Source organism: Streptomyces sp. NPDC048504, from assembly GCF_043200035.1.
Lineage (GTDB): Bacteria > Actinomycetota > Actinomycetes > Streptomycetales > Streptomycetaceae > Streptomyces.
Genome location: NZ_JBICXA010000018.1, coordinates 224,566 through 276,489, shown reverse-complemented (window position 1 = coordinate 276,489; position 51,924 = coordinate 224,566). Strand labels below are relative to the sequence as shown.

At 68.8% G+C, this 51,924-nt stretch carries 50 protein-coding genes and 2 pseudogenes (1 of these 52 only partly in view); 28 read left to right on the top strand and 24 right to left on the bottom strand.

What is annotated here, in order from left to right; translation table 11 throughout:
* Window positions 1–86: pseudogene (locus ACGFY9_RS37755) on the top strand (IS5/IS1182 family transposase); the annotation flags it as partial.
* A 1,319-nt stretch (window positions 87–1,405) separates the two neighbouring features.
* Here ACGFY9_RS37755 and ACGFY9_RS37750 read toward each other — a convergent pair.
* From ACGFY9_RS37750 to ACGFY9_RS37740, 3 genes are all read right to left on the bottom strand, one after another.
* Window positions 1,406–1,576: an HNH endonuclease gene (locus tag ACGFY9_RS37750; protein WP_393761928.1), complete on the bottom strand. Its 171-nt coding sequence runs from the start codon at window positions 1,574–1,576 to the stop codon at window positions 1,406–1,408.
* A gap of 419 nt (window positions 1,577–1,995) precedes the next feature.
* A complete protein-coding gene (locus tag ACGFY9_RS37745; RefSeq protein ID WP_393761895.1) occupies window positions 1,996–2,556 on the bottom strand; it encodes a winged helix-turn-helix domain-containing protein in 561 nt (186 codons plus the stop codon).
* 359 nt (window positions 2,557–2,915) lie between these two features.
* Window positions 2,916–4,493 (bottom strand): recombinase family protein, encoded by a 1,578-nt coding sequence (locus ACGFY9_RS37740; protein ID WP_393761893.1) that lies wholly within the window; start codon window positions 4,491–4,493, stop codon window positions 2,916–2,918.
* A 20-nt stretch (window positions 4,494–4,513) separates the two neighbouring features.
* Here ACGFY9_RS37740 and ACGFY9_RS37735 point away from each other — a divergent pair, with 20 nt between their 5' ends.
* Window positions 4,514–4,762, top strand: coding sequence for a LysE family transporter (locus tag ACGFY9_RS37735; RefSeq protein WP_393761891.1), 249 nt, complete (start codon window positions 4,514–4,516; stop codon window positions 4,760–4,762).
* Here the strand turns inward: ACGFY9_RS37735 and ACGFY9_RS37730 are convergent, their stop codons facing one another.
* A complete protein-coding gene (locus ACGFY9_RS37730; RefSeq protein ID WP_393761889.1) occupies window positions 4,763–6,193 on the bottom strand; it encodes an FAD-dependent oxidoreductase in 1,431 nt (476 codons plus the stop codon).
* Between the two features lie 72 nt (window positions 6,194–6,265).
* Here ACGFY9_RS37730 and ACGFY9_RS37725 point away from each other — a divergent pair, with 72 nt between their 5' ends.
* Window positions 6,266–6,916, top strand: coding sequence for a TetR/AcrR family transcriptional regulator C-terminal domain-containing protein (locus ACGFY9_RS37725; RefSeq protein ID WP_393761887.1), 651 nt, complete (start codon window positions 6,266–6,268; stop codon window positions 6,914–6,916).
* A 3-nt stretch (window positions 6,917–6,919) separates the two neighbouring features.
* On the opposite strand, the gene ACGFY9_RS37720 is transcribed toward ACGFY9_RS37725, so the two are convergent.
* Both ACGFY9_RS37720 and ACGFY9_RS37715 read right to left on the bottom strand, forming a co-directional pair.
* On the bottom strand, window positions 6,920–7,411 hold the full coding sequence (locus ACGFY9_RS37720; protein WP_393761885.1) for an RICIN domain-containing protein: 492 nt from the start codon (window positions 7,409–7,411) through the stop codon (window positions 6,920–6,922).
* 94 nt (window positions 7,412–7,505) lie between these two features.
* Complete coding sequence (locus ACGFY9_RS37715; protein ID WP_393761883.1) at window positions 7,506–7,982, bottom strand: helix-turn-helix domain-containing protein; 477 nt, start codon at window positions 7,980–7,982, stop codon at window positions 7,506–7,508.
* Window positions 7,983–8,244: 262 nt separating this feature from the next.
* Here ACGFY9_RS37715 and ACGFY9_RS37710 point away from each other — a divergent pair, with 262 nt between their 5' ends.
* On the top strand, window positions 8,245–9,231 hold the full coding sequence (locus tag ACGFY9_RS37710) for a glycosyltransferase family 2 protein (protein WP_393761881.1): 987 nt from the start codon (window positions 8,245–8,247) through the stop codon (window positions 9,229–9,231).
* Entirely contained in the window at window positions 9,228–10,595 is a 1,368-nt protein-coding gene (locus ACGFY9_RS37705; protein ID WP_393761880.1) for a polysialyltransferase family glycosyltransferase, read from the top strand. Before ACGFY9_RS37710 ends, ACGFY9_RS37705 begins: the two co-directional genes overlap by 4 nt.
* 75 nt (window positions 10,596–10,670) lie before the next feature.
* Here ACGFY9_RS37705 and ACGFY9_RS37700 read toward each other — a convergent pair whose 3' ends face one another.
* The 3 genes from ACGFY9_RS37700 to ACGFY9_RS37690 all read right to left on the bottom strand — a co-directional run bounded on the left by ACGFY9_RS37700 (window position 10,671) and on the right by ACGFY9_RS37690 (window position 14,310).
* A complete protein-coding gene (locus ACGFY9_RS37700) occupies window positions 10,671–11,846 on the bottom strand; it encodes an acyltransferase family protein (RefSeq protein ID WP_393761878.1) in 1,176 nt (391 codons plus the stop codon).
* A 143-nt stretch (window positions 11,847–11,989) separates the two neighbouring features.
* Entirely contained in the window at window positions 11,990–13,330 is a 1,341-nt protein-coding gene (locus ACGFY9_RS37695; RefSeq protein WP_393761876.1) for an alpha-2,8-polysialyltransferase family protein, read from the bottom strand.
* Window positions 13,330–14,310: a glycosyltransferase family 2 protein gene (locus ACGFY9_RS37690; protein WP_393761875.1), complete on the bottom strand. Its 981-nt coding sequence runs from the start codon at window positions 14,308–14,310 to the stop codon at window positions 13,330–13,332. The genes ACGFY9_RS37695 and ACGFY9_RS37690 overlap by 1 nt, the downstream gene beginning before the upstream one ends.
* 198 nt (window positions 14,311–14,508) lie before the next feature.
* Between ACGFY9_RS37690 and ACGFY9_RS37685 the strand changes: the two genes are divergently transcribed.
* The 4 genes from ACGFY9_RS37685 to ACGFY9_RS37670 are packed head-to-tail and all read left to right on the top strand — an operon-like array spanning window position 14,509 to window position 19,243.
* Entirely contained in the window at window positions 14,509–15,819 is a 1,311-nt protein-coding gene (locus ACGFY9_RS37685) for a DUF6716 putative glycosyltransferase (protein ID WP_393761873.1), read from the top strand.
* Between the two features lie 32 nt (window positions 15,820–15,851).
* Entirely contained in the window at window positions 15,852–17,153 is a 1,302-nt protein-coding gene (locus tag ACGFY9_RS37680) for a cytidylyltransferase domain-containing protein (protein WP_393761871.1), read from the top strand.
* A 14-nt stretch (window positions 17,154–17,167) separates the two neighbouring features.
* Window positions 17,168–18,106, top strand: coding sequence for an N-acetylneuraminate synthase family protein (locus tag ACGFY9_RS37675; protein WP_329553246.1), 939 nt, complete (start codon window positions 17,168–17,170; stop codon window positions 18,104–18,106).
* Window positions 18,107–18,154: 48 nt separating this feature from the next.
* Window positions 18,155–19,243, top strand: a complete 1,089-nt coding sequence (locus ACGFY9_RS37670) for a hypothetical protein (RefSeq protein ID WP_393761869.1) — start codon at window positions 18,155–18,157, stop codon at window positions 19,241–19,243.
* 5 nt (window positions 19,244–19,248) lie between these two features.
* Here ACGFY9_RS37670 and ACGFY9_RS37665 read toward each other — a convergent pair whose 3' ends face one another.
* The gene (locus ACGFY9_RS37665) at window positions 19,249–19,932 is read right to left on the bottom strand and encodes a class I SAM-dependent methyltransferase (protein WP_393761867.1); all 684 of its coding nucleotides are present in this window, start codon (window positions 19,930–19,932) and stop codon (window positions 19,249–19,251) included.
* 276 nt (window positions 19,933–20,208) lie between these two features.
* Here ACGFY9_RS37665 and ACGFY9_RS37660 point away from each other — a divergent pair, with 276 nt between their 5' ends.
* The 8 genes from ACGFY9_RS37660 (at window position 20,209) to ACGFY9_RS37625 (ending at window position 30,273) form a co-directional block, all read left to right on the top strand.
* Window positions 20,209–21,438, top strand: coding sequence for an amidohydrolase (locus tag ACGFY9_RS37660; protein ID WP_393761866.1), 1,230 nt, complete (start codon window positions 20,209–20,211; stop codon window positions 21,436–21,438).
* A gap of 276 nt (window positions 21,439–21,714) precedes the next feature.
* Window positions 21,715–22,755: a BMP family protein gene (locus tag ACGFY9_RS37655; protein ID WP_393761926.1), complete on the top strand. Its 1,041-nt coding sequence runs from the start codon at window positions 21,715–21,717 to the stop codon at window positions 22,753–22,755.
* A 216-nt stretch (window positions 22,756–22,971) separates the two neighbouring features.
* A complete protein-coding gene (locus ACGFY9_RS37650) occupies window positions 22,972–24,030 on the top strand; it encodes a BMP family protein (RefSeq protein ID WP_393761864.1) in 1,059 nt (352 codons plus the stop codon).
* Between the two features lie 402 nt (window positions 24,031–24,432).
* Window positions 24,433–26,109 carry an ABC transporter ATP-binding protein gene (locus ACGFY9_RS37645; RefSeq protein ID WP_393761924.1) on the top strand — a complete coding sequence of 559 codons (1,677 nt, stop codon included), beginning with the start codon at window positions 24,433–24,435 and terminating at the stop codon, window positions 26,107–26,109.
* On the top strand, window positions 26,106–27,233 hold the full coding sequence (locus ACGFY9_RS37640; RefSeq protein ID WP_393761862.1) for an ABC transporter permease: 1,128 nt from the start codon (window positions 26,106–26,108) through the stop codon (window positions 27,231–27,233). The genes ACGFY9_RS37645 and ACGFY9_RS37640 overlap by 4 nt, the downstream gene beginning before the upstream one ends.
* Window positions 27,230–28,492: an ABC transporter permease gene (locus ACGFY9_RS37635; protein ID WP_393761860.1), complete on the top strand. Its 1,263-nt coding sequence runs from the start codon at window positions 27,230–27,232 to the stop codon at window positions 28,490–28,492. The genes ACGFY9_RS37640 and ACGFY9_RS37635 overlap by 4 nt, the downstream gene beginning before the upstream one ends.
* Window positions 28,489–28,899, top strand: coding sequence for a cytidine deaminase (locus ACGFY9_RS37630; RefSeq protein ID WP_393761858.1), 411 nt, complete (start codon window positions 28,489–28,491; stop codon window positions 28,897–28,899). The genes ACGFY9_RS37635 and ACGFY9_RS37630 overlap by 4 nt, the downstream gene beginning before the upstream one ends.
* A gap of 96 nt (window positions 28,900–28,995) precedes the next feature.
* Window positions 28,996–30,273: a thymidine phosphorylase gene (locus tag ACGFY9_RS37625; protein WP_393761922.1), complete on the top strand. Its 1,278-nt coding sequence runs from the start codon at window positions 28,996–28,998 to the stop codon at window positions 30,271–30,273.
* 211 nt (window positions 30,274–30,484) lie between these two features.
* On the opposite strand, the gene ACGFY9_RS37620 is transcribed toward ACGFY9_RS37625, so the two are convergent.
* Window positions 30,485–31,069, bottom strand: coding sequence for a TetR/AcrR family transcriptional regulator (locus tag ACGFY9_RS37620; protein WP_393761856.1), 585 nt, complete (start codon window positions 31,067–31,069; stop codon window positions 30,485–30,487).
* Between the two features lie 64 nt (window positions 31,070–31,133).
* On the opposite strand from ACGFY9_RS37620, the gene ACGFY9_RS37615 reads away from it, so the two are divergent.
* The 3 genes and pseudogenes from ACGFY9_RS37615 to ACGFY9_RS37605 all read left to right on the top strand — a co-directional run.
* Window positions 31,134–32,078 (top strand): zinc-binding dehydrogenase, encoded by a 945-nt coding sequence (locus ACGFY9_RS37615; RefSeq protein WP_393761855.1) that lies wholly within the window; start codon window positions 31,134–31,136, stop codon window positions 32,076–32,078.
* Window positions 32,079–32,151: 73 nt separating this feature from the next.
* Window positions 32,152–33,150, top strand: coding sequence for an NADP-dependent oxidoreductase (locus ACGFY9_RS37610; RefSeq protein ID WP_393761853.1), 999 nt, complete (start codon window positions 32,152–32,154; stop codon window positions 33,148–33,150).
* A 31-nt stretch (window positions 33,151–33,181) separates the two neighbouring features.
* Window positions 33,182–33,367 (top strand): annotated as a pseudogene (locus ACGFY9_RS37605) (IS5/IS1182 family transposase); the annotation flags it as partial.
* Window positions 33,368–33,521: 154 nt separating this feature from the next.
* On the opposite strand, the gene ACGFY9_RS37600 reads toward ACGFY9_RS37605, so the two are convergent.
* Window positions 33,522–34,442 carry an AEC family transporter gene (locus ACGFY9_RS37600; RefSeq protein WP_393761851.1) on the bottom strand — a complete coding sequence of 307 codons (921 nt, stop codon included), beginning with the start codon at window positions 34,440–34,442 and terminating at the stop codon, window positions 33,522–33,524.
* A 100-nt stretch (window positions 34,443–34,542) separates the two neighbouring features.
* Here ACGFY9_RS37600 and ACGFY9_RS37595 point away from each other — a divergent pair, with 100 nt between their 5' ends.
* Window positions 34,543–34,932, top strand: a complete 390-nt coding sequence (locus ACGFY9_RS37595; protein WP_393761850.1) for a hypothetical protein — start codon at window positions 34,543–34,545, stop codon at window positions 34,930–34,932.
* On the opposite strand, the gene ACGFY9_RS37590 is transcribed toward ACGFY9_RS37595, so the two are convergent.
* Together ACGFY9_RS37590 and ACGFY9_RS37585 are read right to left on the bottom strand one after the other, a co-directional pair.
* Window positions 34,816–35,835 (bottom strand): sigma-70 family RNA polymerase sigma factor, encoded by a 1,020-nt coding sequence (locus tag ACGFY9_RS37590; RefSeq protein ID WP_393761848.1) that lies wholly within the window; start codon window positions 35,833–35,835, stop codon window positions 34,816–34,818. The two genes, ACGFY9_RS37595 and ACGFY9_RS37590, sit on opposite strands and share 117 nt — an antisense overlap.
* Before the next feature lie 139 nt (window positions 35,836–35,974).
* Window positions 35,975–37,258 carry an MFS transporter gene (locus tag ACGFY9_RS37585; RefSeq protein ID WP_393761846.1) on the bottom strand — a complete coding sequence of 428 codons (1,284 nt, stop codon included), beginning with the start codon at window positions 37,256–37,258 and terminating at the stop codon, window positions 35,975–35,977.
* A 63-nt stretch (window positions 37,259–37,321) separates the two neighbouring features.
* Between ACGFY9_RS37585 and ACGFY9_RS37580 the strand changes: the two genes are divergently transcribed.
* Window positions 37,322–38,275 carry a LysR family transcriptional regulator gene (locus tag ACGFY9_RS37580; protein ID WP_393761844.1) on the top strand — a complete coding sequence of 318 codons (954 nt, stop codon included), beginning with the start codon at window positions 37,322–37,324 and terminating at the stop codon, window positions 38,273–38,275.
* Between the two features lie 96 nt (window positions 38,276–38,371).
* Here ACGFY9_RS37580 and ACGFY9_RS37575 read toward each other — a convergent pair whose 3' ends face one another.
* Complete coding sequence (locus ACGFY9_RS37575) at window positions 38,372–39,136, bottom strand: prolyl oligopeptidase family serine peptidase (RefSeq protein ID WP_393761842.1); 765 nt, start codon at window positions 39,134–39,136, stop codon at window positions 38,372–38,374.
* Window positions 39,137–39,249: 113 nt separating this feature from the next.
* Here ACGFY9_RS37575 and ACGFY9_RS37570 point away from each other — a divergent pair, with 113 nt between their 5' ends.
* Together ACGFY9_RS37570 and ACGFY9_RS37565 are read left to right on the top strand one after the other, a co-directional pair.
* On the top strand, window positions 39,250–40,407 hold the full coding sequence (locus ACGFY9_RS37570) for an adenosine deaminase (protein ID WP_393761840.1): 1,158 nt from the start codon (window positions 39,250–39,252) through the stop codon (window positions 40,405–40,407).
* A 140-nt stretch (window positions 40,408–40,547) separates the two neighbouring features.
* Window positions 40,548–40,907 (top strand): ATP-binding protein, encoded by a 360-nt coding sequence (locus tag ACGFY9_RS37565; protein ID WP_393761838.1) that lies wholly within the window; start codon window positions 40,548–40,550, stop codon window positions 40,905–40,907.
* Between the two features lie 73 nt (window positions 40,908–40,980).
* Here ACGFY9_RS37565 and ACGFY9_RS37560 read toward each other — a convergent pair whose 3' ends face one another.
* The 5 genes from ACGFY9_RS37560 to afsQ1 all read right to left on the bottom strand — a co-directional run bounded on the left by ACGFY9_RS37560 (window position 40,981) and on the right by afsQ1 (window position 44,852).
* Window positions 40,981–41,184 carry a PspC domain-containing protein gene (locus ACGFY9_RS37560; RefSeq protein WP_393761836.1) on the bottom strand — a complete coding sequence of 68 codons (204 nt, stop codon included), beginning with the start codon at window positions 41,182–41,184 and terminating at the stop codon, window positions 40,981–40,983.
* A 94-nt stretch (window positions 41,185–41,278) separates the two neighbouring features.
* Window positions 41,279–41,830, bottom strand: coding sequence for a VanZ family protein (locus ACGFY9_RS37555; protein ID WP_393761834.1), 552 nt, complete (start codon window positions 41,828–41,830; stop codon window positions 41,279–41,281).
* 117 nt (window positions 41,831–41,947) lie between these two features.
* Complete coding sequence (locus ACGFY9_RS37550) at window positions 41,948–42,592, bottom strand: hypothetical protein (protein WP_393761832.1); 645 nt, start codon at window positions 42,590–42,592, stop codon at window positions 41,948–41,950.
* Window positions 42,589–44,178 carry an ATP-binding protein gene (locus ACGFY9_RS37545; RefSeq protein ID WP_393761830.1) on the bottom strand — a complete coding sequence of 530 codons (1,590 nt, stop codon included), beginning with the start codon at window positions 44,176–44,178 and terminating at the stop codon, window positions 42,589–42,591. Before ACGFY9_RS37545 ends, ACGFY9_RS37550 begins: the two co-directional genes overlap by 4 nt.
* Window positions 44,175–44,852, bottom strand: a complete 678-nt coding sequence (gene afsQ1, locus ACGFY9_RS37540; protein ID WP_033280216.1) for a two-component system response regulator AfsQ1 — start codon at window positions 44,850–44,852, stop codon at window positions 44,175–44,177. Before afsQ1 ends, ACGFY9_RS37545 begins: the two co-directional genes overlap by 4 nt.
* A gap of 278 nt (window positions 44,853–45,130) precedes the next feature.
* Here afsQ1 and ACGFY9_RS37535 point away from each other — a divergent pair, with 278 nt between their 5' ends.
* Window positions 45,131–45,868, top strand: a complete 738-nt coding sequence (locus tag ACGFY9_RS37535; protein WP_393761828.1) for a SigE family RNA polymerase sigma factor — start codon at window positions 45,131–45,133, stop codon at window positions 45,866–45,868.
* 179 nt (window positions 45,869–46,047) lie between these two features.
* Here ACGFY9_RS37535 and ACGFY9_RS37530 read toward each other — a convergent pair whose 3' ends face one another.
* Window positions 46,048–46,701, bottom strand: coding sequence for a uridine kinase (locus tag ACGFY9_RS37530; RefSeq protein ID WP_393761826.1), 654 nt, complete (start codon window positions 46,699–46,701; stop codon window positions 46,048–46,050).
* Window positions 46,702–46,828: 127 nt separating this feature from the next.
* On the opposite strand from ACGFY9_RS37530, the gene ACGFY9_RS37525 reads away from it, so the two are divergent.
* A complete protein-coding gene (locus ACGFY9_RS37525; RefSeq protein WP_393761824.1) occupies window positions 46,829–47,233 on the top strand; it encodes a hypothetical protein in 405 nt (134 codons plus the stop codon).
* A gap of 103 nt (window positions 47,234–47,336) precedes the next feature.
* Here ACGFY9_RS37525 and ACGFY9_RS37520 read toward each other — a convergent pair whose 3' ends face one another.
* From ACGFY9_RS37520 to deoC, 3 genes are read right to left on the bottom strand one after another with little or no spacing between them, the layout of a single operon-like run.
* On the bottom strand, window positions 47,337–48,236 hold the full coding sequence (locus tag ACGFY9_RS37520) for an aldehyde dehydrogenase family protein (RefSeq protein ID WP_393761822.1): 900 nt from the start codon (window positions 48,234–48,236) through the stop codon (window positions 47,337–47,339).
* A complete protein-coding gene (locus ACGFY9_RS37515) occupies window positions 48,229–49,665 on the bottom strand; it encodes an aldehyde dehydrogenase family protein (protein WP_393761820.1) in 1,437 nt (478 codons plus the stop codon). Before ACGFY9_RS37515 ends, ACGFY9_RS37520 begins: the two co-directional genes overlap by 8 nt.
* Before the next feature lie 5 nt (window positions 49,666–49,670).
* Window positions 49,671–50,630: a deoxyribose-phosphate aldolase gene (deoC, locus tag ACGFY9_RS37510; RefSeq protein ID WP_393761818.1), complete on the bottom strand. Its 960-nt coding sequence runs from the start codon at window positions 50,628–50,630 to the stop codon at window positions 49,671–49,673.
* 191 nt (window positions 50,631–50,821) lie between these two features.
* On the opposite strand from deoC, the gene ACGFY9_RS37505 reads away from it, so the two are divergent.
* Together ACGFY9_RS37505 and ACGFY9_RS37500 are read left to right on the top strand one after the other, a co-directional pair.
* The gene (locus tag ACGFY9_RS37505) at window positions 50,822–51,517 is read left to right on the top strand and encodes a PH domain-containing protein (RefSeq protein ID WP_393761816.1); all 696 of its coding nucleotides are present in this window, start codon (window positions 50,822–50,824) and stop codon (window positions 51,515–51,517) included.
* Between the two features lie 85 nt (window positions 51,518–51,602).
* On the top strand, window positions 51,603–51,924 hold the beginning of the coding sequence (locus ACGFY9_RS37500) for a hypothetical protein (RefSeq protein WP_393761814.1). It continues 1,337 nt past the right edge of the window; 322 of the gene's 1,659 nt are visible here — the first part of the coding sequence; it begins with the start codon at window positions 51,603–51,605; its stop codon lies beyond the right edge, outside the window.

Below are 51,924 nucleotides of genomic sequence, written 5' to 3'. Positions count from 1 at the left end.
GGCGCATCTTCCGCAGGTCCCGGTGCAGCCCGAATCGAATGACGTCAATCGCCAAGGCCATCCTCACGCTGGAGAGACAACGCTGAAGAAGCTCATTGGTTCTTCTTTCGTAGATCAGGACCGGAAGCGGCCATGAAAAAAAGGCCGCCTGCACCCGGGCTTGGGTGGGGCGGCTTGGTTTAAGGGCGGCTGTTACTCCGCTAGTTCGCGGAGTTCGTCTTTAGGGTCGAGGCTTCAGCGCGTGCTGCGCGCTGTTGCTCGATGCGTTCTAGGAATCGGATTCTGCGCACAATCTTGCGTGCCTGGTTCTTACAAGAAGGGCTGCAGTACCGAGGCGGCCGACCGGGGCCATGCACAATGCTGAATGGCTTGTTGCAAGTCCAGCAGGTCAGCTCGATTGGGTCGTTCATGATTTCTTGCCTCTTCGAGATAGCAGGGAGGCGCAATCGGTTAGGTTCGGATAGCGGCGGCCCGACCCCACGGCCTTTGGAGTCAAACCGCGAAGCCGGGCCGCTACCGCGCCGCCCTGTGGCGCCTCCCTGCCCCGATCCCGCCGGATCGAAGTTCTTGTTTCATGAGTAGAAGAACCGTTACGGGACGAGAAACCCCACGCGCTACCTCGCGTGATTCCTTGGCCGTATGGCTGCCTGGGTTTCGGTCCCACGAGTTCGGGCTAACCCCCGCGCGTTCACGGGGAGGGAAAGACGCGGGTGCGGAAAGTGATTCCAAAAAAATTTCAGATCTCCCCTCCCCTTTAGGGGCCAAGAATCTGAGTCAGGGAGCTTGACAAGGGGTCGCCTGGCGTGATCGGGGATGCTGGTACATCGCCGCCTGTCCGTAGAAGCCCAGCTAGGGATGTATTGGGCAGCCAGGGACAGTGTTGGCTCGGCCTACCAGACGCTACGATCCGCTCCATGGACGGCTGGGGTGGCGGCGGTGCTTGGCGCACTAGCAGGATCGGTTTCGGCCGCCGTGGTGGCTTTCATAGGCGGTCGGTACTCGCGTGAGGTGGCGCAAATTGGCGCTCGATCGGAGCACCTGAAGGAGAGTTGGGGCAAGCGGGAAGAGAGATACAAGAACTTCTTGCTAATTCTCGGAACTGCCGAGTTGCAGCTTGAGAAGATTGTCAGGCGATTACTTAACGGGCAGTCGATACTTGCAGAGTTGGAAGTATTTATTGACGCAGTCAAACCTATCGAAAATGCCCGAACGGAAGTTGCGCTTGCCGGACCGCTGAACACTCATGAGTCAGCGCGACTTGCTACTGTTGTTGTGCTTTTTGTCTGCGAGAAGCTGGAAGATCATAAGCTTGCGCACTCATATTTGGCGCAGGGGCCTTTCCCGATGGGAACTTGGGAAATGCGGCGCGCGCCGTTCAAGATCTTCAGGACTTCGGATTCCGCCGTTAGTACCTCTTGCCCTTCCGGTAGTCGTTCTCTCGTCTCGTGTTGCACGAACGGCATAGAACACGCACGTTGTCGAGCGTGTTCGTGCCTCCCTCTTTCCGAGGGACAATATGATCTCCGGTTAGGTCATCGGCTGTACCGCAGAAAGAACAGTAGGGCTGGAGCCTGATGGCTTCAGCCCTTACTTTTTTCCATTGGTAGTCGGCTCCGAATAGCCTCAGCCGGCTAGCGCCTATAGCTGAAATTGAAGGAGATTACTTCTCCCGCTCCGACTCCTTCTCGGGAGTCGTTCGCTTCTGCCTTGGCTGATAGAGACTCTGAAGGCTCACAGGCCGAGAGAGTCACACTCGCGCCCTTCGCTCTGCTCCGAAGGCTTCGAGCTTTTAGCCTTGGCCAGAGTCAGGCCCGATAGGGAGCCTGGCTTTCTGCCCGCTCTTCGATCGGCCAGGGCATAGGTGTACCCGAAGGGGTACACACTTCCTATGAGCTATAGATATGGGATCTCTATTGAGATCCCTATGAGATTGTGTACCCGCTCGGGTATATTCCCTGTACCGCTAGTGGTGCATCCCCTGTACCCGTAGGGGTACTAGGCGGCTACCTGCCCGGTGTAGAGCCGGTAGGCACGCTCGGCCGAGGCGTAAGGGATCTCCTGCCACGGCCAGGACTCCGGTCCCTCTCCGCCGAGGAACCAAGCCTTCTGATCGAGAGTGAGTTCAATCGGCCCTGTCGGGGCCGTAGACGGCCGATCTCTAGCCGAGGGACCCGACGGGTCGGCGTCCGCCGTAGCAGCCTTCGTAGGGCCGCTCTTGGGCTTCCGGCGCTTGTGGGTCTCGTGCCCGGCCTTGACGGCCGACAGCACATCAGCCGGGGCAGTGAGGCAGTAGACGACGGTATCGGCGCCCGAGCGGGCCCCGGTGTCCGTGAGATAGCCGCACTCGACAAGCTTCTTACGGTGGGGATGAACCTTCGTCGCATTGGATAGGCCGACCATTTCAGCAATGGTCGCCATGGACGGGAAAACGTCCGTCCCGTCCGAGTAGTCACCGAACATGGAAAAGGCCATTCCCACGGCGAAGGTGTTCTGCCTGATACTCGGATCGTGGGCTATGCAGCGGCGCCAAAGGCCGTGATCTACACGGGAGTTCATCTCTGTGGGTGCTCCAAGTCGTGAGGGCGCGTGGCGACTCCTGTCGTCCCGCCGCCCTGTTGAGGCCGAAGCGGACGCGCGGGCCATCTCTACCGCCCTACCCCTGGCGGATTCAAGAGAGGGCGTTTAAACGATTCCTTTGACTTCGCCAGGGGGGAGCGATGCAAGGTGCCACTAGCACCCGGCGCATGGCCTCGGGGTCGAGACAGGGGGAATATGCGCGTTGTAACCGTGATCCAGGATCAGGACGGTAACCGGAGAGTTGTTGCTGATGTCGTCTATCCCTCCGAGAGTTGACATAAGAAATGCCCCCTCCTTCCGGAGGGGGCATTTTGGTTTCGCGGAGTGTGCCGGTATGGCTAACTCCAGTTGTTGTCCATCCTGATCAGTCGCTTCTCGACATCGTGCGGAATGATCAACCTCCCCAACAGTTCCCCATCGTCCTGTTTTCCAAGTTCGAAAGTGATTCCGGCGCTCAGTAGATCTTTTTCCATGGCTTCTACACCACCGGTCTTCCAATGTTGGCTGTAGGTAATACCGGTGCTTTCGTAGACCCACCTGTCTTTTGTGGACTCCGGGTCGATCTTCGTGAAGTCGTTCATGAGAGCGTCTAGCGTGGTCTCTGCCTTCTCGCGGATGAATCCGGCCTTATCGAACCTTCCGCCGGGCTCCAGCCCAGACATGTAGTAGGCGATGGAATCTTCCAGTCGCTTCCGCTCACGCCTGTTCTCGTCGCCTCGGGCGTACTCACGGCGGATCACCTCGAAATCACCCAGGGCCTCAAAGACGGCCTGTGCCAGAGCCGAGTACACATGCTCAGGATCTGGTGTCACGAATCCGGGCTTCCGGCACTCGGGGCACCGCAAGTATCGGTACTCCTTCGCTTCGCCAGTAGAGAGCGTTTTGTAGTTGTTCGTTTCGTTAACGTTTCTACCGCACTGGTGTTTCATGACGCCGAGGAACCTGGTGGGACGGCGGTTCTTCTCATGATGGCGCTTGTTCTTCGAGCGGGTGGCAAGTGCTGCTTGTACGTTCTCGAACTCTTCATCAGTCAAGATCGGGTTATCCGTGACCCTGATTTCCTGACCGTTCTTGTCCAGTACCGGTGTGGATTTGTAGGTGACCGCTTTCGTTCCTCCCTCAGTGCGAAGCCCCTTAACGGCAGGATTCCTAAGGGTCCTGAGAACTTGCTGGTTGTTCCACTTCCCGTTGCTGTAGGTCGGAACCTTGGCCCTGTCTAGGACCTTAGCGATTCGGTTTGCCGGAACCCCACGCATCGCAGCTTGGTACATGTAGCGCACTGCCCGCGCTTGCTTCGGGTCTTGTACTAGGCGGAGTTTCCCGCGCACCCTGCCAGTCTTGTAGCCATACGATGGCTTACCGATACGCCATTGGTCCTGCTGCTTAGTGTATTCCCAGTGGGATGAAACGCGGGTTTTGGTGTTGGCGGCTTCAATCTCTGCAACTGCTGCGACGAATGTCACCATTGCCTGGGCCATGGGAGATGACAGGTCCAGCGTGTCATTCAGGGAAATCAGGTTCTTCCCGAACTTCTCGCACCACTTGATGACCTCGTGCAGGTCGGAAATTCGCCTAATGAACCGGTCCAGCTTCCAGAACAGAATCAGGTCGAACTCAGGTATCCGGTTGTTAAGCCAATCTCCAAGTTCCTTACGCTCCCAAGGCGCTTTCTTGGTCGCGGAGACCCCAAGGTCCCTGGCCACGCCGACAACCCTGACGCCCTCTCGGATGGCATGGCGGCGAAGGTCAAGTTCCTGCCGCGCTGGGCTGGTGGTGTCCTCCGTGAGGATGGACAGGCGTACCGACAGGAGCCCACGGGGCGCACCCTCCGGTAGCGCATCGTTCCGGGCCTGGAGTTCGGCCAGCTCTGCCAGTTCGTCAGGGGTCCACTCGGGAGCGGTCTTCGTAGCGGTCATGGGCGCGAGCGTACAGGCAGTTGGATTCTGGAACGTTCTTCGTGCAGTTCGTCGACCCGGGGTACGCCTACCCCGCCCTGTCGTTCGTGGTGCTCGGCGCCTTCGCGCAGCTGGCGAGCTTCTTCTACCTCAGTGCCCTGATCTTCGGCGGGACCCGGCTGGCGACGGCCTTCCGCCGCCGCAGGCGGCTCGCGGCGGGGGCGACGTCGGCGGCGGGGGCGCTGTTCCTGGGCTTCGCGGTGAAGCTGTCACTGGCCGGCTCCGTGTAACTAGACGTTCAGGCCGAAGCGTTCCGCGTACTCGGCCAGGCCCTTGTCCGTGTCGCCGGCCCAGCCGACGTAGCCGTCGGGGCGGACCAGGAAGAGGCCCGTCCCGTACGTCTCGGCGGGCGGGCCCGCTACGACGCGGACGGCTTCGCTGCCGCCGGCCGCCGGCGCCTCCGTGCCCAGCGCGAGCAGGGTCCAGTGCGGGCCCCGGAAGGCGTCGAGGAGGCGTACGCCCGCGACGGTCCGGTTCGGGGCGCGGTCGCCGGCGCGGATCCCCTCTCCCGGCGCCCGGGTCTCCGTCGTGAGGCTCGACTCCCGGTAACCGATGCCCAGTTGGCGGGTCGCCTCGCCGCGGCGGGCCTCGCCCCGGTGGACCTTGGTGGACAGGCCGAGCATCTCGGCGGCGTTGGGGAGCCGCTCCTCCTCGTAGGTGTCGAGCAGGCTCGCGGGGGCCTCGCCGCGCAGCACCGCGCCCAGCTTCCAGCCCAGGTTGTAGGCGTCCTGGACGCTGGTGTTGAGGCCCTGGCCGCCGGCTGGCGAGTGGACGTGCGCCGCGTCCCCGGCGAGGAAGACCCGGCCCTGCTGGAAACGGTCCGCGAGGGCCGCCCGGGGCCGGAAGTCGGAGGCCCAGCGGAGTTCGGTGAGGTCCTCGGGGGCGAGGTGCGAGCGGGCGGCGACGATCTTCCGTACGCCGTCGGGGGAGAGGTCGGGCGTGCTGTCGTCCAGGAGCTGGGCGACCACCTGGAAGTCCTCCGTCCCGGCCAGCGGGCAGATCGCGAGGAAGCCCTCGTCGCCCCGCGGCGGGAAGATGTGCCAGTTGTCGCGGTCCAGGCCGGTGATACGGGTGTCCGCCACCAGGATCGGGTTCGGGTCGACGGTCTCGCCGGTCATGCCGATGCCGAGCCCGCGCCGGATCACCGAGCGACCGCCGTCCGCGGCCACCGCGTACCGGGCGCGGACGGGGGCGCCGGACGCGAACGCGACCGTCACACCGTCCTCGTCCTGGGTGAGCCCGGTGACCTCGCGGCCGAAGGACACCCGGCCGCCCAGCTCGTCGAGCCGGGCCCGCAGGATCTCCTGGGTGCGCCACTGGGGCACCATCCACGGGGCGCCGTACGGCGAGTCCTCGTTCGTCTCGGCCGGGTCGAACATGTTCTGCTCGGCGACCCGCTCGCCGTCCTGCCAGATCGCCCCGACCGGGTAGTCGCCGCCCGCCGCGAGGATCGCGTCCAGGACGCCGAGGTCGTCGAAGACCTCCATCGTGCGCGGCTGGATGCCCTTGCCCCGCGAGCCGGGGGACAGCCCCTCGCCGCGCTCCACGACCAGCGCGTCCACCCCGCGCCGGGCGAGGTCGACGCCGAGGGCGAGTCCGGTGGGGCCCGCGCCCACGATCAGTACGTCCACGTGCTCGGCCGGATTTCCGTGCTCGGTCATGATCCAGTCTCCTTAACGCTGTTAAGTGCGGCTGGTTCCGAGAGTGGCCTTAACGGTGTTAAGTTGTCAAGCGTGAGTACGGAACGACGCACCCCCCTCGACCGCAAGCGCGTGGCGGACACGGCCCTGAAGCTGTTGAACGAGGTCGGTCTCGACGGGCTGACCCTGCGTGCCATCGCCAAGGAACTGGACGTCAAGGCGCCCGCCCTGTACTGGCACTTCAAGGACAAGCAGGCGCTGCTCGACGAGATGGCGACGGAGATGTACCGGCGGATGGTCGCCGACTCCCCGCTCGCCCCCGAGGACACCTGGCAGGAGCGGCTGCTGAAGTCCAACCGCGCCCTGCGCGACGCGCTGCTCGGCTACCGCGACGGCGCCAAGGTCTTCAGCGGCTCCCGCTTCACCGGCACGCTGCACGCCGAGGAGATGGAGAACACCCTGCGCCTGTTCACCGAGGCCGGCTTCACCCTCGCCCAGGCGGTCCGCGCGACCTCGACGTCGTACCTCTTCACGATCGGTTTCGTCAGCGAGGAACAGGGCGTCCAGCCGCTGCCGGACGAGCGCCGCGAGGGTTACGACGTACACGAACGCGCCCGCCTGATGGCCGACTTCCCTCTGTCGGCCGCGGCGGGCGCGGAGATCTTCGCGGACTACGGCCGGCACTTCGAGGAGGGGCTGGCCGTGGTCGTGGCGGGCGTGGAGGTGTGGTCCGGGGTCAGGTGAGGGTCAGTTGTGGGTGCCGTACCAGACGTAGTAGGAGGAGGGAATCGTCGACTGGTTGTTGTCGGTGGCGTAGACCGCGTCCTTGACGGTGCTCGTCCTCAGGTACCCCTCGCCGGCCGAGCCGAGGTCGTCGAAGAAGTGCCCGCTGTCGCCCTGGTACCACCACCACTGGCCGGTGGCGCCGTTGCAGGTGCTCATCCAGACGGCGTTGACGGTCGTCTTGTTGTCGGTCGTCAGGCAGGTGCCGGTCTCGCGGTTCCTGACCTGCGCGAAGCTGCCGGAAGCGCCGACGAAGTCCCACTGCTGGCGATTGCTCCCCACGCACGACGTGGCGAACGCCGTCCCGGTGTCCCCGGCCGTCAGACACGTCCCGAACCCGGCGTTCTGGAACTGCCAGTACGTCGGCGCCGCCTGCGCGGTCGCCGGGAACATCAGCCCGGCACCCGCGGCGAGAGCGCCCACGGCGCTGACTGCGGCAAGACGGAGTTTCTTCACTGCAACCTCTTTCGGAGAGTTGGAAGTGGAGCGGTCGTCCTGATCAACAGCCTGCCCGGAAGAGGAAGTTGGGGCGTTGGCGCACAGAGCACACTCATGTGGCAATGCGTCCACGGAAACCGCGGGAGTACTTGCGGAAGTCGCCCGGCGCCAGCCCGTACGCGGCGCGGAAGGCGCGCGCGAAGTCGGTGGCGCGGGTGAAGCCCCAGCGGGCCGCGACGGCGTGCACGGGGGTGCCGGCCTGGGCCGGGTCGGCGAGGTCGAAGCGGGCGCGCTCCAGGCGCCTGCGGCGGACGAACGCGGCGACGGTCTCGCTCTCGTCCTCGAAGAGCCGGTGCAGACAGCTGAGCGAGATGCCGTGCGCGGCGGCGATGCTCTGCGGGGTCAACTCCGGGTCGTCCAGGCGCTGTTGGATGAACGCCATGATGAGCGGGGTCAGTGGGGCCTGGGGTGCCAGTGGCGGACAGGGGGCCGGTTCCGCGGCGCGGGCCAGCAGGGCGGCGACCAGGCTGCTCAGGACGGTGCCCAGCCGGGGTCCGTCGGCGGGGCGGTAGGCGCCGGTGTGTTCCATGGGCGGCGGCCACCGTGCATCCAGGAGCTGACCTTCGCTCCGGAATACCGTTCTGATCACGCGACCCCCGGGTCGATCGGACGTTCATTCGAACGTTGGATCGTCGAAGGGGCGTTCGGGACGTGTCCCGGGACGGCAATTTGTAAATGGAGGGCGGCCCGTAACTTCACGTTCACCTGTTGGCCCCGGCAGGGTTGATATCCGGGCTCGAACATCTCCTACGGTCACAAGAATCCGCCCCGGAGAGAGCCCAGGTGTACGCGTGACCAACCGCCCCCCAACACTGTCCGTGATCGTCCCTTGCTACAACATCGAGGCCTATGTCCCGGAAACGGTGACCAGCCTGATCAACAACGCTCGGGACGAGTTCGAGTTCCTGTTCGTCGAGGACCGCTCGACCAAGGACAAGACCTATGAGGCTCTCCTGGAGCTGACGAAGCGGCTGCCGAACAGCAGGGTCGTCCGGCACGAGAAGAACGGCGGTCTGGCCACCGCCCGCAACACCGGGATCGACGAGGCCGAGGGCCGCTACCTCACGTTCCTCGACGGCGACGACTGGCTCGCGCCCGGCTATCTGGCCGACCTGGTGGACGTCATCGAGCGCTTCGACGTCGACTTCGTGCGCACCGACCACGTCACGGTCACCGGCGTCGAGCGGGCCATCCAGCGCTCTCCCGAGGGCCGCCGGCACACCCCGCTCGACCCGCGCAGCTCGATCCTCCCCGTCGACGACACGACGATGGTCGACTACCCGTACGCCTGGGCCGGCATCTACCACCGCCGCCTCCTCGACCGCGGCCTGCTGCGTTTCCACGACGGCCTGCGCACCGCCGAGGACCGACCCTGGATCTGGGAACTGCACCGCAAGGCGGAGTCCTACGTCGCCGCCAGCCTGCGCGGGGTCTTCTACCGCCGGGGTCTGGCCGGTTCGCTGACCCAGATCGGCGACGTCCGCCAGCTGGACTTCTTCCGCTCCTTCGACCTGGTCCTCGCCGAACTGGCCGACGACCCGGAAGCCGCGAAACTGAGGAAGAAGGCGCTGCGCAACTACTGCGTCGTCATCGCCCACCAGCTCCTGGACCGGGGCCGCTTCGAGCGCAGCGTGCACGCCAAGCTGCGGCAGATGGCCGCCGAGGCGCTCGGCCGGATGACGGAGACCGAACTCAACGAAGCGCTCGTCGGCATGGGCGAGGAACGTGTGCACACGCTGCGGCGCATCCGCGGTGGCATGAAGGGAGTCGCGGCATGAGCGGCAAGAGCGGCAAGAGCGGCACGACACAGATCTTCTTCTCGGCCACGCAGTACGCCGCCGCGACCGTCACCGCCGCGATCCGCGCCGGCTTCTTCGGCCCGCGCACGGCCCACCGCCGCATCCTCGTGGTCAGCAACACGGCCGCCGTGCCCGAGGTCGGCACCCCGCTGGACCGGATGCCCGGCTTCGAGAAGCTGCGTCCCGAGTTCGACGAGGTCCGCTCGTGGAACGAGTTCATCTCCCCGTTCCACCCGGCGGGTTGGTCCCCCCGCGCCCAGGACGCGTCCCTGTGGGAGAAGGCCGTACGCCTCGCCTGGAACCTCGGTGACGAGGACGTGGAGATCGCCTGCGAGTCCATCCAGGCCAACCCCTCCCGCGCGGTCGCCGACATCTTCGCCGACAGCCCGGTGCACGTGTACGCGGACGGCCTGATGAGCTACGGCCCCACCCGCAACCGCATCCCGCACAACCTGAACAGCCGCATCGTGCGCGTGCTGCACCTCGACCTGATACCCGGGCTGCGGCCGATGCTGCTGTCCGAGTACGGGGTCGAGCCGCAGCCCGTCCCGAACGAGGCGATCGTCGACGTCCTCGCCCAGATCGGCGAGGAGGGCGCCTCGATCCTCGCCGACAAGCTGCCCCAGGAGAACCGGCCCACGGCCGTGATGCTCGGCCAGTACCTCTCCGCCATCGACCTGATCACCCAGGACGAGGAGGAGCAGCTGCACGTCCGCATGCTGCGCGCCGCGGCGAAGGCGGGCCACCAGGACGTCCTGTTCAAGCCCCACCCCAGCGCACCGGCCGTCTACAGCACGTCACTTGAGCAGACCGCCGACCAACTCGGCGTCCGCCTCACGGTGTTGCGTGAGCCGGTTCTCGCCGAGACGGTCTTCGCCCATCTCCGCCCGCAGTTGGTCATCGGCTGCTTCTCCACGGCTCTGATGACGGCCGCCGCCCTCTACGACATCCCCGTCGCCCGCGTCGGCACCGGCCTGCTCCTCGAACGCATCACGCCGTACGAGAACAGCAACCGCATCCCGCTCACCGTCATCGACGCGATCCTGCCGGACGCCGAGCAGGACAAGGTCGGGCAGCCGCTCGAACTGGGCGCTCTCGCCGAGCAGTTGGCGCCGCTGGTGCGAGCCGTCGGCTACTGCATGCAGGCCCTGAAGCACCACGCGATGCGCGACGAGGTGTCGGCCTGGCTCGCCGTCCACCTCGACGAGTACCCGCAGTACTTCAAGAAGCGCCGCCTGACCAGCCTGCGCCTGCCCGGCGGCAGCGCGGTCCGCGCGGAGTCGCTGCGCCGCAACCCGACCGTACGGCGCGTGGTGCGCCGTATCCGGGCCGCGCAGGCCTGAGACGCCACAAGCAAGCGGAAGGGCCCCTCGACCGGTTGTCGGTCGAGGGGCCCTTCAACTGGTCGCCCGGTGCGGCTACTTGCCGAGCTTCGCCGCCAGCTGCTTCGACTGCAGCGTCATCGTCCGCTTCAGCCGGGTCCCGAACGGCTTCTCGACGAAGCGGTTCATGAGATACGCCAGGCTCAGCAGGATCGCCACGGTCAGCACGATCGTGAGGTACGGGTCGAGCCCGAAGCCCCGGTGCAGGATGCGGATCGCGAACCAGCCCAGGTGCTCGTGGATCAGATAGAAGGGGTACGTCAGCGCGCCCGCCAGCGTCAGCCAGCTCCAGTTCGCCCAGCGCAGCCAGCCCAGCGCCACCGCCGCGACGGCCGCGAAGGCGAGGAAGGAGATCGCCTGGATGACATGCGGGTTGCGGTGGAAGTCACCGGTCATGCCGGGGTGCCACAGTGCCGTCACCGAGTAGCGCTGACCGAACAGGAAGGACATCCCCACGATGCCCCACAGAAGCAGGTCGCTGCCGTAGCGGTGGATCAGGTAGAGGGCGAGACCGCCGATGAAGTACGGCGCGTGGTCGCGCATCACCAGCTGGTCCGTCAGCTCGGTGTCGGCGACCCGGGCGAAGACGCCGGCCAGCGTCCACAGGATGCAGAAGGTCACCACACGGCGGTAGGTGACGCCCCGCCAGATCACGAACAGCGCGAAGAGCACGTAGAAACGCATCTCGACCCACAGCGTCCAGCACACGCCGAGGACCCGGGGCACGCCCATCGGCTGCTGGAGCATGGTGAAGTTCATCAGGAACTCGTCGGAGCGCAGCGGATGCACGACCACCGGCATCAGGACCGACGCGGCGCCCACCATCAGCAGGGCCACCCAGTACGCCGGATACAGCCGGGCGATCCGGGAGCGGAAGAAGTCGCCGAGGGTCTTGCCCCAGCTGCTCATGCAGATCACGAAGCCGCTGATGACGAAGAAGAACTGCACCCCGAGACAGCCGTAGACCCCCACCTGGGACAGAGTCGGGAACATCCGTCCGGGGGACTGGTGCCAGGAGGAGGAGATCTCGCCGTTCTTGCCGGTGAAGTGGTACAGGCACACCATCAGCGCGGCCATCAGCCGCAGTCCGTCCAGGGCGCGCAGCCGGTTCTCCCGGCGGGGGGCGGGCGGGGGGACGGGGGGCTGCTCCGGCTCCTGCCCAGGGTCCTGGCCCCTCAGGGTGGGTGCCAGGGCCTGGTCAACCGCGTTCATCCTGGGCCTTTCTCGCCGATGTCGAATGGCTGTTCCGCAGTGGAACGATGTGACGCTACGAACGTTCGACGGATGAGAGGCAATTCACCGGCGACACACAGGGGTCTCCTACATGTCGCCCGGATGAACAATTTGAATGGACGCTAACGTCCGGACAAAGCACGGGCCCGGCGGGCGATCCGCCGTACCGTCTGATTCCGCGGGATGAACGACAGTTGCGCCGGTACGGCCCCGGGCAGCGCCAGCGCGGTCAGGCGACGGCGTTTGAAGTAGCGCCAGGTGTGCGGGTTGAGATGGGCCGAGAGGTAGCGCTCGGCGTCCTCGCGCAGCCGGGGGTAGATCTTGGGCTGCATCGCGAAGCCAACTGCCTTGAGCAGCGCGGCCAGTTCGTCCACCCGCTCCGCCGAGGGCATCCGCCAGTCCGTCACCGCCTTCTTGTCGGTGAGGTCGGGCAGCACGTCGTCCACGATGGTCAGCGGCACCCGGTTGCTGTTCTGGTACGGCGCGAGCCGGGCCAGCAGGGTGTCCGTGCCGACCCGCGCGACCGGGATGTCGTACAGGCCGGCGGCCGTGAACAGCGCGGTGGAGAAGCAGCCGACGACCAGGGCGGGCCGCATCCGCTGGAAGGCGACCTCGGCGAGCACCGGGCGGTCCAGCAGGGTGAGATGGGCACCCAGCTTCTTCGCCTCGTCCTCCAGGAGACGCGACCAGCGGGAGGGCGCCACGGGGTGCGGCTTGAACACCAGCTCGCGGTGGCCGAGCGCGACCGCGCCGCGCACCATGCGCAGGTGCAGTTCCTCCTCCTGCTGGTCGGTGAGGATGCCGAGAGCGGCGAGGTACTGGCCCAGCAGCAGGGCCGGTTGACCCTTCACGGCGGGCAACTCGCTCTCTGACTCGGCGAGTTCGCCAAGTACCTTGAGGAAGGCCTCCGTCGGCACCAGCTCCGGCGGGACGCCGAACTCGGTGAGCAGCAGCGGGGTGAGGCCCGGGACGAGATCGAGGTGCAGCAGCCGCTCGATGCGGGTGCCGACCAACGGGTCGATCTTGTCGCGCGTGGGGCCGTAACTTATGAGGCCGTCCGCGTAGACGTCGACCGGGGCGCCGGTGAACAGCTGGCACAGCGCGAGCGACGGATTGACCTGGACGGACTCCACGGCGAGCCGGATCTCGTCGTCGCCGAGCTTCCACAGCAGCCGTACGTACCGCTCCCACATCGGGACGTCGTCGCCCCGCGGGCTCCAACCGCTCGGGTGGAAGGGGGAGATGGTCTCGTTCCACGACAGCACGTCGTCGAAGCGGTCCCGCAGCCGGTCGAAGCCCGGCATGGTGTCCACCGACGCGGTGGTCTCCGGGTTCGCCGCGTTGTTGGTGATCAGCAGCAGCCTGCGATCGGCCTCGCCGAGGAGCCCGGCGTCCAGCGCGGCGGCCAGCGTCGCGGCGCCGTACAGGGTCGACGCGCACAGGATCTGGGTGGTGCGGGGCATCAGGCGGCCACCGTCCGCGCCGAGGTGGGACGGCGGCGCAGACGCCGCAGCCGGCTCGCGCGCTGGGGGTCCATCGAGTCCATTACCTCCGCCAGAACATCCTGCGGCATGCGCTTCAGCGCGGCGGAACTCAGTGAACGCAGTTTTCGAGCCACGGCGGGTTCGAACCTCTCGATCGATCCGAGATGATGAGCCATGATCGCGCAATACGTGCGCACTGCTTTGGGCAGCAGTTCATCGGCGTCGCGGTCAGCCGCCGTCTCCTCGATTACCTGGTCGAACGCACGAATGAAATCGAGCTGCCGCACGTCCCCGATCTGGGTCAGCGACGAGGCGACACCGCGCCGGTAGAACACCCCGAGCAGTCCCACCGTGGCGAAGGAGTCCGCCTCCCGGTGCAGCTTCCAGATCCACGGCCGGTCCTCGGCCGTGCGCAGCCCGTCGGTGAAGTGCAGCAGGCCCCGGTCGACGAGTCTGCGGTGGTAGATGCCCGCCCAGGCGTAGGCGTAGTCCACGGAGGTGGAGCGGTCGGCGGGCAGGATCGCGTCCCGCGGGTTCATCACCACACCGCGCCGGCCCTGCGGCACCCGGGCGATCGAGCGCGCCTTGGCCGTGCACACCACGTGGTCGGTGCGCACGAAGTCGCAGCCGAGTTCCTCGATGGCGGCCAGCAGTCGCGGGAAGTAGTCCGGGGCGAGCCAGTCGTCGCCGTCCAGAAACGTCAGATACTCGCCACGTGCCTTGTCGATGCCGGTGTTGCGGGCGGTCGCCAGCCCTCCGTTCTTCTTGTGTCTGACATGCACGACGCCTGGCAGCTCCCGCTCCGCGCGCGCGAGAATGTCAGGGGTCTCGTCGGTCGAACAGTCGTCGACGAAGATGAATTCGAAGTCCTCCCGTGTGTTCGCACGCAGGCTCTTCAGGGTGTCGGGCGCGTATTGCTGCACGTTGTAGAACGGCACGATGACGGAGAGCTTGACCACCCGCATGACGTTAGAGGGCGCTCCGTCATCGGTCTTTACCATTGGTTTGATGTCGGGTGAACGCCACGTGGCGAACCTGTGAACCAGGAATTTTTACGGCCCTACCACGCCCTGATTCGCCATTCGGCGGTGTGCTGTTAACCCTTTGTTGCCTTCGGGTTGGGCCGATCAACGGAATGGCTTCCTAGCGTCTTCGGTGTGCCAGCAAGTGCAACGCAGACCCTGCGAGTCGCCGTCCTCGCGGATTCCGACACCCGGTGGAAATGGGGTTCGCTCACCGCGAACCGCATCGCTCCGCCGAATTCGGACATCTCTTTGGACGGGTACCTCCTGCGGGGTCGTGCCACCCCAACAGCCCGCCAGCTGAAGGAAGTCGGCGTCACCGCGGACTCCCTCCGCGAGGTGACCGCCGTCGAGTTCCTGCGCGCCATGGAGAAGGAGCCGTACGACATCCTCGTGCTCTCCCTCGTCGGCGGCGGGGTCCAGGCGATGCTGCACGGTCTGGCCCGCGCCTGGGACGGACGCACCGAGCGCCCCGTGGTCGTCACTGGCTATGTCGGCGTCGTCTACGAGAAGCTCACCGACGGCCTGCTGCTGCGGCACGGCGCGGACCTCGTCCTCGCCAACTCCCGCCAGGACGCGGACCGTTTCAAGGCGGTCTACGACGGGGTCGGCGCCGACTCCTCGGCGGTCACCGAGGTCGCCCTGCCGTTCCTCGGCGGGGACGCCTACCAGGGGGAGCGCGACCCCTACACGGTCGTCTTCGCCGTGCAGCCTTCGGTGCCGGACAACCGCCGGGACCGCGACTACCTGCTCAACAGGGCGATCCAGCACGCCCGTTTCCACCCGAACCGCGAGGTCCTGCTCAAGCTCCGCTCCAAGCCGGGCGAACACACCACGCACATCGAGGAGTTGCCCTACCAGAAGCTGGTCCAGGGCAAGGACCTCCCCGCCAACTTCAGCCTGGTGTACGGGCACATGGGCGACGTGCTCGACCGCACCGACCTCCTGGTGACCATCAGCTCGACGGCCGCCCTGGAGTCCCTGCACCGCCGTATCCCCACCGTCGTGCTGACCGACCTCGGCATCCGCGAAGGGCTCGGCAACCACCACTTCGTGGGCTCCGGGTGCCTGGCCTCCTGGGACCAGCTCGACGCCGGGTACAAGCCGGTGCCGGACGCGGAGTGGGTGGCGCGGCAGGGGGTCGCCGCCGAGGGGTCGTACGAGACGGCCTTCGACGCGGCCCGGGAGCGCATCACCAAGCTGCTGGCCGGCGACGAGATGGCGCCCCTGACGCCGTACTACACGCCCGAGACCGCCCCCGGCTATCTGCCCGGCATCCTCGCCCGCCACCACCTCGGCCCGGACGGCACCCCGCTGCCCGGCGCCCCGGCCGCGGACAAGGCGCCAGGGCCCGTCCGGCAGATCGTGCGCCGGGCCGCGCGCGGCGCCTACCGCCACGGCGTGCAGCGCGTGGCGCCCGTCATCCGCCGGATGGGGGAGCTGTGAACGCCGAGTCTTCCGCTCAAGGAGTAGAGCCCATGTCCAACTCGCAAGCAGGCCAAGGTGCTTCGGTGCGCCGGGTGCTCGCGGTGATCCCCGCGCGCGGCGGCTCCAAGGGCGTCCCCGCCAAGAACCTCGCCCCCGTCGGCGGCGTACCGCTGGTGGCCCGCGCGGTGCGCGAGTGCCGCGCCTCGCGGCTGGTGACGGACGTGGTCGTCTCCACCGACGACCAGGCCATCGCCGCCGCCGCCCGCCAGGCCGGCGCCGAGGTCGTGCTGCGCCCCGCAGCCATCGCCGGTGACACCGCGACCTCCGAGGCCGCCGTCCTGCACGCCATGGACGCCCACGAGGCGCTGCACGGCTCCGCGGTCGACGTGGTCCTGCTCGTGCAGTGCACCAGCCCCTTCATCGTCCGCGAGGACGTCGACGGCATCGTCAACGCGATCGTCGCGAACGGCGCCGACACCGCGCACACCGTCGCCCCCTTCCACGGCTTCGTGTGGCGCGACGCCGACGACGAGGCGACGGCGGTCGTCGAACCCGCCCGCAGCGAAGAGGTCGGCGGCGCCACGAAGGTCGCCAACTCGACGGTGGCCAGCGGCGGTTACGGCGTCAACCACGACAAGTCGTTCCGCCCGCGCCGCCAGGACCGCCCCCAGGACTTTCTGGAGACCGGCGCCGTCTACGGCATGGACGCGGCCGGCTTCCGCGAGGTCGGCCACCGCTTCTTCGGCCGCACGGAACTCGTCCGGACCGACCCCGCCCGCGTGCTGGAGATCGACGATCCCCACGAGCTGGCCAGGGCACGGGCGTTGGCCCCGCTGTTCGACGCGGACCGCCCCGGCTCGCTCCCGACCGCCGACGACATCGACGCGGTCGTACTCGACTTCGACGGCACCCAGACCGACGACAGGGTGCTGATCGATTCCGACGGACGGGAGTTCGTCTCCGTGCACCGCGGAGACGGCCTCGGCATCGCGGCGTTGCGCAAGACCGGCCTGAAGATGCTGATCCTGTCCTCGGAGCAGAACCCGGTCGTCGCCGCCCGGGCCCGGAAGCTCCAACTCCCGGTCCTGCACGGCATCGACCGGAAGGACCTCGCACTCAAGCAGTGGTGCGAGGAGCAGGGCATCGCGCCGGAGCGCGTGCTCTACGTCGGCAACGACGTCAACGACCTCCCGTGCTTCGCCCTCGTGGGCTGGCCCGTGGCGGTCGCGAGCGCCCACGACGTCGTACGCGGCGCCGCACGCGCGGTCACCACCGTGGCCGGTGGCGACGGCGCTGTCCGAGAGATCGCCAGCTGGATCCTCGGCCCCTCTCTCGATTCCCTCACCAAGTAAGGAAACCCGCTGTCATGAGCATCAACTCCCGTCTGCGCCAGTTCGGTTCGAAGACCGCAGGCCCCGGCCAGCCCGTCTACGTCGTCGGCGAGATCGGCATCAACCACAACGGTGAGCTGGAGAACGCCTTCAAGCTGATCGACGCCGCCGCCGAAGCCGGCTGCGACGCCGTCAAGTTCCAGAAGCGCACCCCGGAGATCTGCACCCCGCGCGACCAGTGGGACATCGAGCGCGACACCCCCTGGGGCCGCATGACCTACATCGACTACCGCCACCGTGTGGAGTTCGGTGAGGACGAGTACCGCCAGATCGACGAGTACGCCAAGTCGAAGAACATCGACTGGTTCGCCTCCCCGTGGGACACCGAGGCCGTCGCCTTCCTGGAGAAGTTCGACGTCCCGGCCCACAAGGTCGCCTCCGCGTCCCTCACGGACGACGAGTTGCTCCGCTCGCTGCGCGCCACCGGCCGTACGGTCATCCTCTCGACCGGCATGTCGACCCCGAAGCAGATCCGTCACGCGGTCGAGGTCCTCGGCAGCGACAACATCCTGATGTGCCACGCCACGTCGACGTACCCGGCGCAGGCCGAGGAGCTCAACCTCCGCGTCATCAACACCCTCCAGGCCGAGTACCCGAACGTCCCGATCGGCTACTCCGGTCACGAGACGGGCCTGCAGACCACCCTCGCCGCGGTCGCGCTCGGCGCCACCTTCGTCGAGCGTCACATCACCCTCGACCGCGCCATGTGGGGCTCGGACCAGGCCGCCTCCGTCGAGCCGCAGGGCCTGACCCGCCTCGTCCGCGACATCCGCACCATCGAGGCCTCCCTCGGCGACGGCGTCAAGAAGGTCTACGAGTCGGAGCTCGGCCCGATGAAGAAGCTGCGCCGCGTCACCGGCGTCGTCGCCGAGGCCGAGATCGCCGCGGCCGCGGGCGAGCCGGTCTCGGTCTGAGTCTGAGCCATTAAGCGTCACTTACGGTCACGGGACGGTCGTACGACAATGAGCCCCCACGCCGGCACCGCCGGCCTCACCCCCCACACTCTCGCGTTCGTGGAGAGTCCGGTACAGCTTCTGAACGTGCTGGAGTGGGCGCACCTCCGTGCGCCCAGGGCCGAGGCGGCACCCGGCGGGGGGCTCACCCTCGTGGTCCTGTCACCGACCGACCCGATGACCCGCGGCCAGCTGCGCCGCATGGCCGACCTCGCCCGCGACGAAGGCCACACCGTGCGCTGGGAGGAGGCGCGGGGCGGACCCGCGGCCCCCTTCCAGACGATCGGCGGCCTCACCCGGCTCCTCCGCAAGGCGGACCGGATCGTGATGGGCGACCCTTTCTCGCGGTATGTGCAGTTGTTGCTGACGATCACCAAGGCACGCGAGCTGGTGGTGGTCGACGACGGCACCGCGACGATGGAGTTCGTCGCCCAGCTCGCCAGCGGCGAACGCCTGGTCCGCTGGCACCGCAAGGGCGGCCGCCAGGGCCCCCGCGACCTGATCTTCGCCCCGGTCTCCTCGGCGGCCCGCCGCCGTCTGACCCCGAGCGCCCGCCGCACGGTGGAGATCTTCTCCTCCATGCCGATCGAGACGATCCCCGAGGGCGTCACGGTCACCCCGAACGAATTCGCCTGGACCCGCGCCACCTTCGGCCCGCCCCGCATCACCAAGGGCGCGGACATGGTCGGAACGTCCTTGGTGGAGACGGGAGTTGTCGACAACGACCGCTACCTGGAGGCTGTAGCCGCCCTCGCCAAGACCCACGGCGCGACCCGCTACTTCGCCCACCGCCGCGAAAGCACGGAGAAACTTCACCGCTTGGCGGTCGAGACAGGCCTGGAGATCGTCCGCCCGGACCTCCCGCTGGAGCTGATCGCCCGCCGCGGCCCCATCGGCCGTACGATCCTCAGCTTCCCGTCGACCGTCGTCCACACGCTGCCGCTGGCCCTGGTGGGCACGGAAGTTCGGGTCGCGGTGTGCGACATCGACCCCGCGTGGCTGACCGAGAACGCCTCGCCCCGGGCGCAGGGGTTCCTCTCGGGGGTCACGGGGACGGCGCGGGACGTGCATCGGCTGTCGGCGGTGACGGCGGCGTAGGCGGTTCAGTCGGTGGTCGGGGGCTTGTGGGCCAGCGCGAAAGCGCGCCCCCACTTCTGCTGCCCCTGCGGCTCGACGCGGGCCTGGGCGTGCAGGCTCAGGCCCGCCTCCGTGAGGTACGTGGCGATCTCGGCCGGGGTGCGGAAGTAGTAGTCGAGGGAGATGTCCTGGCCGTAGCGCTCGGTCATGTGGATGTGTTCACCCTCCGAGGCCTGGAACGCGAGCAGGACGTAGCCGCCCGGCCGTAGGACCCGGTGGAACTCCGCGAGGACGCCGGGCAGGTCGGCGTCCGGGATGTGGATCGTCGAGTAGAGGGCGATGACGCCGCCCAGGGTCGCGTCCGGTACGTCCAGGGCGGTCATCGAGCCGACCTGGAACCGGAGTTGGGGATGCGCCTCGCGGGCCAGCGCCACCATGTGCGGCGAGATGTCGATGCCGAAGGCCTGGAGGCCGAGGGCGTTCAGGCGTGCGGTCACATAGCCGGGGCCGCTGCCGACGTCGGCCACCTGCGCCTCGCCCGCCGCCGCCGTACGGACGAGCTCGGCGAAGGCGGTCAGGAGGGCGCTCTCGACGGGGCCCTCGCCCAGTCCGTCCGGATGCTCGGCGCTGTACGCGGGCGCGATCGCGTCGTAGGAGGAACGGGTGGCCTCTATGAAGTCCGCGGCGAGATCCGCGTTCGGGTCGGTCACGTCGGCGGACCCTATCAAGGGGACGCGGGACCGGGAATCTCACGCTGCGTAGCGGTGTTGCCACTGGCGTGCGGCAGTACGGATTCCGGGATGCGGACGGGTCGGGCTGGGCCGGGGTGAGGCGTGGTATCCCAGAAGAAGCGGGGAGTTTACCCATCCCCACAGGCGGCTATGCGGTCGGCGGTCAGATTTTCTTCGACTAACGGGTTGAACTTTTGTTGATCGAGGGTCAGTTGACCACCCGGGCGCCCTACCCTTCAGAGGGTGAAGCAATTGATGTCACCAGAGTCCGAGGCAGAGTCCGAGGTCGAATCCGTCGGGAATGTGCTTCCGGGCACCCTGTCGGAGACCTTGCGTGCCGAACTCGTCGCGTTCCGGCGGGACTTGCACATGCACCCCGAGCTGGGCAACCAGGAGTTCCGGACCACCGCCGCGATCAAGGCATGGCTGGAGAAGGCCGGTCTCGAACCCCGCGTCCTGGCCACCGGGACCGGGCTCGTCTGTGACATCGGCCCCCGCGACACCGCCGTACCCATGCTCGCGCTGCGCGCCGACATCGACGCCCTGCCCATCCCGGACACGAAGAGTGAGTGCGCGTACCGCTCCACCGTGCCCGACCGCGCCCACGCCTGCGGCCACGACGTGCACACCACCGTCGTCCTCGGCGCAGGCCTCGTGCTGGCCCGGCTGCACGAGCAGGGCCTCCTGCCGCGTGCGGTACGGCTGCTCTTCCAGCCCGCCGAGGAGGTCCTGCCCGGCGGTGCCGCCGACGCCATCGAGTGCGGGGTGCTCGACGGGGTCGGCCGGATCATCGCCGTGCACTGCGACCCCAAGGTCGACAGCGGGCGGATCGGGCTGCGCATCGGCCCCATCACCTCCGCCTGCGACCGGCTGGAGGTCTCCCTGGACGGCCCCGGCGGCCACACCGCCCGGCCGCACCTCACCACCGACCTCGTGACCGCCGCCGCCCGCGTCGCCACCGACGTGCCCGCGATCGTCTCCCGCCGGATGGACGCGAGGAGCGGGGTGTCCGTGACCTGGGGGCGCATCGAGTCCGGCCACGCCCCCAACGTCATCCCGCAACACGCCGAGCTCTCGGGCACCGTACGGTGTCTCGATCTCGACGCCTGGCGGCAGGCGCCCGACATCGTGCACGCGGCCATCGACGAGGTCGCCGGGCTGCACCGGGCCAAGTCCGCGATCACCTACGTGCGCGGGGTGCCGCCCGTCGTCAACGACGCGCTCGTCACCGAGCTGCTGCGGGACGCGATGACCGCGCGCCGCGGACCGCTCTCCGTCGAGGACACCGAACAGAGCCTGGGCGGCGAGGACTTCTCCTGGTACCTGGAGCACGTACCCGGCGCCATGGCCCGGCTCGGCGTGCGGACCCCGGGGGAGCGGACCGTGCGGGACCTCCACCAGGGCGACTTCGACGCCGACGAGTCCGCGATCACGGTCGGCGTGGAGCTGTTCACCGCGGCGGCGTTGATCGACGGCGCGATCTGAGCGCGACGGGGACGTGGGGGTGCCCGTTCGGTACCCCTACGTCCCCTTGTGTCACCCGGGCGTAACCACCGGCGCGTGAACGTAACGCGGCGGCGGCACGATCCGGTAACGGCGAGGAGAAACCCCGTTCCCCTCCTCGTCTACGCGCGTTACTGTGCGCGGAAATCGCCACAGAGGCGGCGGCTTGGGGAAGCGGTCCGGTGACGGTGCCGTGGGGACGAAGGAGTGCTTGCTGTGCGTCAGACATCTCGGAGGACGAAGTTCTCCCAAGCAGCGGTGGCCGTAACGGTCATCGCCCTCGCGGCCACCGCGTGCGGTAGTTCCAGCAAGGACGCCGACAAGGCCAGTGACAGTTCGTCGTCCTCGTCCGGCAAGTACACGGGCAAGGGCATCGGTCTCGCCTACGACGTCGGCGGCAAGGGCGACCAGTCCTTCAACGACGCGGCCTACGCCGGTTTCCAGAAGGCCGAGAAGGAGTTCAACATCTCCGGCCGCGACATCGAGCCGCAGGACAACGAGTCCGACGCGGACAAGGTGCAGCGCCTGGAGAGCCTGGCCACGGCCGGCTACAACCCGGTTATCGGTGTCGGCTTCGCCTACGCCCCCGCCGTCAAGGAAGCCGCCGCGAAGTTCCCGAACATCACGTTCGGCATCATCGACGACGAGCAGGACAAGGCCGCCAACGTGGCCGACCTCGTCTTCCACGAGGAGCAGTCCTCGTATCTGGCGGGCGTCGCCGCGGCCAAGGCGACCAAGAAGAACCACATCGGCTTCATCGGCGGCGTGGACGTCCCCCTCATCCACAAGTTCGAAGCGGGCTTCGACCAGGGCGCCAAGTCGGTCAACCCGAGCATCAAGATCGAGTCGCAGTACCTGACCCAGACCGCGGCCGAGGGCGGCTTCTCCAGCCCCGACAAGGGGAAGGACGCGGCCAGCGGCCAGATCGAGGCGGGCGCGGACGTGCTGTACGCCGCCGCCGGTCTGTCCGGACAGGGCGTCATCTCCGAGGCCTCCGCCAAGGGCGTGTGGGCCATCGGTGTGGACTCCGACCAGTACGAGCAGGCTGCGCTGGCCAAGTACAAGGACTCCATCCTCGGCTCGGCGCTGAAGAACGTCGGCGGCGCCGTCTACGACCTGGTGAAGTCGGTCTACGAGGGCAAGCCCAAGACCGGCGTGATCCGCTACGGCCTCAGCAACGACGGCGTCGGCTTCTCCGACACCAACCCGAAGTACAAGGCCATGACGGCCGCCGTCGCCGCGGTGGACAAGGCGAAGGCGGACATCGTCGCCGGCAAGATCACCGTCAACACCAAGTAGTCACCACCCTCTACGACTAGCCCCTACGGGCATCGTTGCAGCCAGGCGCCCCTTGCCTCCCGCAAGGGGCGCCTGGCTGTCCGTACGCTGGCCAGCATCTGTGGCCACAGCTCTATAACGGACCGGACAGATGGGGTTTTCCCTCTGGTCTACGCGCGTTACGCTGCGGCGGAACCAGCGCCTGGTTTGGGCGCTTGCACGAAGGAGTCTCGTTCCATGCGCCGGGTGTCCCGAATCGCGGTTGCAGGCGTTGCAACCGCAGCTCTTGCAGTAACCGTCTCCGCCTGCGGCAGCTCGTCCAGCGAGTCAAGCTCCAGCAGCAGCAGTTCCGGCACGTCCAAGGGTATTGGTCTCGCCTACGACGTCGGCGGCAAGGGTGACCAGTCCTTCAACGACGCCGCCTACGCGGGTCTCGTGAAGGCCGAGAAGGACTTCGGCGTCAGCGGCCGCGACGTCGAGCCGCAGGACAACGAGTCCGACGCGGACAAGGTGCAGCGCCTGGAGACCCTCGCCAGGTCCGGCTATAACCCGGTGATCGGTGTCGGCTTCGCCTACGCCCCCGCCGTCAAGGAAGCCGCCGCGAAGTTCCCGAAGATCACCTTCGGCATCATCGACGACAACACCATCACGGCCGCCAACGTCGCCGACATGGTGTTCCACGAGGAGCAGTCCTCGTACCTGGCCGGCGTCACCGCCGCGCTGACCACGAAGTCGAACACCGTCGGCTTCATCGGCGGCGTGGACGTCCCGCTGATCCACAAGTTCGAGGCGGGCTTCGAGCAGGGCGTCAAGGACACCAAGAAGGGCGTCACGGTCAAGGCGCAGTACCTGACCCAGACCGCCGCGCAGGGTGGCTTCTCCAGCCCCGACAAGGGCGAGGCCGCAGCCGACGGTCAGATCGAGGCCGGCGCGGACGTCGTCTACGCGGCCGCCGGTCTCTCCGGCCAGGGCGTCATCAAGTCCGCCGCCGCGCACAAGGTGTGGGCGATCGGTGTCGACTCCGACCAGTACAACCAGGCCGCGCTGGCCAAGTACAAGCCGTACATCCTCACCTCGGCCCTGAAGAACGTCGCGGGCGCGGTCTACGACCTCTCCAAGTCCGTCATCAAGGACAAGAAGCCGCTGAACGGCGAGATCCGCGGCTCGCTGAGCAACGGCGCGGTGGGCCTGGCCGACTCCAACCCGGCCTTCAAGAACAACGCCACCCTGCAGGCCGCCCTCAAGAAGGCCGAGGCGGGCATCAAGGACGGCTCGATCAAGGTCAAGACCTCCTGAACCTTGGTTCCAGGCCAGTCACGACCATGGCCAAAAGAGCGCTGTAATGACAGCGTTACGGCCACGGAACGGGGTGTGGGGAGGATGTCTCCTCGCGTCCCTGCCGTCGATCTCCCGTCTGCCGCGCGGCGTCTGGCACGCACGCTCGCTGCGTTGCCGAAACGCCCACGTGGCTCCGCCACGAGGGCGCCTCGGCGCCTTGCGATCGCACGCACCAGACGCCGCGCGGCCCGCCCTCCGGGCGGACGACGGGAGATCGATGGCAGGGACGCCCGCCCCGTTCGCGCGGCAGAATGCTCGGAACGGATCGGATGCCAGACAGAAGACGATCAGGTCCGGGCACTATTTAAAGCAGGGGCGCTACGCGCGTAGAGAGGCCCCTTTCCACGAGGAGAGTTCGCCATCGACGCGTCCAGCAACCCTCCACTCGGCGATCAGTCGACGATCGCGGTCGAGCTGGTGGGGATCACCAAGCGATTCCCGGGTGTCGTCGCCAACAGCGACATCCGCTTCAGTGTCCGAAAAGGCACCGTGCACGCCCTCGTCGGCGAGAACGGCGCCGGCAAGTCGACTCTGATGAAGATCCTCTACGGCATGCAGAAGCCGGACGAGGGCACCATCGCCGTCGACGGTGAGCACGTCACCTTCTCGTCGCCCGCCGACGCCATCGCCCGCGGCATCGGCATGGTCCACCAGCACTTCATGCTCGCCGACAACCTCACCGTCCTGGAGAACGTCGTCCTGGGCAGCGAGAAGCTGCACGGCATCGGCGGCGGCGCCCGCAAGAAGATCAAGGAGATCTCCGACCGCTACGGCCTGAACGTCCGCCCGGACCTTCTCGTCGAGAGCCTCGGCGTCGCCGAGCGCCAGCGCGTCGAGATCCTCAAGGTCCTCTACCGCGGCGCCCGCACCCTGATCCTGGACGAGCCCACCGCCGTCCTGGTGCCGCAGGAGGTCGACGCCCTCTTCAGCAACCTGCGCGAGCTGAAGTCCGAGGGCCTCGCCGTCATCTTCATCTCGCACAAGCTCGGCGAGGTCCTCTCGGTCGCCGACGAGATCACGGTCATCCGGCGCGGCACGACCGTCGGCACGGCCGTCCCCTCCGCGACGACCCCCCGCCAGCTCGCCGAGATGATGGTCGGCAGCGAACTCCCCACCCCCGAGACGGCGGAGTCCACGGTCACCGACCAGCCCGTCATCGAGGTCGAGGGCCTCACCGTCTACGCCGCCGGCGCCTCCCTCGGCGCCGAGTCCGAGCCCGTGGGCGGTGGACTGGTCGGTGATCTCGCGGTCGGCGGCGACGCCAAACGCGTCCTCGACGACGTCACCTTCACCATCCACGCCGGTGAGGTCATGGGCATCGCCGGCGTCGAGGGCAACGGCCAGACCGAGCTCATCGACGCGCTGATCGGTCTGAAGAACGCCGACTCCGGCACCATCGGCTTCCTCGGCGACGACATCACGCCGTGGGCCACCCGCAAGCGCCGCGAGAAGGGCATCGGCTACATCCCGGAGGACCGCCACCGCCACGGCCTCCTCCTGGAAGCCCCGCTGTGGGAGAACCGCATCCTCGGCCACGTCACCGAGAAGCCCAACTCCAAGGGCGTCTGGCTGGACATCAAGGGCGCGCAGGCCGACACCCGCCGGATCGTCGAGGCGTACGACGTCCGCACCCCCGGCATCGACGTCACCGCCGCCTCCCTCTCCGGCGGCAACCAGCAGAAGCTGATCGTCGGCCGCGAGATGAGCCACAAGCCGAAGTTCCTGATCGCCGCCCACCCCACCCGCGGAGTGGACGTCGGCGCGCAGGCCGCGATCTGGGACCAGATCCGCGAGGCCCGCCGCGAGGGCCTGGCCGTGCTGCTGATCTCCGCCGACCTGGACGAGCTGATCGGCCTGTCGGACACCCTGCGCGTGATCTACGACGGCAGGCTGGTCGCCGACGCCGACCCGGCCACCGTCACACCGGAGGAGCTCGGCTCGGCCATGACCGGCGCCGCGTCCGGTCACCTCGAACACGTCGAAGAGTCCGCAGAAGACGGCGCCGACGACACCGCCCCGGAGGACGAGGCCCGATGAAGAAGTTCGACAAGGAGCGCGTGCTCCTCGCCGTGGCCGGCCCGGTCATGGCGCTTGTCGCGGCGATCCTGCTGACCTCGGTCGTGCTGCTCGCCTCGGGCAAGAACCCGATTGAGCCGTACAACCTGATGCTCCAGCAGATCGGGTACTCCGACGTCCAGGTGCTGATCATCAACCAGGCGTCGATGTACTACATCGCCGCCCTTGCGGTCGCCCTCGGCTTCCGGATGAACCTGTTCAACATCGGCGTCGACGGCCAGTACCGCCTCGGCGCCGTGATGACCGCGGTCGTCGGCGCGCACGTGGGCCTGCCGGCCGTCCTCCAGGTGCCGCTGCTGCTCCTGGTCGCCGTCCTCACCGGCGCCTTCTGGGCCGGGATCGCGGGTGTCCTCAAGGTCACCCGCGGGGTCAGCGAGGTCGTCGCCACGATCATGCTCAACGCGATCGCCACCAGCCTGATCCTCTACCTCACGCAGACCAACACATGGGGCGTGCAGGTCGGCAACAACATGACGACCGGCATCATGAAGAAGTCCGGCTGGATCCCGGGCATCGACCTGGGCTCGGACGTCGGCGAGATCTACGGCCTGGTCTTCCTCGCCGTGATCATGGGCGTCCTGTACTGGCTCGTCCTCAACCGCACCCGCTTCGGCTTCGACCTGCGCGCCACCGGCGAGTCCGAGTCCGCCGCCGCGGCCTCCGGCGTCGACGCCAAGCGCATGACCCTCACCGCGATGCTGATCTCCGGCGGTGTCGCCGGCCTCGCCGGTCTGCCGCTGCTGCTCGGCGACAGCCACACCTACAGCCTCACCTTCCCCGAGGGCCTCGGCTTCACCGCCATCGGCATCGCCCTCCTCGGCCGCAACAACCCGGGCGGCATCGCCCTCGCGGCCCTCCTCTGGGCCTTCCTCGACAAGGCGTCGCCCGCCCTGGACTACGCGACTCCGGTGGCGTACCAGAAGGAGATCGCGACGATCATGCAGGGCCTGATCGTCTTCGCGGTCGTCATCTCGTACGAGGTCGTCCGCACCTGGGGCCTGCGCCGCCAGCAGAAGCTCGTCGGTGAGGAACTCGCCGCGGCCGCCCGCAACAACTCCGAGAAGAAGGAGGTGGCGGCCCGATGAGTACCGCGACCATCGCCAAGCCGCAGGCGCAGCAGCCCGGCAAGGGCGGCCGCCGTTTCTCGCTCCCCGTGCTCCTGCTGATCATCGCGGGCGCGCTCATCCTCACGTCGATCGTCCGCCTCATCACGGGCGCCGACGGCATCACGTCAACCGGCCAGATGTCCACGGCCCTCCGCGCGGCGGTGCCGATCGGCCTCGCCGGTCTCGGCGGCCTCTGGGCCGAGCGCGCGGGCGTCGTCAACATCGGCCTCGAAGGCATGATGATCCTCGGCACCTGGTTCGGCGCCTGGGCCGGCTACCAGTGGGGCCCGTGGACCGGTGTCGTCTTCGGCATCATCGGCGGCTGCCTCGGCGCGCTGCTGCACGCCATCGCCACGGTGACGTTCAACGTCAACCACATCGTCTCCGGTGTCGCCATCAACATCCTGGCGCTCGGCACCACCCGCTATCTGTCGAAGTTCACCTTCGCCAACACCGAGCAGGGCTCCGCCAAGCAGTCCCCGCCGATCGACTCGCTCGGCACCTTCGACATCCCGGGACTGTCGAGCTGGCTGAACACCCTGAACGGGAAGCACTGGTTCCTGATCTCGGACATCGCGGGCCTGATCGGCGGTCTGATCACCGACCTCTCCCCGCTCACCGTCATCGCGGTGGCCCTCGTACCGGCCACCTGGTGGGTCCTGTGGCGCACCGCCTTCGGCCTCCGCCTCCGCTCCTGCGGTGAGAACCCGGTGGCCGCCGAGTCCCTCGGCGTCAACGTCTACAAGTACAAGTACATCGCCGTGATCATCTCCGGCGGCTTCGCCGGCCTCGGCGGCGCCTTCCTGTCGATCGTCGCGTCCAACGTCTACCTCGACGGCCAGACCGGCGGCCGCGGCTACATCGGCCTTGCCTCGATGATCTTCGGCAACTGGATGCCGGGCGGACTCGCCCTCGGCGCGGGCCTGTTCGGCTACACCGACAGCCTCAACCTGCGCGGCGGCTCCACCAACGTGCACGCCCTGATCCTGCTGCTCGGCTTCCTGCTGGTCGCGGGCGTCGCCTACCTGGTCTGGAAGAAGCGGTACGTCCCCGCAGGCATCACCGCCGCCATCGCGGCCCTGATGTTCGTCTGGTACGCCACCACCGACTCCGTCCCGACCCAACTGGTCGGCGCCAGCCCCTACATCGTCACCCTGCTGGTGCTCTCGCTGTCCGCGCAGCACCTGCGGATGCCGAAGGCGGACGGCCTGCCGTACCGGAAGGGACAGGGCAAGTGACCTCGCCCGCCGCCGAGTCGGCCGTCGACTGGGACGAGCTGCGCGCGGAGGCGCGGGAGGCGATGTCCCACGCGTACGCGCCGTACTCGGGCTATCCCGTAGGGGTCGCCGCCCGGGTCGACGACGGCCGCACGGTCTCCGGCTGCAACGTGGAGAACGCGTCGTACGGCCTCGGCCTGTGCGCCGAGTGCGGGCTGGTCTCCGACCTCCAGCGCACCGGCGGCGGCCGGCTGACGCACTTCACGTGCGTCGACGGCAAGGGCGACATCCTCGTCCCGTGCGGCCGCTGCCGCCAGCTGCTGTACGAGTTCGGCGGCCCCGGCCTGCTGGTGGAGACACCGGCGGGCATCCTGCCGCTCTCGGAGATGCTCCCGCAGGCCTTCGGGCCGGACCATCTCACCAGATAACTCCCGTGCGGCCCCTCTGAGTTGGCAACCACGACTCAGGGGGGCCGCGCATTTCTGAACGTTCGGAAGGAAACCCCAGCCATGGCGCAAGTCTCGATGGATGCCATCTCCGTCATCCGCACCAAGCGGGACCGCGGTGAACTGAGCGACGAGCAGATCGACTGGGTCATCGACGCGTACACCCGCGGGGACGTGGCCGACTACCAGATGGCCGCCCTCAACATGGCGATCCTCCTCAACGGCATGAACCGCCGCGAGATCGCCACCTGGACCGCCGCGATGATCGCCTCCGGCGAGCGCATGGACTTCTCGTCCCTCTCCCGCCCGACGGCCGACAAGCACTCGACGGGTGGCGTGGGGGACAAGATCACGCTGCCCCTGGCGCCCCTCGTGGCGGCCTGCGGCGCGGCCGTCCCCCAGCTCTCCGGCCGAGGCCTCGGCCACACCGGCGGCACCCTCGACAAGCTGGAGTCGATCCCCGGCTGGCGCGCCCTGCTCTCCAACGAGGAGATGCTGCACGTGCTGGACACGACCGGTGCGGTGATCTGCGCGGCGGGCGACGGCCTGGCTCCGGCGGACAAGAAGCTGTACGCACTCCGGGACGTCACGGGCACGGTCGAGGCGATCCCGCTGATCGCCTCCTCGATCATGTCGAAGAAGATCGCCGAGGGCACGGGCTCGCTGGTCCTGGACGTGAAGGTCGGCACGGGCGCGTTCATGAAGACGATCGAGGACGCGCGTGAACTGGCGTCCACGATGGTCGGGTTGGGCACGGACCACGGCGTGAAGACGGTGGCGCTGCTGACGGACATGTCGACCCCGCTGGGCCTGACGGCCGGCAACGCCCTCGAAGTCCGGGAATCCGTCGAGGTGTTGGCGGGCGGCGGCCCCTCGGACGTCGTCGAGCTGACGATCGCCCTGGCCCGCGAGATGCTCGACGCGGCCGGCATCAAGGACGCCGACCCGGCGAAGGCCCTGGCCGACGGTTCCGCGATGGACGTCTGGCGCCGGATGATCGCGGCCCAGGGCGGAGACCCGGACGCGGAACTGCCGGTGGCACGCGAGCAACACGTGGTGACGGCCTCGACGTCGGGCGTCCTGACCCGCCTGGACGCCTACGACATCGGCATCGCGGCCTGGCGCCTCGGCGCGGGGCGTGCGCGCAAGGAGGACCCGGTCCAGGCAGGCGCGGGAGTCGAGATGCACGCCAAGCCGGGAGACGTGGTGACGGCGGGCCAGCCCCTGCTGACCCTGCACACGGACACCCCCGAACGCTTCGAGTACGCCCTGGAGGCGGTGGAGGGCTCCTACGACATCGGTACTGAGGGAACCAAGTTCACGGCTTCGCCGGTGGTGCTGGAGCGCATCGCCTGACCGGTGGTTCGGGGTGCGGGGAGGGGCTGGGCCTTCGGGTTCCGGCCCCTTTCGCTTCAAGTCATTGCTCGGGTGGAGTGAGACCGCGAGGCATGTTCCGCACGTTGTCTCCGGAGACCTGAGGGGCCGCCGAGCCGTGTGGCGACGGCCTGGCGTGAGGGCGATACGAATCCGCTGGTCCGTTCGTTCGTGGATCGACAGCGGCTTGCCGTCAGGTCTTCGGTCGCAGGGTGAGGATCGCGGTGATCGCAGCGATCACGCGGGCGTCGACCTCCGCCGGGTTCGACGACGGGAGCTTGCCGTCCAGGTGCAGGAACGCGAGGCCGTGGACCAGCGACCAGCAGGCCGTGGCCAGAGCCTCGGCGTCGGCCTGCGGGAACGCCTCGTTCACGCCGGCCATGACGAATTCGTGGAGCTTTGCCGCGGCGGCGGTCCGCGCGTCCTGCGTGTTTGTGCAGGGGGTGCCGAACATCAGCCGGAAAAGGGCGGGCCGGTCCAGGGCGAATCGGACGTAGCTGACGGCGATCAGCGCGAGGCGGTCCAGGGCGACCGGCTGCGAGCCGGTGGCGCCCAGGCGCTGCTGGAGGTCGGCGAAGCCCTGGGCCGCGAGTTCGTTCTCCAGTGCTTCCTTGTCCGCGAAGTGCCGGTACGGCGCGGTCGGCGAGACGCCGGCGCGGCGGGCGACCGCGCGCAGCGACAGGCCGGCGCCGTCCTCCTCCAACAGGTCCGTGGCAGCGCTGAGCAGAGCCGCGTGCAGATCGCCGTGGTGATACCGGGGCTTCTCCGAAGTTGACACTGCTCACATCCTCCTCGTACGGTGATGTGAGCAGTGTATACACCCGCCGAATCCGGAGACCGTCATGCGTGCCGCCACCATCCGCGACGGGAAGATCGTCGTCGCCGAACATCCTGATCCCGAGCCGGGCGCCGGACAGGTCCTCGTCCGCGTCCACGCCGCCGGGCTCAACGGCGCCGACCAGGCGCAGCTGCTCGGCCTCTACCCGCCGCCGCCCGGCTCCGGCGTCCCGGACGACATTCCGGGCCTTGAGCTGGCCGGCGAGGTCGCCGCGACCGGGCCCGGCGTGACCCGATTCGCCGTCGGGGACCCGGTGATGGCCCTGGTCGCAGGCGCCGGGCAGGCGGAACTCGCCGTCGTCCCCGAGCGTCAGCTGATGCCCGTTCCCGAAGCACTCGACAGCCCGCACGACGGCGCGTTCCCCGAGGTGTTCTCCACCGCCTACGACGCCCTGTTCCATCAGGTGAAGCTGCGGACCGGCGAGCATCTGCTGGTGCACGGCGCGGCCGGAGGCGTGGGCACCGCCGCCGTCCAGCTCGCCGTCGCACTCGGAGCGCGGGTGACCGCCACGGTCCGCGATCCCGACGCCCGTTCCGCCGTGGCCGCGCTCGGCGCGAACGTGATCGCTCCGGAGGAATGCGCACCGGGCGGCTCCTACGACGTGATCCTCGAACTCGTCGGCGGCCCCAACATCCCGACGGACCTGCGGTCGCTGGCCGTCGGCGGCCGCATCGTCGTGATCGGAGTCGGTGGCGGCTTCGCCGCCGAACTCAACCTGATCGAACTGCTGTACCGGCGCGCCACGATCGCAGGTACCAACCTGCGCACCCGCTCGCCGGAGGAAAAGGCGCTGCTGGCACGTCAGATCGAACGGTACGTACTGCCGAACGTGAGCGCGGGGCGTCTTCGGGTGCCGCTCGCCGCCGCCTACCCGCTGGACCAGGTCGCCGACGCGTACGCCCATTTCGCCGGCGGCGGCAAGATCGGGAAGATCGCCCTCACCTTCTGAGGGTCTTCGACCCATGACCATTAAATCAACTAAGTAACCTAATTCGGCCAGGCAGCGAGAGCAGGTACCGGATATGCAGGCATACGTACTGACCCGATACGGGGACGCGAGCGCGATGGAACTGCGGGATGTCCCCGAGCCGACGGCGAGCGAGGGAGAAGTGCTCATCCGGGTACGGGCTGCCGGACTGAACCCCGTCGACTACGGGATTCGCCAGGGCAAGCTGAGGATGGTGACCCCTTTCGAACTGCCCCAGGTGGCGGGCAGCGAACTCGCTGGGACGGTCGAGGCGGTCGGCCCCGGCATCACTCGCTTCACGCCCGGGGACCGGGTTTTCGCGAGGGTGGACAAGAAGAAGCTGGGCGCCTATGCCACCTATGCCGTCGTCCACGAGAGCCTGGTGGCGAAGATGCCCGAGTCGCTGGACTTCGCCGATGCGGCCGGGCTGCCGCTGGCCGGGCTGACCGCGCTGCAGGCGTTGCGCGACGAGCTGGGCCTCACCGCGGGCGAGAAGGTGTTCATCTCCGGCGGAGCCGGGGGCGTCGGGACCCTCGCCATCCAGCTGGCCGTCTGGATGGGGGCGCAGGTGGCCACCACCGCGTCCTCCAGGGGCGAGGAGCTGGTGCGCTCCCTCGGGGCCACGACGGTCATCGACTACCAGAAGCAGAAGTTCAAGGACGTCCTGAGTGACTACGACGCCGCATTCGACCTGACCGGCGGTCAGGATCTGCCGGACGCCTTCGCCATCCTCAGGCCGGGAGCCAAAACGGTCTCCGTCGCGGGAGTCCCCGAGCCGGCCACCGCCAGGGACATGGACAAGGGCGCACTGATGGCTGCCGTCCTGTGGGCAATGAGCGTGAAGATCCGCCGCCAGGCGCGGCGAAAGGGCGTCGGCTACCGGTTCCTGTTCATGCATCCCAGCGGAGCGGACCTCGGTCTGCTGGCCGGCCTGGTCGACAAGGGGGAGCTGAAGCCGGTGACCGACCGGGTCTTCCCGTTCGAGCGGATCGCCGATGCGTTCGCGTACATCGAACAGGGCCGCGCCAAGGGCAAGGTCGTCGTACAGATGTGAATTTCCAACGTCAGCCGACCATCAAAACCGGAGCGAGGCGTGGGAGGAATCCGGCGCGAAGGCCGCTGTGGTCAAGACCCTGACGGCGGCTGTCCGGGCACCGGACTCCTCATGCCCACCGCCGCCCCCGGGCGGGGAGTTGCCCGAGTGGAAGCAGGAGCACAACCGCTCGCACAACCAAGTCCGCGCCCGCGTCGAGCACGTCTTCGCCCGCCTCCACGGCCTCAACCTCGCCGGACGGACGGCAGGCTGCGACGACAGCCGACCACACCCTCGACGCGCGTTCAGGGGCGCCGGGCCGTATCGACTTGCGGCTCCGCCGCGTGGGCGCGACCAGCCACAACGCACCCGCGGACAAACGACGACCGCACCTACCCGAGCAGCGCGGCAATCCCCACCAACACCGGCACCGACAACACCGTGGACAGCAGGATCGAGTCCCGGGCCAATCCCTCACCCACCCCGTACCGGCTCGCGTACGTGTACAGGTTCTGCGCGGCGGGCAACGCCGAGGTCACCACCACGTCGAGCAACGCCGCCCCGTGAATGCCGAACACCGCCCCCGCCAACGCCCACGCGATCACCGGCTGCCCCACGACCTTCAACGCGACCGACAGCAGCACCGGTTGACGATCCTCCCCCCGCCCCGGCATCTTGCTGCCCCGCAGCGAAATCCCGAACCCGATCAGCACCGCCGGCACAGCCATGTTGCCGATCAGGGTGAGGGGTTCCATCACCGGGCCCGGCACATGAACCCGGCTCGCGGCGACCGCGACCCCCGCGAGCGAACCCACCGCGACCGGATTCCGCAGCGGCGTGAGCAGCCGTAGCCACAGCGGCCCCTTCTCGCCCGCCCCCGACAGATCGAGGATCGTCAACGCGAGCGGGCTCACCACCACGAGCTGGAACAACATCACCGGCGCCACCAGCGAGGCGTTGCCCAGGACGTACACCGAGATCGGGATACCGAGGTTGCCGGAGTTGACGTAACTCGAAGAGAGCGCCCCGATCGTCGTACGGCCGACACCCCAGCCCCGTACGGCGCCGACCGCCACGAACAGCCCCGCCACCGCCGCCGTGCTCAGCATCGTCACGAGCAGCCCGCTGGAGAAGATCACCGACAGGTCGGCCCGCGCGAGGGTCGTGAACAGCAGTGCCGGGGACGCGACGTTGAAGGCCAGCTTGGTCAGGACGTCCCGCCCGTGTTCGCCGAGGGAACCGCGCAGGCCGATCAGATAGCCGACCGCGATGACCACGCCGATGACCGCGAACCCGGTCAGAACCCCCTGCACGGCACCCCCTCGGCAGCGGCTTCGGCGCGCGAGAGGGCGTCGGGTATCCAGGGCGGGGCTGATCCGTGGGGCATACAGCAAACCTAGGCGGTCGCCCCCGATGAGTTACGACCGCCCACCCGGTCTACCGATCGTGGACGCCAAGACACCCGCTGTACTCGTGCCGGCCCGCCCCGTCACCCGTGACGAGGTGGCGGGGCTGTGCGCCGAGGTACGGGCACTGCTGGAGGCGACGGCCGGTGCCGGAGTGGTCCTGGTCGAGATCGTGGGACCGGGACCACCGGGGCTCGGCACTGTCGATCTCCTGGCCCGCCTCGCGCTGACCGCCCGCCGGGCCGGCGGGCGGATCAGGCTCCGCGACCCCGGCCCCGGACTACGCGCCCTCCTCGACCTCGTCGGACTCCGCTTCGAGATGGAGGGGCAGGTCGAACAGCGGGAACCAGCGCTTGGTGTCCAGGAAGAAGTGGAACCCGGTGAGCCCGCCGTCTGAGATCTCCAGGATCTGGACCGCCCAGGGCGCGTAACCGCCCGTCTCGGGGTCCGGCTTGTACTGGGCGAAGCCCGGCAGACCGTTCACCTGCACCGGGATCAGGCGAGAGCCCTCGCAGGCGGAACCGATCGTCGTCATGAAGCCCGTGATGTCGTCGTGGCCGGTCAGCCACAGGTCGAACGGCGGCATCGTCATGACGGCGTCCTCGTGCAGCAGCGCGGTGAGCGCGGCCATGTCGTAGCCCTCGAAGGCGGCGACGTAGCGCTCAAGAAGCTTGCGCTGCTCCTCGTCGAGGGGGTCGGAGACGGCGGCGTCGGCCGCCTTGTCGTCCCGCTCGGCGAGGGTCGCCCGGGCCCGCTGCAGCGCGCTGTTGACCGAAGCGACCGAGGTGTCGAGCAGCTCGGCCACCTCGGTCGCCCGCCAGGCCAGCACCTCGCGCAGGATCAGCACCGCCCGTTGTTTGGGCGGGAGTTGCTGCAGGGCGGCCATGAACGCGAGCCGTACGGACTCCTTGGCCACGGCCGCCTCCGCGGGGTCTGCGACGGTCGGCAGCACGCGCGCGTCCGGCATCGGCTCCAGCCACGTGTTGTCCGCGCGGGGCGACAGCGCGGCCTGGGCGAGGGGGGTGGAGTCGCTGAGATCGACGGGCCGCGCCCGCTTGTTGCCGGCGGACAGCATGTCCAGGCAGACGTTCGTGGCGATCCGGTACAGCCACGAACGGAGACTGGACCGCCCCTCGAACTTCTCGTAGTTCCGCCACGCGCGGACCATCGTGTCCTGAACGGCGTCCTCGGCCTCGAAGGAGGAGCCGAGCATGCGGTAGCAGTACCCGGTCAGCTCGACACGGTGCTTCTCCAGCCTGACATCGAGGTCGTCCGTCGTAGTCACAACGCTGTCACTCATGGTCTCGCCCACCCACCCCTGTGGCCGTTCTTCCCTTACCCCGCAACGTAGCGCAGCCCACTGACAATGGCGCGGGAAGTGGATGAACGCGCAGGTCAGGGCGATTACAGGTCGGCCGGTATGGGTGTGGGCGTCGCCCTCAAGCGCCGGACGGGCTCATCGACGCCAGCCCCTGCTGCGTCCGCGCCGCCCGCGACCCCAGCACAGTGATCGTCACGACCCCCGCCACCGCCAGAACCCCCACACCCACCGTCCCGGCCCAGCCCTCCGCATGGAACGCCATCGCGCCGACCGTACTGCCGGTGCTGGAGCCGATGTAGTAGGCGGACTGGTAGAGAGCGGAGGCCTGCGCGCGCCCGGTCGTCGCCGTCTTGCTGACCGCCGAGGACGCGACCGCGTGCCCCGCGAAGAAGCCCGCCGTGATGAGGACCAGGCCCAGCAGTACGAGCGGGAGCGCGTCGGCGAGGGAGACCAGCAGACCCGCAGCCGTCGTACCGCCCGCCAGGTACAAGGCCCCCCGGCGCCCCAGCCGGCCCACCAGCCGCCCCGCCGTGGACGCCGACACGGTCCCCACCAGATACACGAGGAAGATCGAGCCGATGATGCCCTGGGGGAGGGAGAAGGGGGCTTCGGTGAGGCGGTAGCCGATGACCGTGTACACGCCGCCGAAGACCGTCATGAACAGCGCGCCGATCGCGTACAGCCGGCACAGCAGCGGGTTCGCGAGGTGGTCGCGGACCGTGCGGGCCAGGACGCGCGGGCGCAGCGAGCCCGGCGTGAAGTGCTGCGGGGCGGGGAGCAGCAGCCGGAAGGCGACGGCGCAGCCGACCGCGATCAGCCCGATCACCCCGACAGCCACCCGCCAGCCCCACTCCTGCGCGACCCACCCGGTGATGACCCGGCCGCTCATCCCGCCGACGCTGTTGCCGGCCACGAACAGGCCGATCGCCGTGACCAGCGCCTTCGGCCGGACCTCCTCCGCCAGATACGCCGTCGCGGAGGCAGGCAGCCCGGCCAGCGCGGCCCCCTGGAGGAACCGCAGCGCCACCAGCGCGCCCAGCGACGGCGCGAACGGGACCAGCACCCCGAGGCTCACCGCGACCACCAACGACGCCGTCATGACCGTACGACGTCCAAAACGCTCCGACAGCGCGCTCATCGGCAGGACGAACAACGCGAGCCCACCCGTCGCGGCCGCCACCGTCCAGCTCGCCGCACTGGCCGACACCGCGAAACCGGAGGAGATCAGCGGCAGCAGGGCCTGCGTGGAGTAGAGGAGCGCGAAGGTCGCCACGCCCGCGAGGAACAGCGCGAAGCTCATCCGGCGATAGCCGGGACCACCCGGCGTCAGCCGTGCGTCGGAGTCGGGGACAGGGCTGGTGGCGGCCACGACCGTGGACGCCCCGGTATCGGCGGAAGGCATGCTTCGAAGGTACGTAGACGCCCGCTGATCCGTCCAATGCACGGAAACGCCATAATCGTTCCCATGGCGCATCAGTACAGCTCACAGGCTCACCTGTCACCGTCCGGTGACACAGAAGACATCGTCGCGCTGCTCGCGCCCCGCCTCGCGTACTTCGCCGGCGTCGCCCGCACCGAGCACGTCACGCGGGCCGCGCAGGAGATGCAGGTCCCGCAGTCCACCCTGTCGCGGGCGATGGTCCGCCTCGAACAGGACCTGGGCGTGGACCTGTTCGCCCGCAGAGGCCGCACGGTGTCACTGACCCCGGCCGGCCGCACCTTCCTCACCTCGGTCGACCGCGCCCTCGCCGAGATCGAGAAGGCCGCCGACGAGGTCCGCGCCGACGCCGACCCCGCCACCGGCAAGGTCGCCTTCGGCTTCCTCCACACCCTCGGCTCCGAAACCGTCCCCGGCCTCATCCGGGCCTTCCGCGCCGACCACCCCCGCGTCCGCTTCAGCCTCGTCCAGAACTACGGCGAGGCCATGCTGGAACGGCTGCGCGCGGGCGAACTGGACCTCTGCCTGACCTCGCCGGTCCCCGACGCCCCCGACCTGATCGCCCGCCGCCTCGACGAACAGAAACTCCGTCTCGTCGTCCCCGCCGACCACCGCCTGGCGACGCGGAAGAGGGTCCGCCTCGCGGAGGCAGCCGACGAGACCTTCGTGACGCTGGAACCGGGCTACGGCTTGCGCCGCATCACGGACGACGTCTGCAAAGAGGCCGGCTTCAAGCCTCGGGTCGCCTTCGAGGGGGAAGAGGCCGAGACCCTACGGGGCCTGGTGGCGGCGGGTCTGGGGGTCGCGCTCCTGCCCCCACCGGCCGTCCCCCGCCCAGGAGTTGCAGAACTGACGGTAACGGCCCCGAGGGCGGTCAGGGAGATCGGCGTGGCATGGCTGGACGGCCACCCAGACACTCCGCCGGTGGCAGCCTTCAAGCAGTTCCTACTCGCAAGAAAGGGCAACTTGCTACCAACGTAGGCGTATTCACGCTAAGAGGCGCGGGGCTGTGTCAATTTGCGGCTCCGCCGCGTGGGCGCGACCAGCCACAACGCACCCGCACCCCGCAACGAACCCTCAACCCCTACGAAGCGACCGCCCAAACCCCGCAGCCAACGGCATCCTCAACCCCAACGGCGGCGGAGCCTGCAACGCATCCTCAACAGGCCGAGAAAATGAACGCCCGAACAACGCCCCCATCACGAAGTCCTCGGCCAACGCCTGCACTTCCTGCCGATGCTGATGCAACCCGTGCCCGTCAGAGTGCACTTCGAACCGACAGATGTCCCGGTTGGCCTTCTTCGCCCGAGCCGCCAACCGGAACGACAACTCAGGATCGGTCCGTTCGTCGTTCGTGCCGTGCACGATCAACACCCGCCGCCCCGCCAGCTGCTTCACCGGTTCGGGCGGCGCGGCCACATCCTGTTCCGGCAGCCAAGGAGCCAGCGCCACAACGGAGTTCACCGCCTCGTGCCCCGCGGAGCGCAACGCCGCGCGGGCGCCCATGTCGATCCCGGTGAGACACACGGGCACGTCCCCGTACCGCCGTACGACCTCCTCCACCGCCCACGCCGCGTCGTGCGCGAGCGACGCCTCGCTGCCGTTCCAGCCGCGATGGCGGTAGTGGACGACATGCGCGGCGAGCCCGTCACCGGCGCCCGCGCGGGCCAGCCGGCGGCCCAACGCCCGTACGGAGGCCGTCGCCAACATGGGGGAGGGCCTACGGCTGGACACCTCCTCGCCGCCGGGGAGCAGCAGCACCACGCCGCTCACCGAGGTCGGTTCGGGACCGAGCGCTCTCCCCAGCCGGGCCGTCCTGACCGGCGTCGCTTGCTGTGCCATGACAGAACAGTGTCAGAAGTGAGCGTGTACGCCATCCTTCCGCGCGGTCACCGTTACGTATCGACGGATTCGTACAACGGGTGATCTACGCGCGTAGGAGTTAGAGTGCGGAAATGACGAGCCAGAGCACCCCGAACACCCCGACGCCGGACCAGATCCGCCGGGCGCCGAAGGTTCTGCTGCACGACCACCTCGACGGCGGTCTCCGCCCGGGGACGATCGTCGAACTCGCCCGGGACGCCGGGTACACCGGACTCCCCGAGACCGACCCGGACAAGCTCGGCGTGTGGTTCGCCGAGGCCGCCGACTCCGGTTCGCTGGAGCGGTACTTGGAGACCTTCTCGCACACGGTCGCCGTGATGCAGACCCGGGACGCGCTGATCCGGGTGGCCCGTGAGTGCGCCGAGGACCTCGCCGAGGACGGCGTCGTCTACGCGGAGGTGCGGTACGCGCCCGAGCAGCATCTCGACGGCGGGCTCAGCCTCGAAGAGGTCGTCGAGGCCGTCAACGAGGGCTTCCGGCAAGGGGAGTCGCTCGCGCGGGAGAGCGGGCGGCGGATTCGCGTCGGGGCGCTGCTCACCGCGATGCGGCACGCGGCCCGGTCCCTGGAGATCGCCGAACTCGCCAACCGTTACCGCGACTTGGGCGTCGTCGGCTTCGACATCGCGGGTGCGGAGGCCGGGTTCCCGCCCACCCGGCACCTGGACGCCTTCGAGTATCTGAAGCGCGAGAACAACCACTTCACGATCCACGCCGGTGAGGCCTTCGGGCTGCCGTCGATCTGGCAGGCGCTGCAGTGGTGCGGCGCCGACCGGCTCGGGCACGGGGTGCGCATCATCGACGACATCCAGGTCAAGGAGGACGGTTCGGTCGAGCTCGGCCGGCTCGCGTCGTACGTACGGGACAAGCGCATCCCGCTGGAGCTGTGCCCCAGCTCCAACCTCCAGACCGGGGCCGCCGACTCCTATGCCGAGCACCCGATCGGGCTGCTGCGCCGGCTGCATTTTCGCGCCACGGTCAACACGGACAACAGATTGATGTCCCACACCAGCATGAGCAAGGAATTCGAGCACCTTGTCGAGGCGTTCGGTTATTCGCTCGACGACATGCAGTGGTTCTCCGTCAATGCTATGAAGTCAGCATTCATTCCTTTCGATGAACGACTTGCCATGATCAATGACGTGATCAAGCCCGGATATGCCGAGCTGAAATCCGAATGGCTGTTCCGGCAGACCGCTTCCACCAGCGGTTCTACGGCAGATGAGGGCTGAGCGGGGCTGAGGGGCGGGACCGGAATGCGGGCGGGCGTTCACAATCCGTCCGCATTTCGATGTTTGCGGCGGGTGCCTTCGCGTGTTTACGGTCGTGGACCGCTCACATCCCCGTCATCCCATTCAAGGACGCATTCACCATGAAGCAGTCTGCTGCCAAGACCCTCGGTGTCGCCGCCCTCGGTGCCGCTTTCGCCGCCGTAGGCGCGGGTGCCGCGAGCGCCGCCCCGGCGGTTCCGGACGCCACCCAGGCGCTGGGCACCGTGACCCACACGCTGCCCGCGGAGAACGTCGCCAAGGCGCTGCCGGGTGCCGGCGAGGCGCTGAGCCAGGCGCAGCCCGCGCTCGCGGGTGGTCTGTCCGCCGTGCAGCCGGCCGCCGAGAAGGTGCTGTCCGACGGTCCGACCGCGCCCGTCGCCGGGCTGCTGGGCGGTCTGCCGCTGTCGAACACGGGCCTGCCCACGCACGGCCTGCCGCTGAACGGCATCCCGCTGGGCTGAGCCCACCCCTGAACGCGCCGATGGGGCGCACCCTGGACGAGGGTGCGCCCCATCGGCGTACGTGCGCCGGGTCCTACCAGGCCTGGGTGCGGACCTTGTCCTCGGAGGGGAACAGGATCCACAGCGCGATGTAGAGCAGGAACTGCGGGCCGGGCAGCAGGCAGGAGACCAGGAAGATCACCCGCATCGTGGTCGCGGAGGTACCGAAGCGCCGCGCCAGCGCTGCGCACACTCCGCCGATCATGCGGCCTTGGGTGGGGCGGGCAATGGCGGTCATTGTTTGCTCCTTCGCGAGCGGCTGTCCGAGGCCCCCCGTGTGGTTGCCCCATCTGCCTTCAACCGTACGGAGCCGCGGCCCGCCCGGCGTCGCTCTACGGTGCGATGCCGACCCTGGGAATCGTCGGGGTCCGTCCCTGAGCCGGTTCCTCCTGGAGGACGGTCAGGGGCCGTCGGCTCTCGGTCCTGCGGCGGAGCCAGGAGCGGGCCGCCGGGACGATCGCGGCGTGCGCGAGGGCGACTCCCACCGTGTTCATCAGGAGGGAGTCGATGTCCACCACCTGGCCCGGTACCCCGGTCTGCAGCAGTTCGATGCCCAGGGAGATCAGGGCGCCCGCGGCGACCGTACGGATGAAGGACGCGAGCGGGGAGACATGGAGCCTGCCGCTGACCATCGGGAGCAGGACGCCCAGCGGGGCCAGCAGCGCGAGGCCCTCGCCGATCCGCTTCGACGCCTCCGGCCAGCCCATGGCCAGGTCGGCTCTGATGCTGGCCAGCGGGTGCAGGTTCGGGGGCATCACCCAGGGGACGTCCCGGGGACGCAGCGTGACCCAGGCGACGAGCACGAGATGTGCGACGAGGAGGACACCTCCTGCCACACGGATGCGAATCGCGGCGCTGCCGCCGATGGAGCCTTGACGCTGCACGCCCCACAAGACGCCCTCTCCGGCACGATCGGTTCCGGGTAGGCACCGAGCACCAGGGTGAGGCATGCGCCACACGCCCCTTTTCGCGCCTCGTTCGCCCCCGGGGCGCACGCGGCTTCAGCCGCCCGTCACCTCGCTGGACGGCGGTGCCTTGGTGCCCGGGTCGGAGCGGACGTCGTCCGTGCACTCGTAGCGGCGCAGCGGCGAGCCGTCCGGGCCGCCGAGGATCACGGAGCCGTCGCCCTCGGCCGCGGCCGAGTCGGAGAACGTACAGACGATCTGGGCGAGCGCGTACGACGTGAGATCGGCCGGTGCATTGCTCAGCCGCAGCGCGTCCTTGGGGTCCTTGGGGCGCGGCCCGCTGACCGTCATGCCGCCGCGCACGTCGGTCGTGTACCGGGCGTCCTTCTCGCCCGGCGACGGCGACTGCGCGAGCTGGTCCAGCAGCCCCTGGGCCACGATCACGCGCCGCTGCACGTCCGCGGTGCCGTCCGGCACCTGTACGGCCCGGTCGACGGTCACCAGCGACGACCCGCACAGCAGGAACACCTGCACCGGCACCCCGCGCGCGGCCTGCGGCGACACGTCCGGCTCGGTGAGCGTGCAGGGCACCATCGAGGGCGCGGGCCCGAAGTCGGTCGGCACCTCCGTGGCCCGGATCCCGCACCCCGTCAGCAGCAGCGCGAGCAGGGGGAGAGCCATCAACCGGCGTACGGCGACGCCTCGTTCCCCGGGCCGGGCCGTCAACTGTCGTACGGTCATCGCGCGTTCCCCTCGGAGCCGACCGATCCGTCAGGGCCGTCGCCCTCGCCCTTGTCGGTCTCCTCCGTGAGCGTGGAGGCGTCCCGGGGCAGCCGCAGGGTGAACACCGCGCCGCCGTCGGGGGAGTTGGCGGCGGTGATCTCGCCGCCGTGGATGTGGGCGTTCTCCAGGGCGATGGAGAGGCCGAGGCCGCTGCCCTCGGAGCGGGGCCGGGAGGCGCTCGCCTTGTAGAAGCGGTCGAAGACGTGCGGCAGGACGTCCTCGGGGATGCCGGGCCCGTGGTCGCGGACCGCGATGACGAGGTCGTCGTCCTCCAGCCGGACCGAGACCCGGACCGGCGAGCCGCCGTGCTTGAGGGCGTTGCCGATGAGGTTGGCGAGGATGACGTCGAGGCGGCGCGGGTCGAGCCGCGAGTGGATGCCCCGCTCGGCGTCCAGGTCCACGGCGTCCAGCCAGGCGCGGGCGTCGATGCACGCGGTGATCTGGTCGGCGAGGTCGACGTCGTCCAGGACCAGCCTGGCGGTGCCCGCGTCGAAGCGGGTGACCTCCATCAGGTTCTCGACGAGGTCGCCGAGCCGCTTGGTCTCGCTGACGACGAGGCGTACGGCGGGCTCGATCATCGGGTCCACGCTGCCGGTCTCGGCGTCGAGTTCCTCTTCGAGCACCTCCACCACCGCCGTGATCGCGGTCAGCGGGGTGCGCAGCTCGTGCGACATGTCGGCGACGAACCGGCGCGAGGCGTCGTCCCGGGCGGCCATGTCGGCGACCCGCTTCTCCAGCGCCTCGGCGGTCTGGTTGAACGTCCGTGACAGCTCGGCGAGTTCATCGGTGCCGGAGACCCGCAGCCGGGTGTCGAGCTTGCCCTCGCCGAGCCGGCGCGCGGCGATGCCGAGCCGGTGCACGGGCTTGAGGACGGTCGTCGCGGCGGCCTGCGCGAGCAGCGCGGAACCGATCAGCGCGAGCCCGGTCGCGATACCCAGCGACCAGGCAAGGGAGTTGAGGTCCTTCGCCTCCGGCTCAAGGGACTTGAGCATGTAGCCGGTCGGCCCGCCGCCGATCATCCGGGTCCCGGCCACCAGATACGGCGTGCCGTGCTCGGTGACCCGCTGCCAGTACAGGTGGTACGGCTCCTTGTTGCCGTCGGACACCGACTGCTGCTTGTTCACCGCCGTCCGCAGCGACTTGGGCACGTCCTCCAGCGAAAAGCCGTTCAGGCCGCCCGAGTTGCCGTAGACCGTCTTGTCGTTGGCGTCCTCCCCGACGAGCAGGACGCTGAAGCGCTGGCTGCTGTTGGCCATCTGGCCCGCCGTGCGCATCAGTTCGTCCTGCGTGGGGTGGACGGGCAGGGCGCCGGCGCGGTTCTGCATCTCCTGGCGGAAGTCGCGCAGGACGGCGTCCTGGGCGCGGGTGAGGACCGCCTCGCGGTTGAGCCAGTACGCGATGCCGGACGCGGACACGGCGGCGGTCAGCGCGACGAGACCGAAGACCACGACCAGCCTGAGGCGCAGGCTGGTGAACCGCAGCCGCCACAGAACTCCCTTACGACCCGGGCGCCAGCCGCGGATCCCCCCTGGTGCGTCGGTCACTGAGGCGAGTCCAGGCGGTAGCCGACGCCGCGCACGGTACGGATGAGCGTCGGGGACGACGGGATGTCCTCGACCTTGGCGCGCAGCCGCTGGACACAGGCGTCCACCAGGCGCGAGTCACCGAGGTAGTCGTGCTCCCACACCAGCCGCAGCAACTGCTGCCGGGACAGGGCCTGTCCGGGCCGCCGGCTCAGCTCCAGGAGCAACCGCAGCTCGGTGGGCGTGAGTTGGAGGTCCTCGCCGTTCTTCGTGACGGTCATCGCGGCCCGGTCGATCACCAGCGAGCCGAACGTCGCCGCGTCGTTGGCTTCTCGCTCCCCGCGCCGCAGCACGGCCCGGATCCGGGCGTCGAGCACGCGCCCCTGCACGGGTTTGACCACGTAGTCGTCGGCGCCGGACTCCAGTCCGACGACGATGTCGATGTCGTCGCTGCGCGCGGTGAGCAGAATGATCGGCAGCTGGTCCGTGCGCCGGATACGACGGCACACCTCGAAACCGTCGATGCCGGGCAGCATCACATCCAGCACGATCAGGTCCGGCCGCTGCTCACGCAACAGCTTCAGACCGTCCTCGCCGCTGGCAGCGGTGGCTACCCGGTGTCCCTGGCGCGTCAGCGAGAGCTCCAGGGCCGTCCGGATGGCGTCGTCGTCCTCGATCAGCAACAGGGAAGGCACGGGGCTCATTCTGGCCCATGGCGGGCCGGGGTTTCGACACCTGTACGTGTACGTAGCTTTCGCAGGTGTGTGCGCGCACCTGTAGCGCCCTTTTCTGTGACCGGACTGTCCGTTTTCTGAGGCAGGCTACTGAGACCGACCCCTGTGACAGGTCTGTGACAGTCGGGGGACACGTCCATGAAGTGCCCCCGGCAGGATTTTCGGCACAGGCAAGGAACCACGAGGGAACCGAGCCGGAACATCCGAACACCGGGCAAGTCCACTACGGGGGGCGCGAGATGAACACGCTGCACAGCACCAGCAACAACGCAGTCATCACGCGTCTGCACGATGTCACCCGGGGTTCAGAGAAGTCCGGTGCCGTGAGCGGGCGGGGGTGCGTTCGCGGTGCCGGGCGTCAGCACACCGGTTACATGACGGTGGTTGACGCACACACGGGGGAAGCGCACGGGGGAAGCGCGTACAGGGAGGACACGGGGGAGCGTCGCTCGCTGTCGGAGGCGGAGTTCACCGCCTACGTCCAGGAGCGCCGCGCCTCCCTGTACGCCACCGCGTACCACCTGACCGGTGACCGCTTCGAGGCCGAGGACCTGCTGCAGAGCGCGCTGTTCTCGACGTACAAGGCGTGGGACCGGATCAGCGACAAGGCCGCGGTCGGGGGCTACCTCCGCCGCACCATGACGAACCTGCACATCAGCGCGTGGCGCCGCCGCAAGCTGAACGAGTACCCGACCGAGGAACTGCCGGAGACGCCCGGCGACACGGACGCGATGCGCGGCACGGAACTGCGCGCGGTCCTGTGGCAGGCGCTGTCCCGGCTGCCGGAACTCCAGCGCACCATGCTGGTCCTCCGCTACTACGAGGGCCGCACGGACCCGGAGATCGCGGAGATCCTCGACATCAGTGTCGGCACGGTGAAGTCCAGCATCTGGCGGTCGCTCCGCCGCATGCGCGAGGACGAGGTCCTCAGCTTCGGCCGTGACGAGGAGGACGCCTTCGGGGAGCTTGTCGCCTGAGGGTTGGGGGGGGGAATAGGTAACGGGGGAGGTCCGGGGGGCCACGGGGGATCGGTACCGGGGGGTGCCGACGGGGTCACGGGGACCATGGGGGGAAACACGGGGGAGCACCACGGGGGAACGGGGAGAGCGGGACTGGAGGGCCGGGGGGTCCGTCCAGTCCCGCTTTTTCTGTGCCCTCAGCTGGTGGGGGTCGGGGCGGGCGTGGAAGCCGCAGCCGGGCGCCGGCCGACCGCCGCCGCCGCGAGTCTGCCCAGCGCCTCGTCCTTGTCGCAGGCGTACGCGCCGAGTCCGGTCTGCCGGGCCACGATCGAGCGCTCCAGCCGCATCAGCCGCCAGCCGCGCCGCAACAGGAACGGCACAGACTTACGGCCCTCCCTGAGGTCCCGCAGGAAGCGGCGCCGGAAGGTGCGCATCGGGCCGCGGCTGAGGCACAGCGCGTCCGCGAGGACGCCCAGCTCCTGGCACCGGGTGATGACCTCGGCGGCGAAGATGCCCTCCGCTATGAACAACGGGGTCCGGCCCACATCGACCGCCTCCGTGCCCGTGCGGGCGCTGAGCGAGATGTCGTAGACCGGCACGTCCGTACGGCCCGTGCGGCACAGTTCGACGATCGCGGCGACCGCGACGTCCGCGTCCCAGGAGTCGGGGTGGTCCCAGTCGATGTCCGAACTCCCCGCCACCTGCGGCAGCGTCGGGTCGTCGCCCTCTTTGTAAAAGTCGTCGAGCCGCAGCACGGGCAGGCCGGACCGGGCGGAGACGAGGGACTTGCCGGAACCCGAGGGGCCGCACAGCAGCACGACACGGGCCGGTGACGGGGAAAGGATGCTCACGGGACACCAGTTTGACGCATTCCGTACGTCCTGCCGACCCCGCGGGTCGCCAGTGGAACGCGCATCACACGTCAACTACCCTTCGTGCTGACCTGATTACCCTGCGCACCAGAAGGTGGCACCAGCAATGGCACGACACACGTCCCCCCAGCATCCGACCGCCCAGCGGGCCCTCGTCGCCCTCGCGACCGCCGGGGTCGCCCTCGGTGCGGGGGCGGCGTCGGCCGCCGCAGACACCTCGCCGGTGGCTGACGTGGTACGGACTCGGCCCACGTCTCTGGGCAAGATCGACCCCGCGGCGGGGCTCGGCGCGCTCACCGGCACGGTCGGGTATGTCACCGGGCCTGTTGCCGGTCTCAAGCCGAATCCGCTCGCGGGGACGGGTGTTGACCCCCTCGACAACGGGGTTGCGACCCAGCTCGCGGACTTTCAGCCGTTGGCCTCGCAGGCGTTGACGGGGCCGGTGGCTGAGGCTCAGTCGATCGGGAGTATGCCGGTGGTGGGGCAGGTTACGGGGCTGCTCGGGGGTTGATTTGCGGGGGCCGTCGGGGAACTGCGGACTTGTTGCCGGGTGCGCGTCCGTCGTGGCTGGTCGCGCAGTTCCCCGCGCCCCTGAAGAGCGGGCCTTCGGCCGCTCAGTACGAGGAGCCGCCTGCTCCCAGCGAACCCGTGGGGTGCCAGACCGTCTTCGTTTCCAGGAAGGCTGTCAGGCGCTCTGTGCCCGGGGTCTCCGCGTGATCCACAGGCTGTGGACGGAGGACCCGCTTGAGGTTGTCGGCCGCTGCGATCTCCAGGTCCTTCGCCAGTACTTCGTCCGCGCCCGCGAGGTCGATCGCGTTGACGTCCTGGTGTGCCGCCAGGGGCGCCGCGATCTCCGCCGTCTTGCCGGAGAGGATGTTGACGACTCCGCCGGGGAGGTCGGAGGTGGCCAGGACCTCGCCCAAGGACAGGGCGGGGAGCGGGGAGTTCTCGCTCGCGATGACGATGACTGTGTTGCCCGTTGCGATCACCGGGGCGATGACGGAGATCAGGCCGAGGAACGATGATTCCTGGGGGGCGAGGACGGTGACGACGCCCGTCGGCTCGGGGGAGGACAGGTTGAAGTACGGGCCCGCTACCGGGTTCGCGCCTCCGACCACCTGCGCGATCTTGTCGGTCCAGCCCGCGTACCAGACCCAGCGGTCGATCGCCGCGTCGACCACCGCGGCCGCCTTGGACTTCGACAGGCCCTCCGCGTCCGCGACTTCACGCGTGAACTGGTCCTTGCGGCCCTCCAGCATCTCGGCGATGCGGTAGAGGATCTGGCCGCGGTTGTACGCCGTCGCGCCGGACCAGCCGCCGAACGCCTTGCGGGCCGCTACGACCGCGTCACGGGCGTCCTTGCGGGAGGACTGCGGTGCGTTCGCGAGCCACTTGCCCTTTGAGTCGGTCACCTCGTACACCCGGCCGCTCTCGCTACGGGGGAACTTGCCCCCGACGTACAGCTTGTAGGTCTTGAAGACGCTCAGACGCTGCGGTTCAGACTTCTCAGACATCGAGGTACGCCTCCAGGCCGTGGCGACCGCCCTCGCGGCCGAAGCCCGACTCCTTGTAGCCGCCGAACGGCGAGGTCGGGTCGAACTTGTTGAACGTGTTGGACCAAACGACGCCCGCGCGCAGCTTGTTGGCGACGGCCAGGATGCGGGAGCCCTTCTCCGTCCAGATGCCGGCGGAGAGGCCGTACTGCGTGTTGTTGGCCTTCGCGACCGCCTCGTCCGGGGTGCGGAAGGTCAGCACCGACAGCACCGGGCCGAAGATCTCGTCGCGGGCGATGGTGTGCGCCTGGGTGACGTTCGTGAAGAGCGTCGGGGCGAACCAGTAGCCGGAGGACGGGAGTTCACAGGACGGGGACCAGCGCTCGGCGCCCTCCGCCTCGCCCTGTTCGACGAGTGTGGTGATGCGGGAGAGCTGCTCGGCGGAGTTGATCGCGCCGATGTCCGTGTTCTTGTCGAGCGGGTCGCCGAGGCGCAGCGTGGAGAGCCTGCGCTTCAGGGAGTCCAACAGCTCGTCCTGGATGGACTCCTGGACGAGGAGGCGGCTGCCCGCGCAGCAGACCTGGCCCTGGTTGAAGAAGATGCCGGTGACGATCCCCTCCACCGCCTGGTCGATGGGGGCGTCGTCGAAGACGATGTTCGCGCCCTTGCCGCCGAGTTCGAGGGTGACCTTCTTGCGGGTGCCCGCGACCGTCCGCGCGATCTCCTTGCCGACGGCCGTGGAGCCGGTGAACGCGACCTTGTTGACGTCCGGGTGCGCGACGAGCGCGGCGCCTGAATCGCCGTATCCCGTAAGGACGTTGACGACACCCTTGGGGAGGCCCGCCTGGCGGCAGATGTCCGCGAAGAAGAGGGCCGAGAGGGGGGTGGTCTCGGCCGGCTTCAGGACGACCGTGTTGCCCGTCGCCAGTGCCGGGGCGATCTTCCACGCCAGCATCAGGAGGGGGAAGTTCCAGGGGATGACCTGGCCCGCCACGCCGAGCGGCTGGGGGTTCGGCCCGAAGCCGGCGTGGTCCAGCTTGTCGGCCCAGCCCGCGTAGTAGAAGAAGTGCGCGGCGACCAGGGGGAGGTCGGCGTCGCGGGTCTCCTTGATGGGCTTGCCGTTGTCCAGGGTTTCCAGGACGGCCAGTTCGCGGCTGCGCTCCTGGATGATCCGGGCGATGCGGAACAGGTACTTCGCGCGCTCGGAGCCGGGCAGCGCCGACCACTTCTCGAAGGCCTTGCGGGCGGCCCTCACCGCGCGGTCGACGTCCGCCTCACCGGCCTGGGCGATCTCGGAGAGGACTTCCTCCGTGCTGGGGCTGACGGTCTTGAAGACCTTGCCGTCGGCCGCCTCGGTGAACTCGCCGTCGATGAACAGGCCGTAGGAAGGCGCGATGTCGACGACCGAGCGGGACTCGGGCGCCGGTGCGTACTCGAATGCGGATGCCATGTGGATCAGTCCACCGTCACGTAGTCGGGGCCGGAGTAGCGGCCGGTGGCCAGCTTCTGACGCTGCATCAGCAGGTCGTTCAGGAGCGAGGACGCGCCGAAGCGGAACCAGTGGTTGTCCAGCCAGTCCTCGCCCGCCGTCTCGTTGACGATGACCAGGAACTTGACGGCGTCCTTGGAGGTACGGATACCGCCCGCGGGCTTCACGCCGACCTGGATGCCGGTCTGGGCGCGGAAGTCGCGCACCGCCTCCAGCATCAACAGGGTGTTCGCGGGTGTGGCGTTGACGGCGACCTTGCCCGTCGACGTCTTGATGAAGTCCGCGCCGGCCAGCATGCCGAGCCAGCTCGCGCGGCGGATGTTGTCGTACGTCGACAGCTCGCCGGTCTCGAAGATGACCTTCAGGCGGGCGGCGCCCGAGGCCTCCTTCACGGCGACGATCTCGTCGTACACCTTCATGTAGTTGCCCGCGAGGAACGCCCCGCGGTCGATGACCATGTCGATCTCGTCGGCGCCCGCGGCGACCGCGTCGCGCACGTCGGCCAGCTTCACGTCGAGCGCGGCACGGCCGGCCGGGAACGCTGTGGCGACGGAGGCGACCTTCACGGAAGAACCGGCGACGGCCTCCTTCGCGGTGGCCACCATGTCGGGGTAGACACAGACGGCCGCGGTCGAGGGGCTCGTGCGGTCGGTCGGGTCGGGGCGGACCGCCTTGGCGCCGAGCGCCCGGACCTTGCCGGGGGTGTCCGCGCCTTCCAGCGTCGTCAGGTCGACCATCGAGATGGCGAGGTCGATGGCGTACGCCTTCGCGGTGGTCTTGATGGAACGGGTCCCGAGCGAGGCGGCGCGCGCCTCCAGGCCGACCGCGTCGACGCCGGGCAGCCCGTGGAGGAAACGGCGCAGCGTGCTGTCGGAAGCCGTTACCTCGCCGAGTGCGTGTGCAGCAGCAGGTGCAGTGGTGGGCATGGTCACCACCCGAGCATATCTACGCGCGTAGCAGCTGTACACCCCGGGCAAGTGGTCCCACCTAAGGGGCGCGGGGCTGTATCTATATGCGGCTCCGCCGCGTGGGCGCGACCAGCCACAGCGCACCCGCAGTCGCGAACGCACACAGCCCCAACGGTGAGCAGGCGCACCCCTGAGGCACAATCGGCGTCATGACGACCCCGCACCCCGAGCTCAAAGACCGGATCTACCGCTCACCCGCGGGCCTCATCGGCGGTGTCCTGCTGCTGGCCATCGCCTGCTGGCTCGGCATCGACGCCCTCGTGTCCGGCCACGGCCGCACCCCGTGGCTCGCGCTCGCCGGCCTGATCCTCGTCGTCCCGGCGATCGCCGCGTTCACACTCCGCCCGGCGGTGTACGCGGGCCCGGACCGGCTGCGCGTCCGCAACCCGTTCCGGGTCGTCGTACTGCCGTGGGGCGAGATCGCCAGCCTGCGGTCCGGGTTCTCGAACGAGGTCGTCACGAAGGCGGGCGCCAAGTTCCAGCTGTGGTCCGTGCCGGTCTCGCTGCGGGCGCGCAAGAAGGCGGCACGCCGCGAGGCGAAGGCCGCGGCGGAGGCCGCTGGCGCGCAGCGCGGCGGCAGGTCCGGCGCGCTGGGCTTCGGCGGCGGGCTCGGTGGGTTCGGCGGCGGCATGGGCGCGGGCAGCGGCATGCGGGGCGGCGCCATGTCGGCCGGGCCCACGCGCGCGGAGTCCGACCAGATCATGACCGACCTGCGCGAACTGCTGGAGACCAGGGAGCAGGCGGAGTCGGCACAGGGCGAGGTCACCGTGCGCTGGGCGTACGAGGTGATCGCTCCGGTGGTCGCCGGTGCCGTACTCCTGGCGATCCTGCTGGCGACGGGCTGACCGGACGGGCACCGCTCCCAATCGCACCGCCCGCACTTGGATCACTCGCACCCACACCTCCCCACCCCTACCTCTCTGGGATGTCATGACCACGAACGTCCGGGAGTCGTCGCCGCTGCCCGCTACCGCGATACCCGAGGGGTGCGTGGACTGGAGCGGGGAGCACACGCGCGTGTGGGCCGGTGCGGTGGTCCCGCGATGGGTGCCGGTCCGGCCGCGCCACTGGGCTGTCGAGCTGGCCGTCTGGTGCGCCGTGCCGGCCGCCTTCGGTCTGCTGGCGACGACCGATCTGCCCCCGGACCTGGTCGCGCTGCTGCCGCTCCAGGTCGTCTGGTGGCTGTGGCGTCCCGAGGCCGTACGGTTCTCCGCCCCCGCGCTGATCGTGCTGGTGGCGGTGCGGGGGACCG

What these genes read in the sequence shown, in the direction of transcription:
- ACGFY9_RS37695 (WP_393761876.1), bottom strand. Translation starts at nt 13,330, where the DNA reads ATGCCCCGCACCACCCAGATCCTGTGCGCGTCGACCCTGTACGGCGCC.
- ACGFY9_RS37520 (WP_393761822.1), bottom strand. Translation starts at nt 48,236, where the DNA reads ATGTCTGAGAAGTCTGAACCGCAGCGTCTGAGCGTCTTCAAGACCTAC.
- ACGFY9_RS37560 (WP_393761836.1), bottom strand. Translation starts at nt 41,184, where the DNA reads ATGACCGCCATTGCCCGCCCCACCCAAGGCCGCATGATCGGCGGAGTG.
- ACGFY9_RS37565 (WP_393761838.1), top strand. Translation starts at nt 40,548, where the DNA reads ATGAAGCAGTCTGCTGCCAAGACCCTCGGTGTCGCCGCCCTCGGTGCC.
- ACGFY9_RS37595 (WP_393761850.1), top strand. Translation starts at nt 34,543, where the DNA reads ATGAGTTACGACCGCCCACCCGGTCTACCGATCGTGGACGCCAAGACA.
- ACGFY9_RS37580 (WP_393761844.1), top strand. Translation starts at nt 37,322, where the DNA reads ATGGCGCATCAGTACAGCTCACAGGCTCACCTGTCACCGTCCGGTGAC.
- ACGFY9_RS37705 (WP_393761880.1), top strand. Translation starts at nt 9,228, where the DNA reads ATGAGCGGCAAGAGCGGCAAGAGCGGCACGACACAGATCTTCTTCTCG.
- ACGFY9_RS37675 (WP_329553246.1), top strand. Translation starts at nt 17,168, where the DNA reads ATGAGCATCAACTCCCGTCTGCGCCAGTTCGGTTCGAAGACCGCAGGC.
- ACGFY9_RS37550 (WP_393761832.1), bottom strand. Translation starts at nt 42,592, where the DNA reads ATGACCGTACGACAGTTGACGGCCCGGCCCGGGGAACGAGGCGTCGCC.
- ACGFY9_RS37660 (WP_393761866.1), top strand. Translation starts at nt 20,209, where the DNA reads ATGTCACCAGAGTCCGAGGCAGAGTCCGAGGTCGAATCCGTCGGGAAT.
- ACGFY9_RS37585 (WP_393761846.1), bottom strand. Translation starts at nt 37,258, where the DNA reads ATGCCTTCCGCCGATACCGGGGCGTCCACGGTCGTGGCCGCCACCAGC.
- ACGFY9_RS37535 (WP_393761828.1), top strand. Translation starts at nt 45,131, where the DNA reads ATGAACACGCTGCACAGCACCAGCAACAACGCAGTCATCACGCGTCTG.
- ACGFY9_RS37650 (WP_393761864.1), top strand. Translation starts at nt 22,972, where the DNA reads ATGCGCCGGGTGTCCCGAATCGCGGTTGCAGGCGTTGCAACCGCAGCT.
- ACGFY9_RS37570 (WP_393761840.1), top strand. Translation starts at nt 39,250, where the DNA reads ATGACGAGCCAGAGCACCCCGAACACCCCGACGCCGGACCAGATCCGC.
- ACGFY9_RS37505 (WP_393761816.1), top strand. Translation starts at nt 50,822, where the DNA reads ATGACGACCCCGCACCCCGAGCTCAAAGACCGGATCTACCGCTCACCC.
- ACGFY9_RS37635 (WP_393761860.1), top strand. Translation starts at nt 27,230, where the DNA reads ATGAGTACCGCGACCATCGCCAAGCCGCAGGCGCAGCAGCCCGGCAAG.
- ACGFY9_RS37680 (WP_393761871.1), top strand. Translation starts at nt 15,852, where the DNA reads ATGTCCAACTCGCAAGCAGGCCAAGGTGCTTCGGTGCGCCGGGTGCTC.
- ACGFY9_RS37625 (WP_393761922.1), top strand. Translation starts at nt 28,996, where the DNA reads ATGGATGCCATCTCCGTCATCCGCACCAAGCGGGACCGCGGTGAACTG.
- ACGFY9_RS37610 (WP_393761853.1), top strand. Translation starts at nt 32,152, where the DNA reads ATGCAGGCATACGTACTGACCCGATACGGGGACGCGAGCGCGATGGAA.
- ACGFY9_RS37525 (WP_393761824.1), top strand. Translation starts at nt 46,829, where the DNA reads ATGGCACGACACACGTCCCCCCAGCATCCGACCGCCCAGCGGGCCCTC.
- deoC (WP_393761818.1), bottom strand. Translation starts at nt 50,630, where the DNA reads ATGCCCACCACTGCACCTGCTGCTGCACACGCACTCGGCGAGGTAACG.
- ACGFY9_RS37575 (WP_393761842.1), bottom strand. Translation starts at nt 39,136, where the DNA reads ATGGCACAGCAAGCGACGCCGGTCAGGACGGCCCGGCTGGGGAGAGCG.
- ACGFY9_RS37745 (WP_393761895.1), bottom strand. Translation starts at nt 2,556, where the DNA reads ATGAACTCCCGTGTAGATCACGGCCTTTGGCGCCGCTGCATAGCCCAC.
- ACGFY9_RS37740 (WP_393761893.1), bottom strand. Translation starts at nt 4,493, where the DNA reads ATGACCGCTACGAAGACCGCTCCCGAGTGGACCCCTGACGAACTGGCA.
- ACGFY9_RS37670 (WP_393761869.1), top strand. Translation starts at nt 18,155, where the DNA reads ATGAGCCCCCACGCCGGCACCGCCGGCCTCACCCCCCACACTCTCGCG.
- ACGFY9_RS37515 (WP_393761820.1), bottom strand. Translation starts at nt 49,665, where the DNA reads ATGGCATCCGCATTCGAGTACGCACCGGCGCCCGAGTCCCGCTCGGTC.
- ACGFY9_RS37590 (WP_393761848.1), bottom strand. Translation starts at nt 35,835, where the DNA reads ATGAGTGACAGCGTTGTGACTACGACGGACGACCTCGATGTCAGGCTG.
- ACGFY9_RS37730 (WP_393761889.1), bottom strand. Translation starts at nt 6,193, where the DNA reads ATGACCGAGCACGGAAATCCGGCCGAGCACGTGGACGTACTGATCGTG.
- ACGFY9_RS37715 (WP_393761883.1), bottom strand. Translation starts at nt 7,982, where the DNA reads ATGGAACACACCGGCGCCTACCGCCCCGCCGACGGACCCCGGCTGGGC.
- ACGFY9_RS37640 (WP_393761862.1), top strand. Translation starts at nt 26,106, where the DNA reads ATGAAGAAGTTCGACAAGGAGCGCGTGCTCCTCGCCGTGGCCGGCCCG.
- ACGFY9_RS37700 (WP_393761878.1), bottom strand. Translation starts at nt 11,846, where the DNA reads ATGAACGCGGTTGACCAGGCCCTGGCACCCACCCTGAGGGGCCAGGAC.
- ACGFY9_RS37615 (WP_393761855.1), top strand. Translation starts at nt 31,134, where the DNA reads ATGCGTGCCGCCACCATCCGCGACGGGAAGATCGTCGTCGCCGAACAT.